This window comes from Flavobacterium sp. GW821-FHT12A05, from assembly GCF_058807735.1.
On the sequence record NZ_JBXAQY010000004.1, the window covers coordinates 576,714 to 634,384 of the forward strand.

At 36.1% G+C, this 57,671-nt stretch carries 47 protein-coding genes (2 of these 47 cut by a window edge); 24 read left to right on the forward strand and 23 right to left on the reverse strand.

Translation table 11 applies throughout. The annotated features are described in order from the left end of the window. Positions 1 to 188, reverse strand: partial view of an FMN-dependent NADH-azoreductase gene (locus AC1RRQ_RS12055; RefSeq protein ID WP_493023275.1) — the 5' end (the start) only. 424 nt of this gene lie to the left of the window's left edge; only the first 188 of its 612 coding nucleotides appear in the window; its start codon is at positions 186 to 188; its stop codon lies off the left edge, out of view. Positions 189 to 295: 107 nt separating this feature from the next. Here AC1RRQ_RS12055 and AC1RRQ_RS12060 point away from each other — a divergent pair, with 107 nt between their 5' ends. From AC1RRQ_RS12060 to AC1RRQ_RS12075, 4 genes are all read left to right on the forward strand, one after another. Continuing rightward, on the forward strand, positions 296 to 673 hold the full coding sequence (locus AC1RRQ_RS12060; protein WP_493023276.1) for a winged helix-turn-helix transcriptional regulator: 378 nt from the start codon (positions 296 to 298) through the stop codon (positions 671 to 673). Between the two features lie 299 nt (positions 674 to 972). After that, the gene (locus tag AC1RRQ_RS12065; RefSeq protein WP_493023277.1) at positions 973 to 3,888 is read left to right on the forward strand and encodes a PQQ-dependent sugar dehydrogenase; all 2,916 of its coding nucleotides are present in this window, start codon (positions 973 to 975) and stop codon (positions 3,886 to 3,888) included. Positions 3,889 to 3,982: 94 nt separating this feature from the next. Continuing rightward, complete coding sequence (locus tag AC1RRQ_RS12070; protein ID WP_493023278.1) at positions 3,983 to 5,893, forward strand: fumarate reductase/succinate dehydrogenase flavoprotein subunit; 1,911 nt, start codon at positions 3,983 to 3,985, stop codon at positions 5,891 to 5,893. 109 nt (positions 5,894 to 6,002) lie between these two features. Next, a complete protein-coding gene (locus tag AC1RRQ_RS12075) occupies positions 6,003 to 6,749 on the forward strand; it encodes a succinate dehydrogenase/fumarate reductase iron-sulfur subunit (RefSeq protein WP_493023279.1) in 747 nt (248 codons plus the stop codon). A gap of 262 nt (positions 6,750 to 7,011) precedes the next feature. On the opposite strand, the gene AC1RRQ_RS12080 is transcribed toward AC1RRQ_RS12075, so the two are convergent. Further along, entirely contained in the window at positions 7,012 to 7,761 is a 750-nt protein-coding gene (locus AC1RRQ_RS12080) for a 4-hydroxy-tetrahydrodipicolinate reductase (protein ID WP_493023280.1), read from the reverse strand. 404 nt (positions 7,762 to 8,165) lie between these two features. Here AC1RRQ_RS12080 and AC1RRQ_RS12085 point away from each other — a divergent pair, with 404 nt between their 5' ends. The 12 genes from AC1RRQ_RS12085 (at position 8,166) to AC1RRQ_RS12140 (ending at position 24,931) form a co-directional block, all read left to right on the forward strand. Continuing rightward, positions 8,166 to 8,600 (forward strand): DUF1810 domain-containing protein, encoded by a 435-nt coding sequence (locus AC1RRQ_RS12085; protein ID WP_493023281.1) that lies wholly within the window; start codon positions 8,166 to 8,168, stop codon positions 8,598 to 8,600. A 150-nt stretch (positions 8,601 to 8,750) separates the two neighbouring features. Further along, positions 8,751 to 9,101: a hypothetical protein gene (locus tag AC1RRQ_RS12090; protein ID WP_493023282.1), complete on the forward strand. Its 351-nt coding sequence runs from the start codon at positions 8,751 to 8,753 to the stop codon at positions 9,099 to 9,101. Positions 9,102 to 9,337: 236 nt separating this feature from the next. Beyond that, on the forward strand, positions 9,338 to 10,033 hold the full coding sequence (locus AC1RRQ_RS12095) for an ABC transporter ATP-binding protein (protein ID WP_493023283.1): 696 nt from the start codon (positions 9,338 to 9,340) through the stop codon (positions 10,031 to 10,033). A gap of 1 nt (position 10,034) precedes the next feature. Next, on the forward strand, positions 10,035 to 12,335 hold the full coding sequence (locus AC1RRQ_RS12100) for a TonB-dependent siderophore receptor (RefSeq protein ID WP_493023284.1): 2,301 nt from the start codon (positions 10,035 to 10,037) through the stop codon (positions 12,333 to 12,335). A 5-nt stretch (positions 12,336 to 12,340) separates the two neighbouring features. Beyond that, the gene (locus tag AC1RRQ_RS12105) at positions 12,341 to 13,792 is read left to right on the forward strand and encodes an ABC transporter permease (protein ID WP_493023285.1); all 1,452 of its coding nucleotides are present in this window, start codon (positions 12,341 to 12,343) and stop codon (positions 13,790 to 13,792) included. A gap of 1 nt (position 13,793) precedes the next feature. Then, entirely contained in the window at positions 13,794 to 15,143 is a 1,350-nt protein-coding gene (locus AC1RRQ_RS12110) for a DUF3526 domain-containing protein (RefSeq protein WP_493023286.1), read from the forward strand. A gap of 303 nt (positions 15,144 to 15,446) precedes the next feature. Continuing rightward, positions 15,447 to 16,043, forward strand: a complete 597-nt coding sequence (locus AC1RRQ_RS12115; RefSeq protein WP_493023287.1) for an RNA polymerase sigma-70 factor — start codon at positions 15,447 to 15,449, stop codon at positions 16,041 to 16,043. Between the two features lie 67 nt (positions 16,044 to 16,110). Continuing rightward, the gene (locus AC1RRQ_RS12120) at positions 16,111 to 17,214 is read left to right on the forward strand and encodes a FecR family protein (protein WP_493023288.1); all 1,104 of its coding nucleotides are present in this window, start codon (positions 16,111 to 16,113) and stop codon (positions 17,212 to 17,214) included. Positions 17,215 to 17,225: 11 nt separating this feature from the next. Then, positions 17,226 to 20,582, forward strand: coding sequence for a SusC/RagA family TonB-linked outer membrane protein (locus AC1RRQ_RS12125; RefSeq protein WP_493023289.1), 3,357 nt, complete (start codon positions 17,226 to 17,228; stop codon positions 20,580 to 20,582). Between the two features lie 4 nt (positions 20,583 to 20,586). Next, complete coding sequence (locus tag AC1RRQ_RS12130; RefSeq protein ID WP_493023290.1) at positions 20,587 to 22,065, forward strand: RagB/SusD family nutrient uptake outer membrane protein; 1,479 nt, start codon at positions 20,587 to 20,589, stop codon at positions 22,063 to 22,065. Continuing rightward, positions 22,052 to 23,521: a hypothetical protein gene (locus AC1RRQ_RS12135; RefSeq protein ID WP_493023291.1), complete on the forward strand. Its 1,470-nt coding sequence runs from the start codon at positions 22,052 to 22,054 to the stop codon at positions 23,519 to 23,521. Before AC1RRQ_RS12130 ends, AC1RRQ_RS12135 begins: the two co-directional genes overlap by 14 nt. 267 nt (positions 23,522 to 23,788) lie before the next feature. Further along, positions 23,789 to 24,931, forward strand: coding sequence for a cytochrome-c peroxidase (locus AC1RRQ_RS12140; protein WP_493023292.1), 1,143 nt, complete (start codon positions 23,789 to 23,791; stop codon positions 24,929 to 24,931). A 107-nt stretch (positions 24,932 to 25,038) separates the two neighbouring features. Here AC1RRQ_RS12140 and AC1RRQ_RS12145 read toward each other — a convergent pair whose 3' ends face one another. Next, positions 25,039 to 26,094: a BamA/TamA family outer membrane protein gene (locus AC1RRQ_RS12145; protein WP_493023293.1), complete on the reverse strand. Its 1,056-nt coding sequence runs from the start codon at positions 26,092 to 26,094 to the stop codon at positions 25,039 to 25,041. Between the two features lie 490 nt (positions 26,095 to 26,584). On the opposite strand from AC1RRQ_RS12145, the gene AC1RRQ_RS12150 reads away from it, so the two are divergent. Then, complete coding sequence (locus tag AC1RRQ_RS12150) at positions 26,585 to 26,983, forward strand: tautomerase family protein (RefSeq protein WP_493023294.1); 399 nt, start codon at positions 26,585 to 26,587, stop codon at positions 26,981 to 26,983. An 82-nt stretch (positions 26,984 to 27,065) separates the two neighbouring features. On the opposite strand, the gene AC1RRQ_RS12155 is transcribed toward AC1RRQ_RS12150, so the two are convergent. From AC1RRQ_RS12155 to AC1RRQ_RS12175, 5 genes are all read right to left on the reverse strand, one after another. Then, positions 27,066 to 29,063 (reverse strand): heavy metal translocating P-type ATPase, encoded by a 1,998-nt coding sequence (locus tag AC1RRQ_RS12155; RefSeq protein ID WP_493023295.1) that lies wholly within the window; start codon positions 29,061 to 29,063, stop codon positions 27,066 to 27,068. 235 nt (positions 29,064 to 29,298) lie between these two features. Further along, positions 29,299 to 30,546 carry an efflux RND transporter periplasmic adaptor subunit gene (locus AC1RRQ_RS12160; protein WP_493023296.1) on the reverse strand — a complete coding sequence of 416 codons (1,248 nt, stop codon included), beginning with the start codon at positions 30,544 to 30,546 and terminating at the stop codon, positions 29,299 to 29,301. Positions 30,547 to 30,548: 2 nt separating this feature from the next. After that, on the reverse strand, positions 30,549 to 31,805 hold the full coding sequence (locus AC1RRQ_RS12165) for a TolC family protein (RefSeq protein WP_493023297.1): 1,257 nt from the start codon (positions 31,803 to 31,805) through the stop codon (positions 30,549 to 30,551). 123 nt (positions 31,806 to 31,928) lie between these two features. Further along, on the reverse strand, positions 31,929 to 35,048 hold the full coding sequence (locus AC1RRQ_RS12170; RefSeq protein WP_493023298.1) for an efflux RND transporter permease subunit: 3,120 nt from the start codon (positions 35,046 to 35,048) through the stop codon (positions 31,929 to 31,931). A gap of 107 nt (positions 35,049 to 35,155) precedes the next feature. After that, on the reverse strand, positions 35,156 to 35,479 hold the full coding sequence (locus tag AC1RRQ_RS12175) for a DUF6660 family protein (RefSeq protein ID WP_493023299.1): 324 nt from the start codon (positions 35,477 to 35,479) through the stop codon (positions 35,156 to 35,158). Between the two features lie 315 nt (positions 35,480 to 35,794). Here AC1RRQ_RS12175 and AC1RRQ_RS12180 point away from each other — a divergent pair, with 315 nt between their 5' ends. Beyond that, on the forward strand, positions 35,795 to 36,916 hold the full coding sequence (locus AC1RRQ_RS12180) for a hypothetical protein (protein ID WP_493023300.1): 1,122 nt from the start codon (positions 35,795 to 35,797) through the stop codon (positions 36,914 to 36,916). A 10-nt stretch (positions 36,917 to 36,926) separates the two neighbouring features. Beyond that, positions 36,927 to 37,700, forward strand: coding sequence for a porin family protein (locus AC1RRQ_RS12185; protein WP_493023301.1), 774 nt, complete (start codon positions 36,927 to 36,929; stop codon positions 37,698 to 37,700). A gap of 1 nt (position 37,701) precedes the next feature. Here AC1RRQ_RS12185 and AC1RRQ_RS12190 read toward each other — a convergent pair whose 3' ends face one another. The 5 genes from AC1RRQ_RS12190 to AC1RRQ_RS12210 all read right to left on the reverse strand — a co-directional run bounded on the left by AC1RRQ_RS12190 (position 37,702) and on the right by AC1RRQ_RS12210 (position 44,410). Continuing rightward, on the reverse strand, positions 37,702 to 38,286 hold the full coding sequence (locus AC1RRQ_RS12190; protein WP_493023302.1) for a chemotaxis protein CheB: 585 nt from the start codon (positions 38,284 to 38,286) through the stop codon (positions 37,702 to 37,704). Continuing rightward, on the reverse strand, positions 38,268 to 39,077 hold the full coding sequence (locus tag AC1RRQ_RS12195) for a CheR family methyltransferase (RefSeq protein ID WP_493023303.1): 810 nt from the start codon (positions 39,075 to 39,077) through the stop codon (positions 38,268 to 38,270). Before AC1RRQ_RS12195 ends, AC1RRQ_RS12190 begins: the two co-directional genes overlap by 19 nt. A 7-nt stretch (positions 39,078 to 39,084) precedes the next feature. Further along, on the reverse strand, positions 39,085 to 39,450 hold the full coding sequence (locus tag AC1RRQ_RS12200; RefSeq protein ID WP_493023304.1) for a response regulator: 366 nt from the start codon (positions 39,448 to 39,450) through the stop codon (positions 39,085 to 39,087). A 156-nt stretch (positions 39,451 to 39,606) separates the two neighbouring features. Beyond that, positions 39,607 to 43,179 carry a response regulator gene (locus AC1RRQ_RS12205; protein ID WP_493023305.1) on the reverse strand — a complete coding sequence of 1,191 codons (3,573 nt, stop codon included), beginning with the start codon at positions 43,177 to 43,179 and terminating at the stop codon, positions 39,607 to 39,609. 10 nt (positions 43,180 to 43,189) lie between these two features. After that, positions 43,190 to 44,410: a hybrid sensor histidine kinase/response regulator gene (locus tag AC1RRQ_RS12210; RefSeq protein WP_493023306.1), complete on the reverse strand. Its 1,221-nt coding sequence runs from the start codon at positions 44,408 to 44,410 to the stop codon at positions 43,190 to 43,192. Positions 44,411 to 44,790: 380 nt separating this feature from the next. On the opposite strand from AC1RRQ_RS12210, the gene AC1RRQ_RS12215 reads away from it, so the two are divergent. After that, positions 44,791 to 45,639 (forward strand): SDR family oxidoreductase, encoded by an 849-nt coding sequence (locus AC1RRQ_RS12215; RefSeq protein WP_493023307.1) that lies wholly within the window; start codon positions 44,791 to 44,793, stop codon positions 45,637 to 45,639. Positions 45,640 to 45,869: 230 nt separating this feature from the next. Continuing rightward, a complete protein-coding gene (locus tag AC1RRQ_RS12220) occupies positions 45,870 to 46,130 on the forward strand; it encodes a SemiSWEET family sugar transporter (protein ID WP_493023308.1) in 261 nt (86 codons plus the stop codon). A 197-nt stretch (positions 46,131 to 46,327) separates the two neighbouring features. Here AC1RRQ_RS12220 and AC1RRQ_RS12225 read toward each other — a convergent pair whose 3' ends face one another. Continuing rightward, positions 46,328 to 47,122: a hypothetical protein gene (locus AC1RRQ_RS12225; RefSeq protein WP_493023309.1), complete on the reverse strand. Its 795-nt coding sequence runs from the start codon at positions 47,120 to 47,122 to the stop codon at positions 46,328 to 46,330. Between the two features lie 335 nt (positions 47,123 to 47,457). Then, a complete protein-coding gene (locus tag AC1RRQ_RS12230; RefSeq protein WP_493023310.1) occupies positions 47,458 to 47,796 on the reverse strand; it encodes a hypothetical protein in 339 nt (112 codons plus the stop codon). 224 nt (positions 47,797 to 48,020) lie between these two features. Between AC1RRQ_RS12230 and AC1RRQ_RS12235 the strand changes: the two genes are divergently transcribed. Continuing rightward, entirely contained in the window at positions 48,021 to 51,227 is a 3,207-nt protein-coding gene (locus AC1RRQ_RS12235) for a PAS domain S-box protein (RefSeq protein WP_493023311.1), read from the forward strand. A 62-nt stretch (positions 51,228 to 51,289) separates the two neighbouring features. Here AC1RRQ_RS12235 and AC1RRQ_RS12240 read toward each other — a convergent pair whose 3' ends face one another. Next, positions 51,290 to 51,721, reverse strand: coding sequence for a response regulator (locus tag AC1RRQ_RS12240; RefSeq protein WP_493023312.1), 432 nt, complete (start codon positions 51,719 to 51,721; stop codon positions 51,290 to 51,292). A 214-nt stretch (positions 51,722 to 51,935) separates the two neighbouring features. On the opposite strand from AC1RRQ_RS12240, the gene AC1RRQ_RS12245 reads away from it, so the two are divergent. After that, positions 51,936 to 52,436 (forward strand): pyridoxamine 5'-phosphate oxidase family protein, encoded by a 501-nt coding sequence (locus AC1RRQ_RS12245; RefSeq protein ID WP_493023313.1) that lies wholly within the window; start codon positions 51,936 to 51,938, stop codon positions 52,434 to 52,436. 113 nt (positions 52,437 to 52,549) lie between these two features. On the opposite strand, the gene AC1RRQ_RS12250 is transcribed toward AC1RRQ_RS12245, so the two are convergent. From AC1RRQ_RS12250 to AC1RRQ_RS12260, 3 genes are all read right to left on the reverse strand, one after another. Next, on the reverse strand, positions 52,550 to 53,266 hold the full coding sequence (locus AC1RRQ_RS12250; RefSeq protein WP_493023314.1) for a DUF72 domain-containing protein: 717 nt from the start codon (positions 53,264 to 53,266) through the stop codon (positions 52,550 to 52,552). Beyond that, positions 53,263 to 53,994 (reverse strand): DNA-formamidopyrimidine glycosylase family protein, encoded by a 732-nt coding sequence (locus tag AC1RRQ_RS12255; RefSeq protein WP_493023315.1) that lies wholly within the window; start codon positions 53,992 to 53,994, stop codon positions 53,263 to 53,265. The genes AC1RRQ_RS12250 and AC1RRQ_RS12255 overlap by 4 nt, the downstream gene beginning before the upstream one ends. 76 nt (positions 53,995 to 54,070) lie before the next feature. Further along, a complete protein-coding gene (locus tag AC1RRQ_RS12260; RefSeq protein ID WP_493023316.1) occupies positions 54,071 to 54,658 on the reverse strand; it encodes a YciE/YciF ferroxidase family protein in 588 nt (195 codons plus the stop codon). A 189-nt stretch (positions 54,659 to 54,847) separates the two neighbouring features. Between AC1RRQ_RS12260 and AC1RRQ_RS12265 the strand changes: the two genes are divergently transcribed. Further along, the gene (locus tag AC1RRQ_RS12265; RefSeq protein ID WP_493023317.1) at positions 54,848 to 55,399 is read left to right on the forward strand and encodes a hypothetical protein; all 552 of its coding nucleotides are present in this window, start codon (positions 54,848 to 54,850) and stop codon (positions 55,397 to 55,399) included. Positions 55,400 to 55,465: 66 nt separating this feature from the next. Here the strand turns inward: AC1RRQ_RS12265 and AC1RRQ_RS12270 are convergent, their stop codons facing one another. From AC1RRQ_RS12270 to AC1RRQ_RS12285, 4 genes are all read right to left on the reverse strand, one after another. Continuing rightward, positions 55,466 to 56,113: a DUF5661 family protein gene (locus AC1RRQ_RS12270; RefSeq protein ID WP_493023318.1), complete on the reverse strand. Its 648-nt coding sequence runs from the start codon at positions 56,111 to 56,113 to the stop codon at positions 55,466 to 55,468. Between the two features lie 89 nt (positions 56,114 to 56,202). Beyond that, the gene (locus tag AC1RRQ_RS12275) at positions 56,203 to 56,364 is read right to left on the reverse strand and encodes a DUF1328 family protein (RefSeq protein WP_035644678.1); all 162 of its coding nucleotides are present in this window, start codon (positions 56,362 to 56,364) and stop codon (positions 56,203 to 56,205) included. A 108-nt stretch (positions 56,365 to 56,472) separates the two neighbouring features. Next, complete coding sequence (locus tag AC1RRQ_RS12280; protein ID WP_493023319.1) at positions 56,473 to 57,555, reverse strand: DNA topoisomerase IB; 1,083 nt, start codon at positions 57,553 to 57,555, stop codon at positions 56,473 to 56,475. A gap of 111 nt (positions 57,556 to 57,666) precedes the next feature. Then, positions 57,667 to 57,671, reverse strand: partial view of a DUF7218 family protein gene (locus tag AC1RRQ_RS12285; protein WP_493023320.1) — the 3' portion only. The gene runs 235 nt beyond the window's last position; 5 of the gene's 240 nt are visible here — the last part of the coding sequence; its start codon lies off the right edge, out of view; the stop codon is at positions 57,667 to 57,669.

A 57,671-nucleotide genomic window follows, 5' to 3' on the forward strand; every position in this document is an offset into this window, starting at 1 on the left:
GGAGTAAAAACGGCATTAATATGCGAATTGGTCAAATATGGTAAAGGTGTTTTGGTAAGATCAAGCGTCTGTACTTCGATTTCAGGATCTGCTGCGGCTAATTTTTCGATAACAGCATTCGATAATTGATTACTAAATGAAGTATCTCCATTGGTACTAGTAATTATGCGTAGAATTTTTTGGCTCATAATTTATATTATTTGTTTTACGATACAAACTTATATACATTTGCTATCTCTTTTATAGTACTATCCTCAAGGATAGCGCTTTCCTTGAGGATAGTAACGTAATAAATATGAAAACAAAGAGCGAATTAACAAAAGATATGGCTTGTAGCGTCCAGCCGGAAGAATGCCTGGCAGCATTATTACCGGTAAGAGATGCCCTGGAAGTTTTAAACGGAAGATGGAAACTTCCTATTTTAATCGCCTTATCGAACAGACCAAAACGTTTTAAAGAGATTTCAAAAGACATAAACGGAATTACAGATAAAATGCTTTCGAAAGAACTAAAAGATCTGGAGATAAACAAACTGGTTACCAGAACGGTTTATGATACTTTTCCGCCAACTGTTGAATATGCCAGAACAGAACACAGCCATACTTTATATAATGTAATTAGTGCCTTAAACGAATGGGGAACTTTGCATAGAAAAGAAATTATTGGCAAGTAAAAGCAGCTTATCTTTTTTCACGCAGTCCCGATAGCCATCGGGAGCAGATTTTAGCAGATTTTTTTATCCTTCAAATCCTTTATCCCGATAACTATCGGGAGTGGCATAAAAAACTTTGCGCCACTACACTTTGAACCTATGTCCCTTTGAACCTTTGCACCTCACCAAAAAAACATAACCCTCTAACCCTTTGATCTTTACAACTAAATCGATATCGTAAAGAAATTTTAGTAAAACAAATAATTATACAGAAATAGAGTAAATTTGATTACCCAAATCACTAAAAATTCTGAATAATTATGAAAAAAAATCTACAAATTAACATCATAAGGCAATTTTTGAGTTATTTATTAACTGCTTTTGCTTTATTACTTTCAGCGCAGTCTTATTCTCAATACATCACGCAAAACCTTGCTCCTACTGCGGTAATCAAAGAAGGACTTGCTCTTGAACAATCTCCCGATGGAAGAATTTTTATTGCCGAAAGAGCAGGTATTGTTAAAGTATTTCAAAACAATACAGTTTCGACTGTTTTTACCGTAAATACCCTAACAGATAATGAACAAGGCTTACTCGGATTAACACTTCATCCTAATTTTGCCACGAACGGCTATATTTATGTTTTTTACGCCATTAACGATGGCGTGGTAAGACATAGAATTGAAAGAATTAAAATAGACAACGGAAATCAGGTAGTCAGCAGACAAGAAATTTTGCTTTTAGAACCTATTGGAGGAGGCGCTCATAACGGCGGTGACTTAAAATTCTTTAATGGATTTTTGTATGTAACCGTTGGTGACAGTCAGCAAAACACCAATTCACAAGATTTAGATACTTACAAAGGAAAAATTCTTCGTCTTACCGAAGATGGACAGCCGGCTCCCGGAAATCCATTTTACGGAAGTGGTTCGGTACAAAGACAAAGCATCTGGGTTTATGGCTTTAGAAACCCATGGAGATTAGTTCCTAATGCAACAGCCAATAAATTGTTTGTTCTGGATGTTGGAACTTCATGGGAAGAAGTAAACGAAATCAGTAATCCTGCGATTCGAAACTATGCCTGGGGACATCCGCAAGGAGGCGACGGAAAACAAACCGAAACCAATTTATTTACCAACCCAATCTTTACTTACGCAACCGGAAGCATTGGAAACGCTTTAACAAACGGCGTACTTTATAACCCAGCAATATCACGTTATCCAAATTTACAAGGAAAATTTATTATCAAAGATTTTCTTCGAACAGAAATCAGGTCATTTGATCCTAATATCATAGATCCGGTTTCAACCCCATTTTTTACAGCTCCGCATCAACAAGCACTCGGAATGATGTTAGGCAACGATGGTTACATTTATTATTGTGCTTACGGGAACAATGGCGCTTTAATCAAACTGGATTATATCGAAACTGCTGCTCCTATAATTGTCAATCATCCCATTTCTCAATCTATAATGGAAACCAAACCTGTTACTTTTACCGTTTCGGCAAGTGGTACAGGTTTAACTTACCAATGGCAGTATAATAATGTAAATATCAACGGGGCAACTGCCGCAACCTATACAATACCAAGCGTTTCAAATGCAAATGCCGGAAATTACAGAGTTGTAGTTACCAATACAGCCGGAAATATCACCAGTAATCCTGCAGTTTTAACTGTTACACCATTTAGTAATGCACCAACTGTATCGATAGTTTCTCCTTTACCATCATTAAAATGGAATGCAGACGATGTAGTACATTTTGAAGCTTCGGGAACCGATATCGAAGACGGAACTTTACCAGCATCTGCCTATTCATGGAGTATTGATCTTTTTCACGAAGACATTCCCGGATCCGGACATTCACATCCTGGTGCAAGTCCGCAAGGCGTAAAATCAGGAAATTTTACAGCCTCAAACCAAGGAGAAAAAACTCCAAATATATGGTATCGATTTACTGTTAAAGTGACCGATAGTAATGGCCTAACAGGTACTGCTTTTGTAGATATCAAACCTAATTTAGTCGATGTTACAGCGGCGAGTTCTCCTGTACCGCTTAATTTAGAATTCAATCAAAAACCAGTTACAGCACCTTCAACGAAACAAGTTGTTGCCAATGCTTCTGTACAAACCTTAAATGCTCCTACCCCGCAATATATTGGAAACATTCGTTATGATTTTGATCATTGGAGTCAAGGCGGAACAGCAAATCAAACTTTCAAAGCGCCGGCATCGGGAACCATTACCTATACTGCATTTTATACGGAGACAACGCTTCAAAATGCACCTTATCAAGGAATAATTGCTCAAATTCCGGGTATTATTGAAGCGGAGAATTATGATATAGGCCCAGGTGCTTTTCTGGATAAAAATGGCGGCGGTGACACAGTATACAGACCTGGAGACGGTGTAGGAACTGAAGCTTGTAACGAAGGCGGCTTTAATCTTGCTTATGTTGCTAAAGATGAATGGTTAAAATATACTGCAAAAGTAAGCACAACTGGAAATTATACTATAAACCTAAGAGTTGCAACTCCATATAATACCCGAAAATTACATCTTGAAGTTGATGGTGTAAATGTAACCGGAGTGGTTAACATTCCAAATACAGGAGGATTTCAGGCATGGCAGACTGTTGCGATTCCGAATATTCCATTAACGCAGGGTACTCGTGTTATTACTTTGTATTTTGATGAAAATGATACCAATGTAAATAAAATGGAATTTGTATTGGCCGGAAGCACTGCTGCTCCTATCGCTGATTTTGAGTACACACCACAAACAGGCTGTGTGAATGCACCGGTAAGTTTTACCTCTGTTTCTGTTGGAACGGTTGATACATATTTATGGAATTTTGGTGCTGGAGCACAACCTACAACTGCCACAGGAGTTGGTCCGCATTCCGTTATTTTCCCAACTGAAGGAACCAAAGAAGTATCTTTAACCGTAACCAATTCAAATGGAAGTAATACCAAAGAAGTTTCCTTTATGATTAACGACTGTCATCTTGGTGTCGAAAATCCAAACGAAGAATCGAATAAAATCATTGTTTACCCAAATCCGTCAAGAGGTATATTTAATTTGTCAAAAGAACTGGAATGGACCATATTTTCTGCCTCGGGAAGTAAAATAAAACAAGGCACAGGAAGCGTAATCTCCATTTCTGAACAAGCTGCCGGAATTTATTTCTTAAAAACAAATGCATCCGCCAAAGCAATACCAATCAGTAAACAATAATTTTATTTTATAAGATTTTTATATTAAATTTAGGGTTTAGAAAGTAGTATTACTTTTTAAAATTTTGCATGAATTCATTTTAAAACACTAAAAAATGATGGAGTCAAAAATACCCGAAGGACCGCTTGCCGAAAAGTGGAATACTTATAAAGCAAAAGCTAAACTCGTAAATCCGGCCAACCGAAAAAAACTAAACATTATTGTGGTTGGCACCGGACTTGCGGGAGCTTCCTGCGCCGCCTCTTTGGCCGAACAGGGTTATAATATAAAATCGTTTTGCTTTCAGGATTCGGCCAGAAGAGCCCATTCTGTTGCTGCACAAGGAGGCGTTAATGCCGCTAAAAACTATAAAAACGACGGAGACAGCGTTTTTAGAATGTTTTATGATACCATAAAAGGCGGTGATTTTAGATCCCGAGAAGCCAATGTATATCGTTTAGCCGAATGTTCTGCTGCCTTAATAGATCATGCTGTAGCACAAGGCGTACCATTTGCCAGAGAATATGCCGGATATTTAAATAACAGATCTTTTGGAGGCGTTCAGGTTTCCAGAACTTTTTATGCGCGCGGCCAAACAGGGCAGCAGCTTTTATTGGGCGCTTATCAGGCTTTAATGAGACAGGTCGCCTTAGAAAAAGTAAGCCTGCATACCCGACATGAAATGCTGGAATTAGTAGTTATTGACGGAAAAGCAAAGGGAATCATTGCCAGAAATCTTGAAACCGGAGCACTGGAACGCCATACCGCAGATGCCGTTGTTCTGGCATCCGGAGGCTACGGAAAAGTATATTATCTATCCACATTAGCAATGGGCTGCAACAGCTCTGCCATTTGGAGAGCACATAAAAAAGGCGCGTATATGGCGGGTGTAAGCTGGATTCAGTTCCACCCTACTTCCTTGCCGCAACATGGAACCAATCAATCGAAACTTACTTTGATGTCAGAATCACTCCGCAATGACGGGCGTATCTGGGTTCCGAAAGAAGCTGCAGACGATCGGCTTCCAAATTCAATTCCCGAAGAAGAACGCGATTATTATTTAGAGCGTCGTTATCCCTCTTTTGGAAATCTTGCTCCAAGAGATATTTCATCGCGTGCCGCAAAAGAAAGAATCGATGCCGGACACGGCGTTGGGCCAATGAAAAACGCCATTTATCTGGATTTCTCCGATGCCATAAAAGCGCAGGGAAAAGATAAAATCGAAGCCAAATACAGTAATCTTTTTGCGATGTACGAAAAAATTACCGGAATCAATGCGTACAAAGAACCCATGCTGATTTCTCCTTCGGCTCATTTTACCATGGGCGGACTTTGGGTCGATTATGAATTAATGACTACAATTCCGGGTTTATTTGCACTGGGAGAAGCCAATTTCTCCGATCATGGTGCCAACCGACTTGGTGCTAATTCCTTGCTTCAAGCTTGCGTAGACGGTTATTTTATAGCGCCTTATACGATTCCGAATTATTTATCGGGAGAATTAAATGCGCCTAAAATCGATATCACTCATCCTGCTTTTGATGAAGCCGAAAACTCCGTTAGAAAACAATTAGATAAATTCCTCAACAGCAAAGGAACGCTTAGTGCCGATTATTTTCATAAAACAATTGGAAGACTGCTGTATGAAAAATGCGGTTTATCCAGAAGCAAAAAAAGTCTCGAAGAAGCAATTGAAGGAATCAAAATCCTAAAAAATTCCTTTGAAAACGAACTGCTGATTACCGGAGATGATACTTTAAACAGCGAATTAGAAAAAGCCGGACGCATTGCCGATTATCTCGAATTGGCCGAATTAATGTGTTACGATGCTTTACAAAGAGAAGAATCCTGCGGCGCTCATTTTAGAGAAGAATACCAAACTGCCGATGGCGAAGCGGTCCGAAATGATGCGGAATTCTGTTATGTTTCGGCCTGGGAATGGCAGGGAAAAGACAAGCCTCAAAAGTTACATAAAGAACCTCTTGTGTTTGAAGCTGTTGAACTTACTGTGAGAAGCTATAAATAATTGTGAATTGTTAATTGTAAATTGTAAATTATTAATTAACAATCCATAAAACTCAATTTAAAAACTCAGAACCAATTTATAATTAACAATTTATAATTAACAATTAGCGATGAAACTCTTTCTAAAAATATGGCGTCAGTTTGATACTTCTTCCAAGGGAGAAATGATCGATTATGAAATAAACGGCGTTTCTGAGCACATGTCTTTTCTGGAAATGCTCGATCTTTTAAATGAATCCTTAATTCAGAAAAAAGAACGTGTAATTGAATTTGACCACGATTGTCGGGAAGGAATCTGCGGACAATGCGGCGTTATGATAAATGGACGTGCGCATGGTCCTTTAAAAAATACAACCACCTGTCAGCTTCACATGCGAAGTTTTAAAGATGGCGAAACCATTTATATAGAACCGTTTAGAGCAAGAGCTTTTCCGGTTTTAAGAGACTTAAAAATAGATCGTTCGGCTTTTGATGCCATTATTACTTCAGGCGGCTTTATCGGTGCTTCTACAGGTCAGGCGCCGGAAGCCAACAGTATTCCTATATCCTTTGAAACTGCCGAAGCTTCTTTTGATGCTGCAGCCTGTATTGGCTGCGGAGCCTGTGTTGCTTCCTGCAAAAATGCGAGTGCTGCATTGTTTGTCGGGGCCAAAATAACGCATTTAGCTTTGTTGCCACAAGGTAAAATCGAAGCCTCAAAAAGAGCCCTATCGATGGTAAAACAAATGGACGCCGAAGGTTTTGGAAATTGTTCTGATACCAGAGCCTGCGAAGTCGAATGTCCGCAAAGCATATCTGTGCTTTCTATTGCCAAAATGAATTATGAATATAGTAAGGCTTTGATACTCAAAAAATAATCTATATTATAAACTCCATAAATAACCATTTTCTGTTTATTTAAAATAAAAGAGTTTTTTAGACAAAATATTGAATAGCGTCCAGCTTTAGCTGGATGAAGAATATAGCCATAATAAAGGGCTTTAGCCAAACTTTAATTAGTTCGGCTAAAGCCCTTTATCTGTTCCTTTCCTAATAAAACCTCCAGCTAAAGCAGGAGGCAATTCATTTTTAGAAATTAAAATCTTAGTGTCTTAGTGCCTTTGTGCAAACCAAAAAAAACTAAACCGCAAAATAAGGCGATAGAATATCTTCAAAATTATAAAGTCCTTTTTTCTTGTCTTTTATATTTTCGGCAACAAAAACAACTCCATTTCCAAAAGCTTCTCTCGAAATAGATTCGTGAATTAAACGAACCGTTTGATACGGAAATCCAAAGATAACCTCGTGTTTGCCTACGATTCCTCCTGCCCTTACCGAGTTTATATTTTCTTTTTCAACATCCAGTGCTTCGGCAATTTTTAAGGCGGTGCCAGACGTTCCTTGTTTTTTCTTAAAATGTTCTTCATTCACTTCAATATCAACCCATGGCGCAATTTTCTTTAAAAACTTAGCGGCAAACAGTAAATAATTAACTCCTAATGTGATATTTGGCGACCAGAAAACAGTCGTTTTATTTGATAATTTTTTAAGCAGTTTTAATTCCTTTTCTTCATAATGAGAAATGGCCGAAATGATTTTTACGTTTTTTTGAGCCGCAAATTCTCCATAAGTATAAATTCCTTCATTCGACGAAAAATCAATAATGACATCAACAGGATGTTTTTCCAGTAATTCTTCTACACTTGTAGCAGTACTTGAATAAATTAATCCGGGTTCTTTTGACTCGATTCCTAAAAATTCCGGAACTGATCTGTGTTCTAAAACTTTACTTTGTCTTAAAACCCACTCCAGCGAGAATTTTTTGTTTTCCAGTAATATTGAGGCTACTGATTTTCCAGTCTTTCCGAATCCGATTAATCCTATTTTCATAAATTTTATTTTATTTGAGTATGAAACTCGTTAGCAGAAATTGACATTTTTAAGCCGAAATACAATCGAAGAAATTGCATAAAAAACAGCATAATAAATGTCCTAATCAGATAAAAATAGAAAAATTATAACAGGGTTACTAGTAAAAACTTCGATATATAACAATATAAAGCTTCGTTAACAGGATTTTATTTGCTAAACAAAATTTGAGCTGATAAAATTTAGACAATTCCGTAAAGACTCGTTTTATGATTTTGCAGCCAATTCTTTACGGTTCTTTTTTAAAGTTTTCTGCTTCGTAATATTCTAAAAAAATAGCAGTAAAAAAAAGATTTAGTAATGTACAACTAAACATATTTTGAGTAGTTTTATGGCCTGATACCCCAAATCAATATCAGTAAAGAATGGCTTACAATACGAAAGAATTAGTACGATTTTTAGATGCCCAGAACAAGCTGTATTTAACGGCTCTTGATGAAATAAAAAAAGGCAAAAAAGAATCACCGTGGATGTGGTTTATTTTTCCTCAAATAAAAGGAATGGGTTCCAGTGATACTTCAAAGTTTTACGAAATTAAAAGTGCCGATGAAGCCATTGCTTTCTTAGAACATCCTATTTTAGGAAAACATCTTATAGAAATTACGGCCGAATTAATTAAAAAAGAAGAAGAAACCGTAAGCGATATATTTGGAACTCCAGATGTCGAGAAGCTGCAATCTTGTATGACTTTGTTTGCCAGCATACAAAATACGGAGCCGGTTTTTCAGGAGGTTTTGCATAAATACTTTGACGGCTCATCAGACTTTCATACGCTTCAATTGTTGTACAGCAATTTATAGGAAGTAAGAATCACTTTGCAAATACGCAGGTTCTTTCAAAAATAAAGTCTATTTACCTGCATTTCTAAATAAGATATTTATATTTGCAACGCTGTTGCATTTATTTATTTGATAATTAAACTTTTAAATATCCAGCAGAAAAAACACGGAATGAAAAAAAGGATTGCAGTTGTAAATTTCCTGATGTCTTTTGCAGTATTGTTCGCCATGCTGTTTCAGACCGTGCACTCCTACGAGCATATTTTAAGGCAGTCTTCAGAAAAACACTGTGATCATAAATACACTCCCGGTCAAAAAGAAATAACGCACAGCCACTCGGTCGATGCAAATTGTCATATTTGTCATTTTGCTTTTAGTACGTTTATTCCAAATTCGTTTCAAACCTTTACATTTCACAAAACAATTGTTGAAACCTCTTATACATTTCTTTATTTTGAGGGAATTTCAACCTTTTTTAAAGGCAGTCTTTTTGCACTGCGTGCGCCTCCCGCAATCTTTTAATTACTACATTTTTTATTAAAAAAACGAAAAAGAGCCTTTGCCTATAAAATCAGGTAAAAGGAAAATCTGTTTTATTCCTTTTTGATTTTGATTTTTAATCCGAAATCAAAAAACCTGCTTTTCTCATTGTAGTAATCCTCCACAAAAAAACTAATAATCAAGCTTTTAATAGTTCTTAAAAGCCTGAAAGTTTCTATATCCATTTTTAAAAATCAATCTACACAATACCTAAACTTATGCTTACAGCAACAAACCTGACCAAAAAATATGGCGATCATACCGCTTTGAATAACTTAAACTTAACCATAAAAGAAGGTGAAATTTTTGCCCTTTTAGGACAGAATGGCGCCGGAAAAACGACTACAATTAATTTATTTTTAGGTTTTATCGAACCTACATCGGGAGAATTGGAAATCAACAACATTTCGGTTACCGAGAACAATCAGGAAACCAAAAAACATGTCGCTTATATCCCTGAAACGGTAATGTTATATCCTAACCTTACAGGTTTAGAGAATCTTAAATTCTTTTCGTCATTAGCCGGATTTAAATATTCGCTGGGAGAATTGACTTATTTTTTAACCAAAGCCGGGCTTCAGATTGGAGCGCACGACCAGAATTTAGGTGGTTATTCTAAAGGAATGCGTCAAAAAGTGGGCATTGCCATTGCCATTGCCAAAAGAGCAAAAGTGCTTTTATTGGATGAACCTACAAGTGGTTTAGACCCAAAAGCCTCTAATGAATTTTCACAGATTTTAAAAGAACTTTCGGCAGATGGAACCGCTATTTTAATGGCAACCCATGATATTTTTAGAGCCAGAGAAGTCGCTTCGCATATTGGAATTATGAAACAAGGCAATTTAGTCACAGTCATTGAAGCAGATAAAATTTCGGCTAATGAACTGGAGAATTTGTATTTGCAAACGGTTTAAGATGAAAAAGTTATTCTCTATCGTACTTTTAATAATGGGTACTCATTTCATCCAATCTCAAAATAATAACAACAAAGTCAAAGACAGTATCGCTAAGGATTCCCTTGAAATGGAAACCAAACGAAATGAGTTGCAAACTGTTGAAATTGTGGGTCGTTCGACCAAAAAATACAATAGCGACTATTCGTTTGCCGCAACTAAAATTGCAGCTTTAAACAAAGATATTCCGCAGTCTATTTCGACTATAACCAAAGAATTAATTGCTGATAAAGGGGCTTTTTATCTGGCCGATGCGGTGAAAATGGCAAGTGGTGTAATTCCGGCAAGTTATTACAATCAATATACGATTCGAGGCATCAGCCAAAATGAAGAAGGTCAGATAATTAACGGAATGCGAACGCGTCAGTATTATTTCCTGCAGCCTTTAACAAGCAATATAGAACGTGTTGAAGTGATAAAAGGCCCATCGAGCGCCACATTTTCATCTGTCGATCCGGGCGGAAGTATTAACATGGTTACCAAAAAACCTCTGGCAGTTGACCGAAAAGAAATCAGCATGAGCGTGGGAAGTTTTAGTACGTTACGCGGAACGCTTGATTTTACAGGGCCTTTAAATAAAGCTAAAACACTTTTATATCGTGTAAACGGTGCATATCAGCAGGCAAAATCGTTTCGTGATTTAGTCCATAATAAATCGTTTTTGATCTCGCCTTCTTTCAGTTACATTCCAAATGAAAAAACGGCCATTAACACCGAATTAATTTTAAGCGACATGACCGGAATTCTGGACCGCGGACAGCCTATTTTTGGTGCCGTTGCCGGAAAAACAAGTCTGAATAAAACACCTATAAGTCTGAATCTTGGCGCTCCAAGTGATTTTTTCAAGTCGAAAGAAATGATTTTGACGACCAATTTTGCGCACAAATTCAGTTCTAAAATTGGTTTTAACGCTTCGTACATGAAACAAACCTGGACAGAAGATCTTCAGGAACACCGCACTACAAATGCTTTTGCAGTCGATATGAACAATAAACCAGTTACCAGTCTGGCGATGATGCAGTTTGTACAGCGTCAGCAAAACTGGGATATTGATAATTTGAGTGCGTATTTCAACTTCGATTTAAAAACCGGAAAACTCCATCATAAATTATTGGCAGGTTACGATTTAAGCAGCTGGAATAAAAATAAAGGCGGCGGACAAAACGCAGCAAGAGGTTATTTATTAAAAGACGGAACGGTTGCGAGCAGTTTTGTTTTGGCGAATGCCTCAAACTACCAAACGATTACGGTTGACGGCGTTGTAATGCCAAAACCAAATGTTGATTATTTTAATTTGAATAATCCAAGCTACAAACTGACAAGTCCTGAAGATTATACGCTGAATGTGAGAACGGCATTGCCATCGGCATTAACGACAACAAATGCGGTTTATATTCAGGATCAGATTCAATGGGAAAAATTCACTTTTTTATTGGGATTAAGAAACGAATGGTTTGAAGATATTACGAACTACGAAACCAATAACGAACTAAAAGTCAAGAAATCGGCTTTACTGCCCAGAGTTGGAATTACGTACGCCGTAAACAGCGATATAAATGTATACACGACTTATCTGGAAGGTTATCAGCCACAATCGAATACGGTTACTTTAATGCCTCAAACCGGAAGTTTACCTGCCGGAAGTTTATTTGATCCGCTTGAAAGTGATTTAAAAGAAGTGGGAATCAAAACTACTTTTTTAAACAACTCGATGAGTTTTAATGCTGCAATTTATGAAATCAGACAACACAATATTTTAATGAATGCCAATGATCCTGTAAATCCGGATTTACTGGTTACAAGGGGTGCAGAAAGAAGCCGTGGTTTTGAATGCGATTTAGCAGGATATATTACACCAGACTGGCAGATTAACGCGTCGTACAGTTACATTGATGCCGAAATTATCAAAGACAATAATCCGGCTTTAATTGGTGCCAGAAAACAAAATACGCCAAAAAACAGCGCAACTTTATGGACTCGCTACAACTTTAAAGCCGATTCTGCTTTAGAAGATTTAGGAATTGGTTTTGGAATGCAGTACCAAAGCAGCAAAGTGCCTTGGTTTACAAGAGATTTTACACTTCCTGATTTTACCATTTTTGATGCTGCTTTATTCTACAAACCAGCCAAAAGCAATGTACAGATTGCTGTAAATGCAGGCAATTTATTAAACAAAACGTATTGGCTGGGCGCACAGAATTATTTGCGCTTATTTCCGGGAAGTCCCAGAAACGTAAGCCTTACGGTAACTTATAAATTTTAATTTATATGAAATTATTACATACAGAAATCCTTATAGCCAGGCATTTTAAAAATTCTGTTTTTAAAAATTCGGCAATTTATATTATTACGCTTTTTATTGGAGCCTTGCTTTTATTTGCCGCTTTTTCGGGTTGGGATAATTACAAAAGCCAAAACGAAACCAGCGAAAAATACCAGCATGAATCCCGCGAAGACTGGTTGAAAAATCCAGATAAAAATCCGCATAGAATGGCGCATTACGGCAATTTTGCTTTTAGAAAAAGTACCTCTTTAAGCGTTTTTGAATTTGGAATGGAACCTTTTTTTGGAAATGCCATTTTCCTTGAAGCGCACAAACAAAACACGGCCAACTTCTCTGAAGCCGGATTCTCTAACAGTATGCTTCGTTTCGGCGAAATAAGTATTGCGATGGTTTTACAGGTTTTACTTCCTTTATTGATCTTTTTTGTTGGTTTTAATTCTGTTGCTTACGAAAGAGAAAACGGAACTTTAAAAATCCTTTTAAGTCAGGGAATCAGCTGGAAACAGCTTTTATTTGGTAAAGTACTAGGAATTGCAAGCGTTGTTATGCTGCTTTTTGTTCCAACCATTCTTGTTTTGGTTTTGATCTGGCTGCTGCTTCAGGATTTTTCAATTTCAGCAGATGAAACAATCAAAATGCTGTTGTTTATTGGGTTTCATTTTATTTATTTGATGTTCTTTTGTGTGGTTGCTGTTTTGATTTCGGCTTCAAGCAAAACGTCAAAAAAAGCATTGGTTTCGTTAATTGGAATCTGGCTGATTTTTACCATTATTCTGCCAAGAACAACCCAGGCCATTGGAGCTTATTTGTATGAAGCGCCTTCTAAAATCCAGTTCAACAGCGATATCGAAAAAGATATTCTGAAACAAGGCGACAGTCATAACCCAAACGATGTGCATTACAAAGCCATAAAAGATTCTTTATTGCGAGTTTACAAAGTCGATTCGGTACAAAAACTTCCTTTTAATTATTCCGGTTTTATTATGACCGAAGGCGAGAAAATAAGCTCTAATATTTACAACCGACATTTAGAAGAACTGCTAAAAATCTATGCCCGACAAAATAGTTTTTCTAAAGCCGTTTCTTTTCTGAATCCGTATATCGCGATGAAAAATCTATCGATGGGATTATCCAATACCGATTATGATTCGTACATCGATTTCCAGAAACAAGCCGAAAAATACCGTTACGGAATGGCGCAGAAAATGAATGCTTTACAAGTTAAATACATCAGCAATAAAAAACCCGGACCAAACGATAAACCGCTCACCATTGGCAAAGAACACTGGGCCGATGTCGAAGAGTTTCATTATGAACCAAAAGGTGTCTGGGACGTTTTAAAAACTGAAATCGTCTCTGTTATTTCTATTCTTTTATGGGTAATTCTGTTGTTTGTTTTGATCAGAATTGCTGCTAAAAACCTAAAAGCCATTTAATATGTTAGTACTCTTATTTAAAAATTTCATACGTTCAAAAGGGACCAAAATCGGCTTACTTTTTTTATTGATTATTGGTTTTATAAGCCTCTTAATTGGTCGTCAGTTTCAGGAAAAACAACAAAACAATATTACCGAAGCTGCTCTTTATCAAAAAGAACATATTGCCAGAAATGCTGCTTTTCATAAAGACGAATTGGGGCTTCTCCTCTATTATATCAAATTTTCGCTGGTCAATAATACGCTGCCAATTAACAGTTTGGCAATTGGGCAGCGCGATGTAAATCCGTCAATTCAAAATGTTACGATTCGGGGTTTGGAAGCGCAGAAATACGACTCAGAACTCAATAATCCGAGTAATCTTTTATCTGGAAATATCGATTTTAGTTTTGTGCTTTTGTATCTTTTTCCGCTTTTGATTATCGCTTTTTCATACAATATTGTTTCCGAAGAAAAAGAATCAGGAACCTGGAAAATTGTAGCCACACAAAGTCCAAATACCTTTATCTATATTTTAAAACTGTTTTATGTTCGCATTTTAAGCATAACAGCACTTTTGACTTTAATACTTTTAGCTGCAATTTTCTTTTTACAAATTCCAATCGATAAAGCGTTTTTTGTGTTTTACGGACTTTCGGTTTTGTATATTTTATTTTGGTTTGCGGTTTGTTTTTTCATTGTATCACTTCAAAAAAATTCCAACTTCAACGCTGTTATTTTATTGACAATCTGGTTGTTTCTGATTATTATTCTTCCGGCCGGAATCAACACGTACATCATCAATAAATACAAGGTTCCCGAAGCTTTAGAATTAACGCTTACACAGAGAAACGCCTATCACGAAAAATGGGATATGGACAAGCAGGAAACGCTGGATAAATTCTACAAACATTATCCTCAGTTTAAAAAATATCCTTTGCCTGATAAAGAATTCAGCTGGCTTTGGTATTATGCTATGCAGCAAATGGGCGACGACGAATCGGCCGTGCAGTCAAAAGAATTAGAATCGAAATTAGAACAGCGAAACCGTGCCGGCGAACTGATTGCGCAGTTTATTCCAACGCTTCATACACAGATTCAGTTAAACGAAATTGCAAAGTCTGATTTACGAAACCAGCTTTTATTTTTAAAAGAAACCAAGCAATTTCATGAAAAACTGCGTTTGTATTTCTATCCCAAAATATTTGACGATGCTGCAGTCGATCTGGAAAAATGGGAAAAATTTAAAGTCGAAACGTTTAAGGATCAATCTGAAAGCAGTTTTACAAAAGCGTTTTTGCCTTTATTGCTTTTTAGCTTATTGCTTCTTGGTTTTGGATGGCGGAATTTTAATCGTCTTAATCGTTTTTAACCACAGAGTTCACAAAGGTTTACGCAAAGTTCGCAAAGTTTTAGAGAAAGCTTTGCGAACTTTGTGTTTTTACCAAGTATTATAGAGCAAAAAAACTTTGTGTGCTCTGCGGTTAAAAAAATACTTTGCGGTTAAAAAACAGCAACAATAAACCTATTCTGAATAAATTTCTCAGGAAAGGGCTTTATTTTTATTTTATTTAGAACTAATATAAATAAACTTTTATATTTGCCGCTTTCAGAGCAAATTCTAGTAGTTTTCAAAATTTACTTAATATTGCTTTTATAAAGTAAATTTCTGTTGATGAACAATTCCAGTTTCGAATTAAATCTTTTTAAATCCTTTAAGGAAGGAGACGAAACTGCTTATACTTTTTTCTACGACAAATATTTTAGAAGAATTCAATCTTTTAGTTTTCAGTTTATTTACGATCAGGAAGAGGCCGAAAACCTCGCACAGGAAGCTTTATTATATTTATGGCAGAATCGCGAAAGCGTGGAATCTATTAACGGAATCCAGGCTTTTTTGTTTACTTATGCCAAATCTAAATGTTTGAATTTAATCCGACACAATAAAGTGAAGGATAAATTTAAAAACGACTTACTTAACCACCAGGAAAGAGAACTGGATATTGAGGTTTTAAATTCGCTTCAGTTTGATACTTTAGAATTAACCGAATTAGAACGCATCATTCAGGAATCCATAAACGATTTACCTCCCAAAACCAGAGAAGTTTTTATAAAAAAACGCTTCGAAAATAAAAAAAATGCAGAAATCGCCGAAGAAATGCAAGTTACTTTAAAAGCCGTTGAAGCCCATATGACAAAGGCTTTGAAGATTTTAAAAACGAAATTATCCGATTATTTGTTCCTAATTTTTATCCTTATTTATAATAATTAAGAATAAAAGGTAGGGTTTTTTATTTCTGAAGTGTACTAACTATAACGAGAAGTTTTAAAACTCAAATATGACATCGGAAATAATACAAAAATATCTTTCTAACGAAGCTTCAGAACAAGAAGTTCAGGCACTTTTTGAATGGATTGCAGCATCGGCAGAAAATAAAAAACAATTTATAACGGCAAAGAAAGCGTGGGTTCTTTCCGGATTATCAAATGATATTTTAAGTGATTCCGTTCCATTAATTCAAATGAAACCAAAAAATAAACTGAGGAAGTATTTCAGCTATGCCGCAGTATTTTTAGTTTTAATTGGGTTAGGAAAAACTATTTCATTATTTACCGATTCATCTAAAGCATCAAAAGAAATTGTTCTGGAATTAGGCGACGGCCGTCTAGAGTACTTTTCTGAAAAAAATCAAATTACTTTAGTAAATGACAAAGGAAATTTAGTGGCCAAAAAATTTCCTGACGAAATCATTTATTTTGGTAAAACTTCTGCCGCTAAAATAATTTATAATACGCTTAAAATTCCGTACGGAAAACGTTTTAAACTTACGCTTTCAGATGGAACTGTTATAAATCTAAACGCCGGAAGCACTTTGCGTTATCCGGAGCAGTTTAGCAATAACGGAAACCGAAATGTTTATTTAACCGGAGAAGCTTTTTTTGAAGTGGCCAAAGACAAAGAACATCCGTTTATTGTAAACGCCACTGAAGTTGATATTAAGGTTTTGGGAACAAAGTTTAATGTAAGCGCGTATCCTGAAAATCCTAGTGTTAACAGTACTTTGGTGGAAGGAAGCATTCAAATGTATGAAACTGCCAATCCTTCGAATGTTGTTTTGCTTGAGCCAAACCAAATGGCAACATGGCAGCATAATGCTAAAAAAATCAGCCTGAAAAATGTTGATACTTCTTTGTATTCAGCCTGGACAAAAGGAGAATTAGCCTTTAAAGATACCCCATTTTCTACCATCGCTAAAATTATTCAACGCACCTACGACGTTGAGATTATCAATGAAAATTCTGATTTGGCCAGACAGAATTTTACTGGTACCATAAACATAAGCGAATCTAGTGTCGAGAACATTTTAGACCTTCTAAAACGCGACACTCCTTTTAATTATTCCGTTAACCAAAAAACTATTACCATTACCAATCCTCGATAAATAAAACAAACATGACATTTGCGATACAACCCGTTTTAAGAAAAATTCTGTTTTTCTTAGCCCTACTCATATCTGGATTTAAAGGATTTTCTCAGAATAAACTCATAACATTACATATAAAAAACAAACCTATAAGCCTAATTATCAAATCGATTGAAGAACAAACTGATTTTAGAATAATTTATAACGCAAGAAAAATTGATGCCGATCAGCCGGCCGATTTAGATGTAAATAATGTAACTCTTGAAACGGCTTTAACGAAGTTATTAAAGAACAAAAACATTTCGTTTTACATCCAGAAAAAGCAGGTTTTGTTGACCAATTCTGCTCCTGATACTTCCAATTCTGATGTTCAGGAAACAGAAAGATTTATTAGCGGAACGGTTTACAATGCAAAAGACAAACTGCCGCTTCCGGGTGCCACAATCCGCATAAAAGGAACCGGAATGGGCGCTGTTACAGATTTTAACGGAAAGTTTGTATATCAGTTAAAAGGAAATAACATCAATGATCTGGTGCTTGAAGTTGGATTTTTAGGAATGCAGACGCAATCGCAAAAAGCAGATAATAAAAAAAACTTTGTGTTTTATCTTGAAGAAACAACTGATGAATTAAATACGGTAGTGATTACTTCTTCTTATGGTACGACAAAATTAAAAGAAGAAATTGTAGGGAGTATCTCTACTTTAAATGCCAAAGATATTGCAGTACAACAGGCTTCTGAAAGTATCGATAAAATGGTCGAAGGACAAATTGCCGGGGTTTTAGTAGAAAATACTTCTGGAATTGGCGGACCGGTAAAAATTAATGTTCGCGGACAGGGAACTTTAAAAGCCTTAAACGGGAGTTTGCTGGGAACTTCTACACAGCCGTTAATTATAGTCGACGGCGTGATTATGAACGAACAAAAAGCTATTGACAATGCTGCTTTTGATGGAACTGGAGGTACCAGCGAAAACTTAACTAATCCTCTTGCTTCTATTTCTCCAGATAATATCGAGAATTTCACGGTTCTTAAAGATGCGGCAGCCGTTGGTATTTATGGTGCCGATGGAGCAAATGGTGTTATTTTAATTACTACCAAAAAAGGAAAAAAAGGTGCTGCGCAATTTCAGTTTTCAAATCAGCTTGGGGTTTCTACAGCAATCAATCAAATTAAATATTTAAACGGACAACAGTACAACGAGCTAAACAATGCTTACAACAGCAATATCTCTCCTACTTATGTACCAGCGCCTTACAATGGAGTGAATACAGATTGGTTTGATCTTTTAAACAATTCAGGGATTTATAATAAATACAATTTCAGCGTTTCGGGAGGAACTTCAAAAATTACGTACCGCACCAATATTACCTATTTAAATATTGATGAACCTCAAATGGGCAATACGACCAAACAATTAAACGGAGGAATTAATTTAGGTTACAAACAATCAAAATGGGATATTAATTTATCATTAAACCCTAGTTATATTAAAAAAGATGCACCTAATATTTATTATGATTTCGCGTATCTGCCAACCATTTCACCTTATAATACAGACGGAAGCTATTCTAAAATAGGCTTAATAGGCGCAACAGGAGGAAATCCGCTGGCGGCGATTGCGCAAAATAAAAACGAAACAGAATCAAAAGGGATTTTAGGAAGTTTGAATGTTGGGTATGAACTTAATAAAAATATCAAATTTGCTACTTTATTTGGTATGGATTATTTGGATAAAGTTCAGGATCGTTATTTTTCCGGCGAAAATGAAAGCGGCCAAATAAACGGAAGTTTCGTTTTAAATGGACAAAACTACTCAAACTGGGGAAGAAGATTATTCAATAAACGAAATTCGACTAAATGGAACTGGCAGGGGCAAATGCTGTTTAACAAGGAAATCAATAAAAACAATACAATTGATGGTGTTGCAGGATTTGAACTTTCTGAAGAAAGAAATGACTTTAATTATGCTTCTGCAACAGGATTTACGAACCCTAATGTGATCAATAACATCGAAGATGCCATTCAGGACGATAATATAAATACACCTATTGATGAAACCAAAGGAAATCAGTCATTTAAAAGTGATCTCAGCTATAATTCGCGTGTCTCTTTCTTTGGACAAATCAATTATAATTATAAAAAAAGATACTATTTCTTAGGGAATATGAGACGTGATGAGAGTTCTGTTTTTGGCGATGATACAAACGTGGCATTAAACAGCGGCGCCGGTGCAGCCTGGCTGGTTTCTAATGAAGAATTTCTGAATAACTCAACCTGGATTGACTTTTTAAAACTAAAACTAAGTTACGGATCTACCGGAAATTCCAGAATTGGTTCTTACCGTTCTAAAGGTTTGTATAATGTGCTTCAAAATGGTTACAACGGCGGATCGTTTGCTACGCCGAGCGCTTCTCCTAACGGAAATTTAAGCTGGGAGAAAAACAAAAAGTTCAATGCCGGAGTTGATTTTAATGTATTTAATACGGTAGAATTATCATTAGAATATTATTACGACGACTTAAACGATTTAATTACCAGCAGAGAAATTCCAACAGAAACCGGATACGGAACGATGCAGCTAAATGCAGCAAGTATGTACAATAAAGGTTTTGAATTGTCGGCAAGAATTAAATGGTTTCAAAAAGGAAAATTCAAATGGACAACTTCTTTCAATATCTCAACGGTCGATAATAAAGTAACGGATTTAGTAGGATTAGGAAGCGATTATTCTGTTGCAAGTATTGCTCTTGCTCAAAAAATCGGGTACAGCACGACAACCATCTGGGGAATTAAATGGGCTGGTATTGATCCTGCAACCGGGCGTGATTTAATTAAAAAGAACGGTCAAATCTACGATGCTCCAACTTATAAAAGGTTATTTAATGAAACCGACTGGGAACCTATTGGAGATTTGCAGCCTAAAGCATTTGGAGGTTTCAGTAATAGTTTTTCATTCAACAACCGCATTACTTTGTCTTTTACAGGTGCATTTCAATGGGGCGGCGATAAGTTAATTTCGGACGAAATCATATCAAAATACACCATTATGTCTAATAGAAACATGTCGGTAAATGCTTATGATTACTGGAGAAATCAAGGAGATATTGTATCGCAGCCAGCTCCAAGCAAAAATACATTGCTGCCCAACTTAAGCAAAAATGTTTACGACGCTACTTATATCAAAATCAGCAATATTAACCTGAGTTATAGTGTACCTGTTAAAAATACTTTCCTGAACAGTCTGGTTATTTTTGCCGATGTTTCGAATGCTTTTTATTGGTACAAAGAAAAAAGTCCGTCAGGAATGAACGGAATTAGAGAATTCAGCTTTAATTATCCGCAGTCCAGAACTATTTCATGCGGAATCAATACAAAATTTTAAAAAGATGAGATACTTAAAACATACTATAAAATTTAAATTTGCTTACCTCCTGGCCTCTGTTTTTTTACTGCAAAGCTGTAGTGATTTTCTAGAACAAGAACCTGGTACACAAACTTCTATAACAGAACAGCTAAAAAACAAACAAGGTGTTTTGCAAGCCATGAAAGGTTTATACGGCGAACTCGAAGCGACGGTTAGAACGCAAGCTTTTACGGTTTATGCAGATTTGCAGGGAGGAAATATTAAATTTACGCCTGCACTTACGACTTCTTCAAACGGACAAATTACTATTCCGGACCCTGTTACAGGAGTTTACTCCTTTGATGATCGATCTGATGAGTCTAATTTATCGGCATTTTATGGAAATTGTTACGATGTTATCAATCAAACCAATCTGCTTTTAGAATTTACAGATGCTTTACCTGATGCCAGTACAGCCGAAAAAAATCAAATAAAAGCCGAAGCTCTTACAATTAGGGCTTATACACACTTTTTATTAAGCCAATTGTATAGTCAGAATTATGGTTTTACAGAAAATGCTTCTCATCCGGGAATTGTGTACAGTAAAACTTCTATAAACGAGAAACTTACTTATCCTTCAAGAGAAACTGCTGCTAATACGTATGCTTTTATAATTGAAGATATTACGACCGCCTTAAATTGGTATTCTGATACTTCGCTGCTTTCCGGACCTGCTTATTCTTATTTCAATAAAACAAGTACCAAAGCATTATTATCGAGAGTTTATCTGGCTAAAAAAGATTGGAAAAATGCCTACGATACGGCTTCGGATGTTATTGCAAATTCTGGTGTAAGCTTAGTTAGTTCTGATAATTATGTTTCGCAATGGGAACAAACTGATCTTCCGGTTTCTGAAATTTTATTAGAGTTTTCTATCCCAAAAAATGACGAAGGAACTCCGGGACTTTCAATGTCAGCTTTTTACGGTTTTACCTCAAACACCTCTTACGGCAGATATTCAGCCTCTCAGGATTTAGTGAGTCTATATGAAAATACCGATATCAGAAGGCAGTTATTCTCTCTAAAATCTATCTCAACTATTGTCAATTTACAGCCTGTATTTTTAGGTTATTATTTCACTAAAAAGTTCCAAAATAATGCGGGTTACGTTGCTTTTAGATTAAGCGAGCAATATTTAATCCGTGCCGAAGCTGCAATTGGTTTAGACAATCCGGATCAGGCTAAAAATGACATTAATGTAATAAGAGCCAGAGCAAAAGCCACCTTACTTACCGATACTAATACTATTGCCGAAGCCTTATTTCAAGAGCGCAGAAAAGAACTTTGTTTTGAAGGTCATTTATTTTTTGATATTGCCCGAAACAAAAAAGATATTGTTCGCAATGACGGCTGTGTAGCACCGGTTTGCGGTTTAACTTATCCGTCTCCAAAATACGTATTGCCTTTACCTCTTAGAAATCTAAATCTTAACGCAAACCTAAAACAAAATGAATCGTACTAAAATTATATCTGTATTAAGTATCGCTGTAATCTTATTTTCATCTTGTTCCAAAGATGATTACAGATTAGACTCTAAAAATATTGAACCTTTTATCAGGTTTAATTTCATGACCAATGCCGCTGGAGCTCCATTAGAATATCCTGCCGTGACTACCACTATATTGCCTTCGGCTGTGTATGAAAACAAATCGGTTAAAATACTTAAAGTTCCCGTAACGCTAAGTTCTGAGACTTTAAAAACCGCCGTAACCGCAAATTTCAGTACGGTAAGTTCCGGTGATCCTGATACTTTTACCATAGAACCAATAAGCGAATTGTTGTTTCAGGGCAATAAATTAACGGACACTATTTATTTGTCTTTTGATAAAAGATGGAAAGAAAAACAAACTATTACGTTAAAATTAGAAAACACATCCGATTCTAATATTCATATAGGAAGCCTAAATACTGCAGTTCCAAATACTACTTTTACCATAAATCTGGGCGAAGTTGTAACGCCTTATACTTTTCCTGTAAAGGATTATAATATAAAAGGACAGATTGGCGAAAGGATCGATTTTAAAGTAAATTTTCCAAACGGATTTGTTCCTGATGAAATTGATGCTGCGAGTATTTTTAAATTCCTAAATGGATTTGAATATTCTTTGACCCACGACGATTATGGAGACAACCGAAGCTCTATTACCTATCATCTTACACTTTTAGAAGACATTCAAAATGATGATGTTCGATACGAAACAAAGATCAGTCTCGTAACCTCAACAAATTATATTGCAACCGGAAACACCGTTTTAACTATTGCAAAACCTATAAAATCGCCTCGAGATATTCAGGCAAATCCAGCTTCGAAATTCTATGATTTGTCTAATCAGTTTTATTTAACTTATGGAGAAAACTGGTTCGATAAAAGCGGTACTTGTGCATGGCAGGCTTTTAATGCCTTTACTTTTCCTGTTGTAGTAACCAAAGACAGTGAAGGTGCTATTTTATACAGCGACAAAGGCACCGCAAATCCTAATGACGATGTGTACCACGATGCTTTTAAAATTGGATTTAATGTTGCAACCGGTATTTCGACAACGAATTCTTTCAACCTAAAAAGATGGTTTAGCAATGAAGCAACGGCTGGCGCAAGTTCTCCGGGATTCAATATTACATCGGCTTTAGAATTTTTCCCTGATAATGGAAACAGTAAAACCAGCGGAAAAGTATTGGTGATTCCGCAAGATATTACCATTGCCGGAACTAATAAAAATAGTCATATTATCTCTATTGCCGGAGAAGGAACTTATAAAGAAATCAGCACGGGATTATTTGAAATTTCTTTCGAATTAAAACTAACCAATGACAAACTTTTTGGAGGAACGGTTTCCGGACAATATAAAATTTACAACAACAAAACATATCCAAAAATAAATCCAATAAACGAAAGCTGTCCTAAGGAGGTTACGCTTTAAGGCTTTTTTAGTGGTCAGTTTGCAGTTTGCAGTTTGCAGTTTTCAGTTTTCAGTCGCAGTGGCAGTTTTCGGTCGCAGTTTTCAGTCGCAGCTGACTGTCGATTGAAAACTTGAAGAACCGCAGCTTTGTCAAAGTTTAAAACTTTGACAAAGCTTACAAAGCAAACTGCTAACTGAGACTGAATACTGAGACTGAATACTGAGACTGAAAACTGAAACCTGAAACCTGAAACCTGAAACAAAATAAAATAAAACAAAATATAAAAATTGAAAAAACTAATCTTCCCACTCCTATTTCTCTTGAGTTTGACGGCTTACAAAAGCGTTGAACAGCCTGATTATATAGACATTCAGGAATTGAGAAAAATCTATTCCAGCGGAGATGCCTCAAAATGGCCGGCTGCGGAATTACATGAAAGTGTTGATAAAGCTAAATTTCAGGATATCGGTGTTCTTCCTGCTGTTCCTTATCCTGCTTATAATCCGTATTCGAAGGAAAAAGAAAGATTGGGCAAAATATTATTTTTTGATCCGAGGTTATCTAAAAGCGGTCAAATTGCGTGTGCTTCCTGTCATAATCCAGAATTGGGCTGGACCGATAATTTAACCCGTTCTTTTGGTCATGACCGCCAAACCGGAAAACGTAATTCTATGACGATTTTAAACTCGGCGTATGCCACTTCTTTATTTTGGGACGGACGTGCCAAAAGTCTGGAAGATCAGGCGCAGTTTCCTGTTTCAGATCCTTTGGAAATGAATGAAAAACTGACCATTGCCGTTGATAAAATTGCTAAAATAAAAGGTTACAATACTTTATTTACAGCTGCTTTTGGAGATAAAAAAGTATCATTAGAACGAATTCAATATGCCATTGCCACTTTCGAAAGATCGATCAATAGTCCGAAAAGCAAATTTGATCAGTTTGTAAGCGGAAAATCAGACGTTTTTACGGATCAGCAGGTAAAAGGAATGCATTTGTTTAGAACCAAAGCACAGTGTATCAACTGTCACAATACGCCTTATTTTAGTGATAATCAATTTCATAATGACGGCCAGACTTTATTCGGAACAAAAAATGAAGATTTCGGACGTTACAATGTCACTAAAGACGTAAAAGATATTGGGAAATTCAGAACACCAACGCTTCGTGAAGTTGTTAATACAAAACCATGGATGCACCACGGGCATTTTCCTTCTTTATTGGATGTTGTGGAATTGTATAATTTAGGAAATCCTTCTCCGGTTCAGAAAAAATATCTCGGAACAGCACGAGACACCTTGATTCCTAAAGCTGATCCGGCACTTAAAAAATTAGATTTAAGTAAAGAAGAAATAAGCGATTTACTGGCTTTTATAGAAACTTTAAGTACACCTACAAGAAGAATCATTGTACCAGAAATGCCACAATAATGTTAGTTACATGATTTGCAAATTGCCCCCAAAATCTACAAATCTGTGCGGCCCGTTTTCTTTATGAAAATGGGCTTTTTTTATTCCATAATTTAAAGTTCACCGCATTAAAAAGCTTCTCCAATACGGAAATAGAGCCCCCAATCTCCTTTTCCTACAGCGCCATCAAGACCTATATTAAATTTTTCATGTTTAAAAGCCCTGTATCGATATCCTATACCGGCTCCCGGATACAATTTCCAATCAAAATCTTTAGTATCAGAACCATAAATTGTCGCCAAACCTGCAAAACCAACTAATCCCATTTTTTTATTAAAATTATATCGGTATTCGGCTTGTAGTGCCATAAGTCCGTCGCCTCGGTATTTCCCTTCAGAATAACCTCTAATATCATTACCTCCAATAGTAACCTGTTGTTCAAAAGCAATATTTCCTAATCCAAATTTACCCGCAAAACGAGCAGCTAATACATCGGTTCCATTTCTAAATGGGAAATATTTATCATATTCGGAGAGAATTTTATTGGCACTAACATCATTTCCAAACCATTCCGGATAAGTAAGCCAGCGTAGTTTTATTTTATTTCCTGTAGTAGGATAATAAACTGCGTCGCGCGTATCGTACATCATAATTAGCTGCAAACCATTGGTATGCGAAACAGAAGCCGGTTCTACATTGTCTTCGTATTTTGTATTGTAATGCGCATACGAGTAGCCAAGACCTGCATAAAACGATTTAAATAACCTGCGCTGAATGGTGAAACTTGCTATCGCTTTTTTGGTTCCATAATCGTAAAAATCCGGCACATCAATATCATCTACATAAAACTGTGCATTTTGGTTGCCCACTGCTAAAAAAACCTGCGCCCGCCAACGGTCTTCCTTAAAATACAATTTATTAAAAGAGGCTATAAAATATGATTTATTGGTTGTATAAACTGCAGATAAACCGGATAATGATTTAGGAGAAATGGTGTCCGTTTTGTCTACTTTGTACATCATCATTGGGATAGCACCAAACATAAAATCAAGGGTTCTGTTGTAATTTAGGTACGGCATTACATTAAAATCAATGCTTTTAGTACTGTGGGTTTCCTTTTTCTGAGTCCATGCCCATGAAAACCATAAAAATAACGTCAGGGAAAATAAAAGCATTTTTTTCATCGTCTTGTTTTTGAATAAACAAAACTAATACTTCACTGAAAAACAATGCTTTAATTCGCGAACTCTTAGGTTGCATCTTATAAAATGAAACGATGTTTCTACCGATTAGACATTCCTACGGAGTGTTTTTTTAGATTGATATTAAACCCGATATTTAATATTCCGTTAGGAATATCTCATTGGTAGAAAAATATTGTATTGAATCATGTTGTGTCCTGTAGGGACACTTGTTTTATGGAAATAACACATCAATCTAATGAATCAAACGTTCCGATGGAACGTATAATCCAGACCTACATCATTTTTTTTCTACCAATGAGACATTCCTACGGAATGTTTTTTTTAGATTGGCATTAAACCCGACAGGTTTTAAAACCTGTCGGGTTTAATGCAACGACTAAATTTTCAATTAAGTTTTTTATTAAATATATCGTCTGTTTTAAATTGAGCCTTTATCTTTGTTAGTACATCACTATTAAATAAAAGTAATATGCCGTTTGTTAGAATCAGTTTGCCCAAAAAGCTTTCGTTAGAAACAAAAAATACAATTTCAGAATCGATTCATCAGGCTCTAATTGAAGAATTTCATATTCCTGCCGCCGATTATTTTCATGTAATTGAAGAATTAGAACAGCATCAGATCAAATATCCTGAAAGTTATCTTGGCATTTCGCATTCTGATGAAATTATTTATGTTCAAATCACTGCCGGGCAAGGAAGAACATTAGAACAAAAGAAGAAATTATACCATCAAATTGCCACGAGAATTTCGGCATCGACCGAAATATTAAGTAACAATATCATCATTGTTTTATTAGAAAATAATGGACAGGAAAACTGGTCTTTTGGTAATGGCGAAATTCAGGAACAAAAGCATTTGAAGAAATAATTATAACCCGTTGGGTGTAATAAATAGAAAATCCCAATTCAAACAAATGAATTGGGATTTTTATATTTAATGTAATGCTGAATTAAAACTTCATTCTTTGAATTCTGACTGCATTTAAAATGGCTAACAATGCAACTCCAACATCGGCAAAAACAGCTTCCCACATTGTAGCGAGTCCGCCTGCACCCAATATCAGTACAAATGCTTTTACAACAAAAGCCAGCGTGATATTCTGCCAGACAATTTTTTTGGTTTGTTTTCCGATGTTTATCGCCATCGCAATTTTACTTGGCTTATCATCCTGAATCACAACATCGGCCGTTTCGATGGCTGCGTCGCTTCCTAAACCTCCCATTGCAATTCCAACGGTGCTTAACGCAATAACCGGCGCATCGTTTACACCATCGCCCACAAAAGCTACTGTTTCGTTTTTGGCTTTGATTTCATTTACTTTATTGACTTTATCTTCCGGAAGTAAATCTCCAAAAGCATTTGCGATTCCTAGTTTATCGGCAACAAATTTCACCACATTGGTTTTGTCACCGCTTAACATGGTTACTTTTACGCCTAATGATTTTAGTTTAGAAACCGTTTCCTGAGCATCTGCTTTAATTTCATCGGCAATGGTTAAATAACCCGCAAATTTATTATCGTAAGCAATGGCAATCGTGGTATATACTACTGAATTAGGATCGATATCATACGGAATATTAAACTTATCCAAGAGTTTGAAATTCCCTACATGAAGTTCTTTTTCGTTAACCGAAGCTTTTAATCCGTGTCCGGAAATTTCTTCGACGTTTTTCAATTCAATTGACGAATCGATTACGCCAACATGATTATGAATTGCCGTCGCCACCGGATGTGTGCTTTTTCCTTCTAACACATTTACCAGTTTCAGGATTTCGTCTTTGTCAAAATCGGATTTAATAATAACTTCCTGAACTTTAAAAACGCCTTCGGTCATAGTTCCGGTTTTATCCATTACCACATTTTGAATGGTCGAAATACTATCCAGAAAATTACTCCCTTTAAATAAGATTCCGTTTTTACTTGCAGCACCAATTCCGCCAAAATATCCCAGCGGAATACTAATAACCAAAGCACACGGACAAGAAATTACCAAGAACACCAAAGCTCTGTACAACCAGTCACTAAAAACATAATTGTCGACAAAAAGCATTGGCAGTAAACAAATGGCAATCGCCAGATATACTACAATTGGGGTATATATTTTAGCAAATTTGCGGATGAACAATTCAGCCGGCGCTTTTTTAGTGGTTGCATTTTGAACCAATTCCAGAATTTTAGACAATTTACTATCGTTGTAAGCCGTTGTAACTTTTACCAGTGCAATCGTGTTTCCGTTTATCATTCCGGCCAGAACCGTATCGCCGTTCTTTTTGGTATCGGGTTTACTTTCTCCGGTTAAAGCTGCGGTATTAAACGAAGCCGAATCTGATAATAATTCGCCGTCTAAACCTAGTTTTTCTCCTGCTTTAAGCTGAATTACAACACCAATTTTAACATCGGCTGCTTTTACTTTTACTGCAATATTATCTTCTAAAATCGTTACCTCATCCGGACGCTGATCGAGCAGGCTTTTAATATTAGATTTTGCTCTGCTGACCGCCATTCCCTGAAAGGTTTCTCCTATCGTATAAAACAGCATTACAGCAACACCTTCGGGATATTCGCCAATGGCAAAAGCTCCAATTGTGGCAATACACATTAGGAAAAATTCCGAAAAAACATCACCTTTTATAATACTTTCATACGCTTCTTTTAAAACTGGAAGTCCCACCGGAAAATACGCTATAACGTACCACGCAATTCGAACATAGCCCGAAAACCAGCTTTGTGGAAAATAGTTATCTAAACCTATCCCAATAAGCAGTAAAACAAGCGATATAATCGACGGAAGAAACATTTGAAACAAACTTCCCTCTGCTCCATGTTCGTGATCGTGTCCATGGTCATGTCCGTCATTTTCAGAATGTACAGGCTCGTCGTGTGAGCAGCAACAGGATAGTTTGGCTTTATTTTTTGTTATTTTTATTTCTTTATCTTGATGTATCATTATAGAGTTTGTGATTTAATCCCGACAGCTGTCAGGACAAGTTTTTGTTTCTCGGAAACTTTGTTAAAATAATGCTCTAAATTTAATCATTTTATGGCAATTAGCCTTATTCATGCTCTGTCTTTTTGCCACGAAGGCGCTAAGACACAAAGTTTTTTTTAGCTGGAGGCAAATCAAATTAAATCTTAAAAACTTAGTCCCTTAGTAACTTAGCATCTTAGCACCTTAAAAAAAACTAATGCTCATGCTCTCCACCGCCTTTCATGGCAGACAGCAGATAAAAAGCACCTTTTGTTACAATTTTAGCATTTGGGGCAACTTTATCTACAAACTTAACCTCAGTATAACCTAAATCTGTTGTACCGGGAATTACTTCAATTGCTTTAAAATGAATTTCTTCTTCGTGCGCTTCTTCTTTTTCGCCTGGTTTATGATCGTGTTTTTCTTCGGCATGTGCTTCCTCTTGTACAAAAACAAAATACTTGTCGGCATTACGAACAACGGCGTCTTTTGGTAAAGCCGGGACGGTAGCATTTGTAATATTGATGTTGGCCGAAACGTACATTCCCGAAATCAGATCTTTTGCATCAGCAGGATCAATTTTTGCGTGAACGGCCACTGTTTTACTTTCGTTAGAAAAAGATTTATTGATTCCGAAAATCTTTCCTTTAATCGATTTATTCGACTGATTTGTCAATACAAAATCGATAACCTGACCAATTGAAATTGATCCCAGATCTTTCTCATATACATTTAAATCCAAATGCATCTGACTATTGTCTACTACTTCAAACAAAGAAACTCCAGTTTGTGCGAAAGCGCCTTTGGCAATATTGATTTTACCCACATAACCGCTTATTGGCGATATGATAGGAACAAGCGAAGTACTCCCTTTTGTAGAAACATGTAACGCATCGAGCTTGTTTTTAGCCGCTTGTGCTCTTGCTCTTTCGGCAGCTAATTTTGCTTTTACTTCCTGAAAGGTTTTCCTCGGATTCACGTTTTCTTCACTCAGGGTTTTCTGGCGGTTGTATTCTAACTGTAAAAATTCAACATTGGCTGTAGCCGAATGATAATCTTCCTGCATTTCAATCACTTCCAGATTTTGAATCGTAGCCAAAACTTTTCCTTTATTCACAAAAGTTCCTTCTAAAACATGAATGTCTTTTACCGTTCCGCCAATTAAAGTCGAAACCTCAGCTGAATTTTGAGGAGGAACCGTGGTATAACCATTCGCTTTAATGATTTTATTAAGGTTTCTGTCTTCAACAAATCCGGTTTCAATACCTACTGTTTTATATTGAGAAGTGTTTAAAGCTACTTCTGTAGTTTCTTTTTCTTCTACTTTTGTTTCTTCTGCTTTTTTCTCGTTACAAGAAATTAAAATTCCGCTGTACGCTATAAGCAATAAGCTATAAGCTAATTTTCTTTGCGAACTTTGCGATACAATCTTTGCGAACTTTGCGGTTAAATTTATTTTCATTTTTAATTGTTTTTGATGGTTGGAAATTGAAGTTCGATGGCGCTTTGATTAAAGTTATGCGTTGCTTCGGCCAATTGTTTTTTAATATCAATTGCCTGATTTAAGAAACTGATATACGACCAGTAACTCATATCGCCGTTGGCATAACTTTTTTGAGCCGTTTCGATAATCTGATCCGCATAGTGAGCACCTTCATTTTGGTAATACGCTAAATTTTTCTGCTGTTTCTTGAAATTGTTTTCTAATTCTTCTTTCTGCAGATTTAAGATAATCTTGCTTTTATCTAAGGCCAATTGCGACTGCGAGATACTAATAGCAGATGCTTGTGCTTTTGCTGTATTTACACCGCCAAACAACGGAATCTGTAATCCGGCTGTAAAACCCTGAAACAACGATTCGGTATTAATGGTTTGTGCAAAATAGCCCAAACCTAATTTTGGTGTTCGCATCGCTTTGTGCGTTCCGGCTTCTTTTTGATAAACTGAAATTTGCTGCTGGTAAAAATCGGTCATTAAAGTTTCGGCTTTCGATTCCTTACTTTCTATAAAAGCATATTGCAGCGGAGTTGTTTCATCGGGAATTATATTTTCATCTGTCTGAACAAAAAACTGCAGCTGTTTTTGGTAAATCGCCAAATCAAAGGCCAATTGTTCTTTTTGGGTTTCGATTTCTTTTACTTTAACTTTTGCGCTTATCACTTCAATATTCCCACTTTCTCCCGTTTTAAATCGGAGTTCGGCGTTCTTTAGGAATTTGGTATAAATATCATTTAATTCTGAATTCAGTTTCTGAATAGAAACTCCATACAAATATTGGTAATACGCCAAAGTCACGGCTTTTTCCAGTTCGTAAGACGATAACGCTTTTCGTTTCTCAGCTAATTTTGCTAATTCTTCCTGCAATTGTCTGTTGGCTTTTGTGACATTTCCTAACGGGAAGAATTGCTGTACCGAAACATTATGATCGAAATCTACGCTGTTAAACTGTCCGCCCTGATATTGCACCTGAAGCGGATCCGGCTGAAAAGCGGTCTTTTTAAGAACAGTTTGTTTTTCTATTTCCTTATCGGCGATTTTTAAGTCGATATTGTTTGATTTTGCAAGTTCCAGTGCTTTTTCGAGACTGATAGATTGCTGTGCAAACGTTGCAGTACCTGCCAATAGAAACGCACCTAACCACAATCCCGATAGCCATCGGGAGCAAAGGTTTTGCGCGAAGTTCGCAAAAGTTATTGTGTTGATATTATATAGTGTTTTCATCATTATTGTTTTTTTATTTCACGCAGATTTTAAAGGATTTTAGCAGATAGTCGCAGATTTTTTTGTTATTTTAAAATTAAATCTGCTTCAATCTGCCTTAATCTGCTTAATCTGCGTGAAAAATCATTTTTCTCTACGGTTAAACTTCTCCAGCATTAAATACAAAATCGGCAAAACGATTAAGGTTAATAAAGTAGCCGAGATTAAGCCGCCAATTACAACCGTTGCCAAAGGTTTCTGTACTTCTGCCCCACCGCTTGTAGACAATGCCATTGGCAAAAATCCTAACGAAGCTACGGCTGCTGTCATTAAAACCGGACGCAATCTGGTTTTGGTTCCTATTATAACTCGTTGTAACGGATCCTGAATTCCCTCTGCTTTTAACTGATTGAAATACGAAATCAGAACGATTCCGTTTAGCACTGCAATTCCGAATAAAGCGATGAATCCAATTCCGGCCGAGATACTAAAAGGCATTCCTCTTAATGAAAGCGCAAATACACCCCCAATGGCCGATAAAGGAATCGCAGTAAATATTAAACCTGCTTGTTTAAAACTCTTAAACGTAAAATACAGCAAGATCAAAATCAGCCCCAAAGCAATTGGCAAGGCTACCGAAAGTCTTTTGGTTGCTTCGATTAAATTCTCGAATTGTCCGCCATACGTAACATAATATGCTGGAGGAAGCTTAAAATTTTTATCGAGTTTTTGCTGAATTTCTTCTACAACAGTTTTAATATCCCTGCCGCGAACATTTAAACCAACGGTTATTCTGCGTTTTCCATCTTCACGAACCACCTGAACCGGACCTTGTTCATAATCTACCGTTGCTACCTGCGAAAGCGGTACCTGTTGTCCGTTTGGCAGCGGAATAAACAAATTGCTTACATCCGTAATATCAGCGCGATTGTCCTGATTCATTCTTACTACAACATCAAAACGTCTGCTTTCTTCGTAGATCTTTCCGGCACTTTCTCCGGCAAACGACGACCGGATGATTTGGTTGATATCGGAAATATTCAATCCGTATAAGGCAATTTTATTGTAATCGTATTTAATTGTTATTTGAGGAAGTCCCGTTACTTTATCGGCTTTTAAATCTCCAATGCCTTCGATGCCTTTAATCTTTGAGATCATTTCTGATGCTTTTGAATCTAAGATTTCCAGATCATCACCAAAAATCTTAATGGCGATATCGCTTCGGCTTCCAGTCATTAATTCGTTGAAACGCATTTGAATTGGCTGAGAAATCTCAATATTCGCACCCGGAATTACTTCCATTTCTTCTTTCATTGCATTAGCCAAAGCCTCCCAATTTCGGTATTTGCCTTTCCATTCTTTTTTGTCTTTTAAAACAATAATCAAATCGCCGCTTTCAATAGGCATTGGATCGGTTGGAATTTCACCGCTTCCTATTTTGGTTACGATTGTTTTAATTTCCGGAAATTTGGCTTTTAAAATCTGTTCGTATTTGGTTGTGGTTTCCACCATCTGCGTAAGCGAACTTCCGGTCATGATGGTCGCATTAATGGCTAAATCGCCTTCTTCAATAGTTGGAATAAATTCTCCTCCCATATTATTAAAGATGATTAATCCTAACGCAAATAATCCTAACGCAATTCCTAAAACCACTTTTTTAAACTGTAATGCTTTAGTAAGGAAAGGCGTGTATAAATTTTCAAACCAAAGCATCATTCGATCGCTGAAGTTTTCTTTGTGTTCTGTTTTCTTCGAAAGAAACATGGCGCTCATCATTGGCACATAAGTCAGCGAAAGTATAAAGGCGCCAATCACGGCAAATCCAACGGTCATGGCCATTGGCTTAAACATTTTACCTTCGGTTCCTATTAAAGCGAGAATTGGCAGATAAACGATCAGAATAATGATTTCTCCAAAAGCGGCACTATTCCTGATTTTAGAAGCCGAATTGTAAATCTCAACATCCATTTCCTGCTGCGTAAGTTCTTTTTTGCGTTTGAGTTTCTGCAGATGATGCATCGAAGCTTCGACAATAATAACGGCACCGTCGACAATGATTCCGAAATCGATCGCTCCAAGGCTCATTAAGTTACCGCTTACGCCAAAGGCATTCATCAAAATAATGGCAAACAGCATCGCCAGCGGAATTACCGATGCAACGATTAATCCGGCACGAAGATTACCCAGAAATAATATCAATACAAAAATGACGATCAACGCTCCTTCTAATAAGTTTTTGGTCACGGTTCCAATGGCGTTATCAACGAGTTTTCCTCTATCGATAAAGGCTTCGGCTACAACTCCTTCGGGCAGACTTTTATTAATCTGGATCATTCTTTCCTTAACACGATCAACAACTGCGCTTGAGTTTTCGCCCTTAAGCATTAAAACCATTCCCGATACAATTTCGCCTTTTCCGTCTTTGGTCGACGCACCGTAACGCAAAGCAACGCCTTCACGTACTTGTGCTACATCACGAACCAAAACGGGAGAACCATTTCGGTTTTTAACTACTACGTTTCCAAGGTCTTTTACGCCTTTTGCCATCCCGACACCACGGATGAAATAGGCATATTGGTCTTTTTCGATATAAGCGCCTCCGGTATTTTGGTTGTTTTTTTCTAAGGCGTCAAAAATTTCGGTAATCGTTACGCCTAAGCTGTTTAAGGTGTTTGGGTTTACGGCGATTTCATATTGTTTTAGCTTTCCGCCCCAGGTACTTACATCGGCAACGCCTTTAACTCCCTGCAATTGCGGAATAATAATCCAATCCTGAATGGTTCTTAGTTTTACTGCATCGTATTTGTTTTCATAACCTTTTTTGGCATAAACATCATATTGGTAAATTTCTCCTAAACCTGTTGTAATTGGTGCTAATTCTGGCGACCCTGCATAAGCCGGAATATTTTCTTCGGCTTGTTTTAAGCGTTGAAATATTTGTTCACGCGCCCAGTAAATGTCGACATCATCTTCAAAAACAACGGTTACGACAGATAACCCAAAACGGGAAATACTGCGAAGTTCTATAATATCCGGAACCGTTTTTACGGCTTGCTCTAACGGATATGTAATTAATTGTTCTACCTCCTGACTGGCCAATGTTGGCGCCGATGTAATAATCTGAACCTGATTATTGGTTACATCCGGCAGTGCGTCAAGCGGTAATTGTTTAAGCGAATAGCTTCCCCAAGCTATTAAAACAAGGGTAAATAATAGTATAACGAATTTGTTTCGTATACTAAACTGAATGATTTTATCTAGCATTTGAAATATATAATGACATGAGAAATTAGACAAAAGTTTGTCTGATACATTTGTGGAAAATCCACAACGCTCTAACTCGAATCCCGACAGTTATCGGGCGAGCATCATTATACTATTTGAGGGGGCTGCCAAATACTTCCGTAGAAATTAGAAGCAAATATAGAATGGTAACTTGGTAATGCTATTGAAATTTTAGTGTAAGCTGTTGGAAACTCATAGTTTACAGAAGTCTGGTAGGTTAAAACCTGTATACCGCAGCAATTACAAGCACAGAATGGAGAACATAAATCGTTGGCTTTATCGTGAGAATGGTTTTCTTCGGATGAAAACTGAGCTGATTTATGCATAGCGCTGTTCACTTCTAAATCTGCGCAGGGCATATTTGAAAGTGCCATCAAATAAATTGACATTACAATTGCTATCCATTTCATGGGTGTAAAATTAATATTTATTCTTTTATAAAAAGAAAAAAATCAAAAATGATCTTCAAAAAAAACAATTACAATTTTACAAAACACACTGACATTCTTTTGGTTATAATCATACTTTATTAAAAAACATTATAAATGTTAAAAAAAAATAATTAACTTTAACACTATTAAACATATAATTTAAAAATCTACTTTTAAAAATAGTAAATCTCTATAATCCTGTAAACGATATAAAAGCCGGCTTTTTCCCCTCCCAATCATTAGTACATATTTATTTAGGCAGTTCTATTAATTAATTTTAAAACACTACAATCAATGAAATGTAACAAACTAATATCAGCCATTTTCTTATTATTTAGTATACCGTTTTTCGGTCAGGTTTATACCGATAAAATCGTTGGAGAAAAAAATCAACAGTTAAAAGACAGTCTTAAAATAGTCGAATATCCGTACTCTCTTCCAATCTGGGGGCAGAAAGTCGCTCAAAAAGGATACAACTTACCTTATTCTGCAGGATTATCTGTAAATTACTTTTGGCAGGATTCTGAAATTAACATAAAAGATCTTCAGGTGGGCTTTAATAACGGCCCTATGTATAATTTAGACGAAATTGTTCGTTTTGACAAATCTTCTGTAGAAGTAGGTGCCATTACAATCAGGCCGGATATCTGGCTGCTTCCTTTTTTAAATGTTTACGGGATTTTTGGTAAATCTAAACCCACAACTAAAATTAATGCGGGAATCTGGATTCCTGATGCCGATAACAACTGGTCGCAGATAGCCAGTTTTGGTACCAAAGCTAATTTTGATGCTACTACTTTCGGACTTGGTTTAACACCTACTATTGGTATTGGCGGCGGCTGGCTTGCACTGGATATGAATATGTCATGGAGTGATATTGATGCACTTGATAAACCTGCTTTCTCTTATATTTTCGGGCCAAGATTGGGTAAAACTTTTAAACTTCGCAAACCGGAAAGAAATATTGCCGTATGGGTTGGCGGTTTTAGAGTTCATATTGAAGGAAATACCAAAGGAAGTATAGCTTTATCTGATGTATTAGATTTGAGTAATGCTGAAGGAAAAGTTGATAACGGACTGGCAAAAGTATCTGAAAACCAAACTAAAGTTGACAACTGGTGGAATGGTTTAACACCGGCACAACAGGCAAATCCTGTAAACGCTGCTAAACATAATACGGCAAATCGTGCGCTGGAAAGAGCGGGAACTTTCCTGACTACTTTAGACGGTGCTTTGAGTACGGCAGGTTCTTCAACGGTTCAATATTCCTTGCACAAATCCCCAAAAGATATGTGGAATTTTATTGTTGGAACGCAGTTTCAATATAATAAACATTTTATGTTTAGACTTGAATCAGGTTTTTTAGGAACTCGTACTCAATTTCTATGCGGTCTGCAATATCGTTTTGGACTTTAAACCCATTTTTATGAAAAAAGGTTTAGCATTACTTGTCGCATTATTTTTTGTGAATCAGGCGAAATCACAGGTTTTGATTTCTTTAATTTTTGGAGATAAACTCAATTCTCCTTTTTTGGAGTTTGGTTTGGAGGGCGGTATCAATCTTTCGGATATTTCTAATCTCGAAAGTTCCGGAACTAATCCGGGGTTTAATCTTGGATTTTATTTTGATATACGGTCGAAGCAAAATCCGGCCTGGATGATCAATACAGGTGTTATTGTAAAATCGCCAATGGGTGCACGTCATATTCCGGTTTATTCTTTAGACGATGCGAATCTGGATAATACTTTTGCGGGCGGTACGGTTAATCGTGAGATTCGCTATTTTAATGTTCCAATTTTAATAAAATATCAGTTTAAAAATAGAATTTATCTTAAAGCAGGTCCTCAATTAGGTCTTTTAGCATCGGCTTTTGATGAGTTTAAAAATGAAATTAACAGTAATGATGTTGTATACAAGAAAAAAATCAGGGATCAAATCAGGGTTATAGATGCCGGAATCGCTTTTGGAACGGGCTATCACATGAATGTGGGCAACGGACTTAATTTTACCATTCAATACTATTATGGTCTGGTTCCTGTAATGAAGGGTGATGGGCCAAATGTATACAACAGATCGCTGTACTTAACTGCAGGAATACCTATCGGGAAAGGAAAAGCGGCACAAAAACGTGCTGAAAAAGAAGCCGAACTCACCAAGGTTATTCTTCCTGAGGATGAAGCGCCTAAGCCTAAAAAATAAATTATTTATTTATAGAAAGAAGCAATTCGAGAATTTCTTCATTGTTTAAGATATAATCCGGCGTTGTATGCAGGATGGCATTGTTGGGCATAAAAGGCATATCTGCCGAAAGTGGATTTTGAACCACAATCGTGCCTCCCGAAGTTTGAATTGCTTTTAAACCATCTGTTCCATCAGTGTTAGAACCCGAAAACAGGATTCCGACTAATGTATTTCCATAAATTTCTGCTGCCGATTCGAAAGAAACGTCTATACTGGGACGGCTGTAATTTATTTTCTCAGAAATATCAAGCGCCATAGTATCGTCTTTTTCAAATAATAAATGATAATTCGATGGCGCAACATAAACAAAACCTGGTTTAAGAACGGTTTTGTCTTCTATAGGTTTTACAGGAACGCTTGATTTCAGCATTAGTAATTCTTCTAAAGTCTGATCGTCTGTGCTTTTGCGGTGCAGTACGATTACCACTGCAAAATTATTTAGTTTCGTTAACGCGGGTAAAATTTGCATCAAAGCATTTAAACTTCCTGCTGATCCTCCCATAATTACTAATCTGCAGTTTGAAATTATTTTACTTTCCTCCATATTTTCTCTTTTTCAAACTGTTTGTATTTGCCCGGAGAAATAGAATATTTTATGGTTTCTTTTGTGCCTAAGGCCAGAAACCCTAAAACAGCTAAACTTTCGTCAAATAAATTAATTACTCTTTTTTGGAGATCATTATCAAAATAAATTAAAACATTGCGGCACAAAATCATATCAAACTCATTAAATGAGGTGTCTGAAACTAAATTGTGCTGCGAATAGACCATTCTTTGTGACAATTCTTCGTTGAATTTTGCGATTCCGTAATTGGCAGTATAATAACTCGAAAAGTCTTCCTGTCCTCCTGCATCACGGTAATTCTGCGAATATTCTTTCATCATTCTAAGAGGGAAAATTCCTTTTTTGGCTGTGTCTAAAACGGTTGCATTAATATCTGTTGCGTAAATTAAGGATTTGTGCAGCAAACCCGCTTCTTTAAGCATTATGGCCATAGAATAAACTTCTTCGCCTGTAGAACAGCCGGCATGCCACAACCTTATAAAAGGTTTTGTACCTAATAAGGGTAAAATATCCTTTCGTAAAATGGAATAAAAGGCCGGATCGCGAAACATTTCAGTAACATTTACTGTAATTTCATCGACCATTCTTTTGTAATATTCAGGATCGTAACGGACTCTTGAAAGAAATTCATGAAAATGATTGAATCCATCTAATTGATAGACTCTATTTACACGTCTTTTTAAAGAAGCTCTGGAATAGCTCCCAAAATCAAAACCATAATATTCGTACACCTCATTGATAAGCGTTTCTAACTCAATATCTTCAATCATACTTCATTCAAATTTTGCTTAAAATAAGCAGTAACTTATCAACATCAACCGGTTTCGAGATATAATCATCTGCGCCTGCTTCTAAACATTTTTCCTTGTCGCCTGTCATTGCCTGAGCTGTAACCGCAATAACAAAAATCGATTTTCTTGACGGAATGTCTTTTATTAAGGGAATGGCATCATAACCGTCCATTTCCGGCATCATCATATCCAGCAAAACGGCGTCAATAATTTCATCAGATTTCAATAGTTTTATTGCATCTTCGGCATTGGTGCAAGACAAGCAATCGTAGGATCTAACACGTAAAGTGTGCGTTAACGCAAAAATATTTCTAGGATCGTCGTCTACAATTAAAAGTCGTTTTTTACTCATAATTTGTTCTTATATTTTTTTTGCCGCAGATTTCACAGATTAAAGGGATTTCTAATTATAATTAAATCTGTATTATTTAAATCACAGTACTTCAATTTTTTAAATCTTTTTAATCTGTGAAATCTCTGGTCAAACTACTTACACTTTGTCAATATATTATACTTTATCATAAAGCCAAACTCGCAATAATGATAAAAGCTGATCTACATCTACTGGTTTGGTTATATAATCTGATGCTCCGGCTTTGATACATTTTTCTCTGTCTCCTGTCATTGCTTTTGCTGTTACGGCAATAACGGGCAGATTCAGGAATTTAGGATTGGCACGTATTTTCTCGGCAGTTTCATAACCGTCCATGTGCGGCATCATCATGTCTAACAAAACCACATCGGTATCTGGGTTTTCGCTTAAAACCTTAATAGCATCATTTCCATCAAATGCGGTAATAATGGTCATTTTAAACACTTCCAGAGCTTTTGTAAGCGAATAAATGTTACGAACATCATCGTCTACAATAAGCACTTTTTTATCGTGCAGGATATTGTTTAGTAAATTTAGCTTTTTATATCCTTCTTTTTTGTCTTTTCCTTCTTTTTTATCTTCTACTAAATGCAGGAAAAGCGAAACTTCGTCCAGCATTCTTTGATACGAATGTGCAGTTTTCACGATAATAGAATCGGCGTATTTCTTAATTTTCACCTCTTCTTTCAGCGATAAACTTTTTCCTGTAAAGACAATTACAGGCAGATTTTCTAATCCAGGGCTTTTCTTAACCCCGTCGAGAATCTGGTAAGCCTGTTTATCCGGAATTCCCATATCAAGAATCACACAGTCTACTTCGGCTTTATTTAATGCCTGTAACCCTTCTGAAACTTCACTTTTAATTTCAGAATTAATGTTATACGTTTCTAAGAAATAAGACAGTGCTTTGGCGTGCTTTGGGTTATCTTCGATAATTAAAACCTTTTGTGCCTCTCTATTAATAATATGTTCGATTCTTAAAAATACATCCGGAATTTTTTCAAAAGCTACCGGTTTATCTAAGAAATCAACCGCGCCTTTTAATAAACTTTCCTGTTTCAGTTTATGTGATGACATAATATGAACCGGAATATGTTTGGTTTCGGAGTGGTTTTTTAGTTCTTCTAAAACTTCCCAGCCGCTTTTTACAGGAAGTTCAATATCCAGTAAAACTCCAACGGGTTTATACAGCAAAGTAAAGTTTAGAGCATAATCGCCTCGAACGGCTACAACTCCTTTATATCCTTTGTTTCGTGTAAATGCCAAAAGCGATTTGGCAAAATTAATATCGTCTTCAACAATTAAAATTACTTTATCTCCTTGTACAATGATGTCTCTGTCATCATCGATTTCGTCTGGAATAAGGGCACTTATGTATTTTTTGGACGGTGCGCTTGTTTCTGGTTCTGGTTCTAATTCTACAAATTCTGTAGGCGGAATTTTATCTACATTCACTTTATTCAAACTGGAACCATAAACCGGAAGACATAATGTAAAAGTACTTCCTTCGTTAACTTTACTATGCAGAATGATTTCTCCTCTCAGCAATTTAGCCAATTCCCTGCTTATCGAAAGTCCTAAACCTGTTCCGCCGTATTTGCGTTTTGTAGAACCATCGGCTTGTTGAAATGCCTCAAAAACGAGCGGCTGTTTTTCCAGCGGAATTCCAATTCCGGTATCTTTTACAATGAAACAAATAATTTTATCATCATCGGTATTGATTTTAATTTCGAGTGTAACTTTTCCTTTTTCAGTAAATTTAATCGCATTCGAAATCAGGTTTTTCAGAATTTGTTCTAAACGCATTTTGTCAGTTTTAATGACAATTGGCGCTTCTTTCGAAATAATTTCAAACTCAATTCCTTTTTCTTTTGCAACGAGATTAAACAAGTTCCAAAGTGCGTCTGTTATTTCTTTGGTCGAAACATCTAAAAACTCCAGTTCCATTTTACCGGCTTCTATTTTAGATAAATCCAGAATTTCATCAATTAAACCTAATAAACTATTTCCAGAACTCTGAATTACTTTTGCAAACTCAATTTCTTCATTGTTCATGCTTTGGTTATTATTTTCAGATAATAATCGGCTTAAAAGCAAGATCGAATTCAAAGGCGTTCTTAGCTCATGCGACATATTAGCCAAAAACTCCGATTTGTAACGTGTAGTTAATTCCAATGCCTCGGATTTCTTCTGGATTTCGTTGTTTTTTTCTTCCAATAAAACACTTCTTTCCGAAAGTTCTTCGTTGGTTTGTTCCAGTTCTTCCTGCTGTACTCTTAATTCTTCCTCCGAAGCCTGCAGTTTTTCGGTCTGTGCTTCTAATTCGGCATTAATGGCTTCCAATTCACTGTGCTGTACCTGAAGTTCTTCTGACTGTGATTTGGTTTCCTCCAGAAGTTCCAAAACTCTTTTTCTGTTTTGGGTTGATTTTAATGCAATTCCAATATTATTGGCAACCGTTTTTAAGAACTCTAAATGCAGCTCAGAAAAACCATAAATGCTGGCCAATTCAACCGCACCTTCAATTCTGTTATCTAACAACGGAACCGCTACAACATGAGTTGGTTTAATTTGCCCTAAAGCATAATTTATTTGAATATCGTCTGCCGATAAGGTTTTCAATTCCAGCATTTTTCCGGATGTAATCGCCTGACCAATTAAACCCTCGCCTTTTTGAATGCGTTCGCGGTTTTTACTTGGTATATAGCTGTATCCACCTGAAACTATTAATTCGTTTTCTTCCAAAACATATAAAACCCCAGCGCTGCTATTAGTATACTGGCATAAAAACTCGATAATATCTTTTGAAAGTTTCTGCAGTGATTTTTCGCCCAGCATGGCATTATTTAATTCGGCAACACCGGTTTGAAGCCATTCTTTCTGCGACAACAGATCGAAAGAGTTTTTAAGAGAAACTCCCATATTGTTCAGTGATTCTCCAACGCTTCCAAGAGCATCTGCTTTTGTATCGTCTACGCGAATATCATAATTGCCTTTTGAAATATTACCCGCAATGGTACTGATTGCTTCAATTCTCTGTGCTGTTTCGACATCTTTTTTCTCCAATTCCCTTTGCAATGCCGAACGCTCATTATAATCTTTTAAAATTCTGATTAAGAAAACAATCGAAATAATAAAGGCGATGAAAAAAGCAACCACAATTAAAATCAAACTGTAAGTTCCATAACGTTCTGAATTTGAGTTGCGCTCTTCCAGAAGTTTTTGCTCTGTATTTTCTATTTTTTTGATAAGCGCACGGATATCGTTCATCATGATTCTGCCTTCGTTTAAGTCGAAGATCAGTGTTTCCTTATTTAAACGCTTTTTAACGATTTGATTGTTCAGGTATTTAAAAAATCCCGAACGTTTCGAACGTAATTCGCTTAGTAGTTTTTGCTGCGGAGGATTATCTGCCGTGAGCTCTTCGAGCTTATCAAAATAAGTATTAGATTTGGCTTCAGATTCATTAAATCGGTCTACAAATTGTTCGTCTCCCGTTAATAAATAACCTCTCATGCTGGTTTGGGCTTCTGTAATAATAGCCGAACCTTCGTTTAGGTTATAAATAACATCCTGAGTATGATTGACCCAAAAGTTGCTGTTTAATAAACTTTTAATGCTCACAAACGACGCAACAGAACTAATAGTCAACACAAATAGTGAAACTAATGAACTAATCAGCAGATTTCTTTTAAAGTTACCATTCATATTTTATAAATTATATTTTTTCGTATTTTAAAGGAAGGATAATAATAAAACTTGCGCCCTTACCTACTTCACTTCTGGCTGTTATTAATCCGTTATGTTTTTCTATGATTTTTTTGGCAATTGCTAGCCCAATTCCGGTTCCTTCATAGGTTTGGCGGTCGTTTAAGCTCTGGAAAATAATAAAAATACGATCCAGATAAATTTCATCAAAACCAATTCCGTTGTCTTTTACGATAATGCGGCAGAATTTCCCTTCCGGGGAAACTGGACTGTCAAAAGACTTGTTGGCTATTAATTCAGATGTTATTTCTATTAAAGGAGGGCCGTTTGTACCCGAGAATTTAAGCGCGTTTCCAATCAAATTTTGAAAAACCTGTCTCAGCTGACTTGGAATACTGTCTATTGTGGGGAGCTCTGTAGTTTTAACAGTGGCATTTTTTCTTTCAATTAAATAATCAAAATCCGAAAGCACTTCCTGTAAAACCTCATTAAGATCTGTAACTTCTGGTTTTACCTGCGCCGATAAACGCGAATAAGCCAGCAGATCTGTAATTAAAGTCTGCATTCTCTCTGCCGATTTAATCGTTCTGTCGACATAATCGATTCCCTTTGCATCGGTCGTTAAATAAAGCTCTTTGATTATTTTAATGAAAATCTGAATCTTTCGTATAGGTTCATTCAAATCGTGCGATACCACCCAGGCAAACTGCTGTAATTCGTGGTTTTTCATCTCTAATTCCTCGTTTTTTAAAACCAGTTCTCTGGTTCTTTCGGCGATTTTAATTTCGAGATTATCTTGTGCCTCTTTTCTAATTTTAATTTCTTTAGAAAGAAGGTCTTTTATGCCTTTTAATTCGTTTTGCTGTTCGTAAATCTTAATAAACGTTTTTACTTTAAGCATCAGCAAATCAGTATCTACTGGTTTTGTAATGTATTCAACGGCTCCGGTTTCGTATCCTTTAAAAATGTATTTTTTTTCAATGTTTAATGCTGAAAGAAAAATAACGGGAATATCTTTGGTCCTTTTATTTCCGGAAAGGATTTTAACGACTTCAAAGCCGTCAAGTCCCGGCATTTGAACGTCCATTATAATAAGACAATAAGACGTTTTTAATATCTTTTTCAGGGCTTCTTCACCAGATTCGGCGGTATCTACATCAATATTGTGCAATTCTAATGTTTTCTTTAAGGCAATAATATTTGCCTTTATATCATCTACAATTAATACCATGCTGTAGTGGGGAATAAAGCGTTAAGAATTAAAAAATATACTAAAAAACTCGTTTTCAGACTATCATTTTGAACATCTGATCCTATTCAAAATTACGGTCAAAACTCCCAAATTTATAAAATTAAACTACAAAGCACTTTTATTCAAAGTCAATTTCGTTACATAATTCCCATGTTGGTAAACTAACTTCAATTGTATCAATGATTCACATTATATAGTAAAAAACTTAAAAATAAACTTCTTCTTAAAAACATAGTTATTTTCTTTCTTTTTATTGCCTTTTAATTCTTTTGGGGTAATCTTAAATTTGTTACAGCTGCTGTTTTAGCTCTAAACGGGGTAATTTTAAGAGTTAATCAATGCTTTAAATTATTATTGTTATGAAAAAGCCTAAAACATTCCCCGAACAAAAACAAGAACTCCCTGGAAACGAACATAAAATGAATCCCGAACCGGAAATCATAAGAGAAAACTACACCGGGAGCGGAAAATTATTGGGAAAAACTGCTTTTATTACCGGCGGAGACAGCGGTATTGGCCGAAGCGCAGCCGTTCACTTTGCCCGTGAAGGCGCTAATGTTGCCATTGTGTATTTGAAAGAAGATAAAGATGCCAAAGAAACCAAAGCCATGATCGAAAAAGAAGGACAGCAATGCCTGATTATAAGCGGTGATTTAAAGGACGAGAAATTTTGCAAAAGCGCCGTTAAACAATGTATTACCACCTTTAAAACCATAAATGTGCTGGTGAATAATGCTGCGATTCAGTTTCCGCAAACCGAATTGGAAAAAATAACCACAGTACAGCTTCATAAAACATTTGAAACTAATATTTATCCGTATTTTTATATTACAAAAGCCGTGTTGCCGTATTTAAAAGAAGGCGATACTATTATCAATACAAGTTCTGTAACTGCCTATCGGGGCAGTGAGCATTTAGTGGATTACGCCAGTACAAAAGGCGCTATTGTCAGTTTTACAAGATCATTATCGACGATGCTGGCCAAAAGAAAAATCAGGGTAAACGGTGTTGCACCAGGTCCAATCTGGACGCCTTTGATTGTAGCGAGTTTCGATAAACTATCCGATTTTGGAAAAGACAATCCAATGGAAAGAGCTGGACAACCCTCTGAAGTCGGCCCTGCTTATGTGTTTCTGGCATGTGAAGACAGCAGTTATATCACCGGGCAGTTTATTCATATTAATGGTGGTGAATTGGTAGGAAGTTAAAACTTCCAGGCGCTAAGTTTCTAAGCTACTGAGGGACTAAGGTTTTGGCACACGGATTTTACAGATTTAAAACAGATTGCTTTTGTGTTCTTTGCGTAAATCTTTGCGTCCTTACGGTTAATAAAAACTTAAAACAAAAAATCCGCGCAAACCAGTATCATCTGCAAAACCCGTGGGCTTAAAAAAACTTAGTCCCTCAGCATCTCAGAACCTTAGCAACTCTAAAAAAAATGAACTACATTGACATCATAGGGCTTTTTGCAGGAACTTGTGTTACGATTTCTGTGCCTCCCCAAATTTATAAGGTTTGGAAAACCAAGAAAGTAAAAGACATTTCGCTTAAAACTTTCGGGATTCTGACTTTCGGAATTTTGGTGTGGGTGATTTATGGAATTTTAAAAGAAGACCTTCCTATCATTATTACCAACAGCGTTTCCTTATGCCTCAACTTACTTATGGTTTATTTTATTATTTATTACGAGAAAGAGTAATTTGAGGTTCTAAGGTTCTGAGATACTAAGGTTCTTAGTATCTCAGAACCTTAAAATAAACCCGTTTAATCCGCCCAATCCGCGGGCTATAAGAAACCTCATAACCTTAGTCCCTTAGCCCCTCAGCAACTTAAATAAAAAAACAGCCCTTTAGGAAAGCTGTTTTTTTCGTAATAGTAGTTAATATATAATGCTTGTTAGCTAGCTAATTTTTGGTTGTATGGTTTAAACGACCAGTGATGTCTCGTTCTGAAAAGTTTTGCTGAAGCTATTAATTCAGAAAAATTCAGGGTTGAGATTCTTTTTATTTCGTTTATCTGCTTGATGGCGATGTTTACAACAGGATCAAATGTTTTTAAGTAATTGAAACTGTGCTGCTCTACCTCCATCTCTACAATGGTTTTTAAAATGCTTTTTTTAAGCAGTGTGCCTACAATTCCTTTTTGTGGTACTGTTTTGTATTCGCGTATCTTTTCGGCTATTTTTGAGTTTTCTTTTCCAATATAAATGTAATTGCCCGAATCGTTTGTAAAACGTTGTTTTACCTGCGAAATCAAATCTGTATTTTTGTTTTCGATGGTTGGAATTCCCAATAACGTAAACTGAATGCGTTTATGACTTTCGAAGTATAAAACACTATTTATAACCGATGAATTATTCAATACAGCCGACTGGTTGGTATGCATTACTTTTCTTTCCCCATTGGCACCAAAACTATGACTTACGTTTCCTCTTTCACAATACACAAAAAATACAGGCGCTGATTGAAACGATTCAATACTTAAACTAACTTCCTCGCTAAACTCAAGATCAAAATGCATAAAAAGCGTTTTGTCGTCAAAACGGGTTGCTTTTATAGCCCCTTTTGTCCATTTTGACTGAATATTCAAATTATATTCGTTGTTTTTAGCAGTAAGTTTTCCGCTGAAACTCTCCTTTAGATCGTTAAAAACGGCATCAAATTCTCCTGTATTTATGTAAAGTTTTCTCATTTTGGTTTGGTTTAAAAAAAGTTATTCGTACTTATTTACGTACAAAACTGATTTTTGGTTTTTATCTCATTTTGCTTAAACCAAATTTCGTACTTATTATAAATCAAACCCTTATACAATTTCAATCAGAAATTTCATAATTTTTACTTAGGTAAGGGACAAAGGTTCAAAGGGACAGAGGGACATAGGGACATAGGGACAAAGTTGAAAACCTCTGAACCTCTGAACCTTTGCTGCTTTGAACCTTTGAACCTCAAAAAAAAAAAAACAGCTGCCCCAGAATAAATTCTGGAACAACTGCTCCTCAGCAAAATAAAAATACTTATCTATTTTATTTATGTAAGTTCACTGATATCAGCGTTTTTAGAATAATTCTTTTTCGGAATATCCTTAAAAAACTCGGCTTCTTCTAAATCTGCTGTTGGGCCGTATCCTAGTAAATGCGTTCCTTTTTGCTGATCTTTAGTTTCAATAACATATAAGATCGACATATCATCCGGATCGCTCATACCTTCGTAACGATGGTGCGCGACGATAAAAATTTCGTCGGGCTGATAAGCATATTTAGTTTCTGCATCTATAAGACAGCCTTGATCGAATAAATAATTCTTAATGTAGCCTTCGTCTTGATATTTCTTTATATAGTCGGTTTCGTGTTTCTGCTCTTTTTTCATGATCCTATGCATTAAGATTGTTAGTAATCTTTGTTTATTCAAATTTCATCATTAAAACCAAGGAAAATTAACTCAATAGATTTTAATGTTACCTCATTCAAAAAAGCACAGAATTCAATGTTTATTTTTTATTAATTTTAAAATTCTCTAATACATATATGGGATAAAGTACTATATTTATTACATAAATTTTATTGTTTTAACTGAGACAAAAACAAATTTTAATGAACAATACAAATCATGATTTCCTTGCCAAAGGAGGCGAAATGGGTGCAATGACACGTGCCAAAGACTGGAGCAAAACTGCTGTTGGTGCAGTTGAGACCTGGCCTCAAAGCCTGCGCACTACACTTGGAATTCTTCTAAATTCAAAGTTTCCCATGTTTTTATTCTGGGGACCGGAGCATATCTGCTTTTACAATGATGCTTATCGCCCTAGTCTTGGAAACGATGGTAAGCATCCCAATATATTAGGACAAAAAGGTGCCGAATACTGGCCGGAAATCTGGGATTTTATTGGTCCGCTGATTGATCAGGTTTTAACCGAAGGCGAAGCAACCTGGCACGAAGATTTACTGCTTCCTATTTACAGAAACGGAAAAATGGAAGACGTTTACTGGACTTTCAGCTACAGCCCTGTTACCAATGATGACGGGCAGACCGCCGGAGTTTTGGTAATCTGCAATGAAACTACTGATAAAGTAAACATTCGTAAAAAATTAGAAAACAGCAACGAACGCTATCGCAACAATATTTTACAGACTCCAAATGCAATGTGCATTTTTAGAGGCCCTGATTATGTGGTTGAAATTGCCAACGAACTAATGCTGGAAATCTGGGAGCGAAAAGAACATGAGGTATTTAATAAACCTATTTTTGAATCACTTCCTGAAGTTACGGGACAAGGTTTGGAGGATATTCTTTTAAACGTTTACACTACGGGTGAAAGGTTTACTGCCAATGAACTACCGGTAAAACTGACCCGAAATGGCAAAATTGTCGATACTTTTATAAACGTTGTTTACGAAGCCTTAAAAGAACCCGACGGAACAATATCTGGAATTGTCGCCATTGCAAATGATGTTACTATTGAAGTAAACGCACGCGATGCTATCAAAGAAAGTGAAAAGAGATTTAGAAACATCGTTCGCCAGGTACCACTTGCTATTGCTATAGTTAAGGGCGAGGATCTGGTGGTTGAAATGGTTAATGCAACATACTTGCAAATCGTAGATAAAACAGAAAAAGAGATACTTTCTAAACCTGTTTTTGCTTCAGTTCCTGAGGCCAGGGAAAAGGTATATCCACTTCTTGCAAAAGTGTACGAAACTGGAATTCCTTATGCTGCAAACGAATTCTTGGTCAATTTAAACCGATACGGCAAACAGGAAGATTGTTATTTTAATTTGGTTTTTCATCCGCTGCGGGAAGAAAATGACGTTGTAACAGGCGTTATTATCGTATGTGATGAAGTAACCGAATCTGTAAAAACGAAATATTTTCTAGCCGAAAGTGAAAAAGCTTTTAGAAACCTTGTGATGCAGTCGCCTATCGCAATGACCATTTTTAAAACAGAAAACTATATTATCGAGCTGGCTAATACGACTATGCTCAACGACATTTGGCAGAAAAAGCCAGAAGAAGTAATTGGAAAACCGGCATTAGAAGTGTTTCCTGAGCTCTTAAATCAAAAATACCCGCAGCTGCTAAGTGAAGTACTGCATAACGGGAAAACGATCCGGGAAAACGAATCTGAAGCGTTTATCGATATAAACGGAAAATTAGAACAGTTTTATCTCGATTATGAATATACACCGTTGTTTGAAAAAAACGGCGAAATAACATCGATTATGATAACCGTAAATGATGTTACGGAGAAAGTCGATGCTCGCAAAAAAGTTGAAGATGCCGAGGAAAGAGCACGTTTGGCCTCTGAAATTGCCGAAATTGTAACCTGGGACTTAAATGTGGAGACTCAGGAATTAATATATTCTGATAATCTGCCTAAGCTTTTTGGTCTTCCAGAGAATATAAAAATCTCGCGCCCTCAGATTTTATCCCGCGTTTTAGAGGAAGATCTTGAAATTATAGAAAAAGCTAACATAATCGCCTTAGAAACTAGTATCTACAAATACGAAGTTCGCATTACAAAATCAGATAATTCGATTGCATGGATCAGGGTTCATGGCAAAATATTTTTTGATGAATTGAAAAGCCCTGTCAAAATGCTTGGAACGGTAATGGATATTACGGACGAAAAGAACCGACAGGAAATTTTGATGAAAAGTGAGGAAAAATTCAGGGTTCTGGCCGACTCGATGCCGCAGTTTGTATGGACGAGCGATGCCATGGGAAATGTCGATTATTTCAATCAGTCGCTGTATGATTTTACCGGAATTTCTAAAGATGAAGTAGATAAAAATGGATGGCTTCAATTTATACATCCTGATGATCGCGAAGCCAATGTGAACCGCTGGATGGAGTCTATAAAAACGGGAGAAGAGTATTTATTCGAAAACCGTTTTCGTCGTTATGATGGAAAATACCGCTGGCAACTGAGCCGCGCAATTCCGCAGAAAGACGCTGAAGGAAAGATTCAAATGTGGGTTGGTACAAGTACTGATATTCAAGATCAAAGAGATTTTACAGATCAGCTTGCAAAACAGGTTCGGGATCGTACAGAAGAACTCGAAATTAAAAATAGAGACTTGATTAATATGAATATTGAGCTACAGTCTTTTGCTTATATATCGAGTCATGATTTGCAGGAACCGCTTCGAAAAATTCAGACTTTTGCCAGCCGTCTGGCTGAGTTGGACGACCAGAATATTTCGGCGAAAGCCAAAACTTATCTGGAGCGAATTGAAGTTTCGGCAAAGAGAATGCAGACGCTTATACAGGATCTTCTCACCTATTCCAGAACCAATTCGGCCGAAAGAATTTTTGTAAAAACCAACCTCGACGAAATTGTAGAAGAAGTAATGATGGATTTTTCGGAACGTATTGAAGAAAAAAACGCCGTTATTGATCTTCATCCTTTAGGAATTGTTACAGTTATGCCTTTTCAATTCAGACAGTTATTACACAACTTAATTGGAAATGCTTTAAAATTTTCCAGAAAAGACATTCCGCCTCATATTGAAATTAAATGTAGAAGAGTTTCAGGAAAAAAGCTGAAATTTAAAGCCGATTATCCTAATAAAACCTATTTCTGCCTAAAAGTTACAGACAACGGAATTGGTTTTGATAACGAATACAAAGACCGTATTTTTGAAGTTTTTCAGAGATTAAACACTGAAAGTGAGTTCTCTGGAACCGGAATTGGCCTGGCAATTGTAAAAAAGATTGTCGAAAACCATAAAGGAATCATTAAAGCACGCAGTAAAAAAGATGAAGGCGCCACTTTTAAAATTTATATACCAGAACTATAAAAAAAAACACCAAACTCATTTTAGTAAATAAGTTTGGTGTTTTTTCTACATCAAAAATGTAATTAAATTTTATATACAAAAGTCTTCCTATCGGGAACAAACTCTTTCCAATTGATTGTAAGGGAATGCTCAATCGATTTTATTATATCCTTCATTAAAACTGGCTTGGTAATGAAATAATTAGCCCCTAAATTGAGGCATTTCTCGATAATACTGGGCTCATTTGAAGTCGAAAAAATGATAACGGGTATATCGCTATTCTCTTTTGAACCTTTGAGTTCGTTTAAAACATCAAAACCATTTTTTCCGGGCATGTTTAAGTCTAAAAAAATAACGCTCGGCGTAGGCGGCGGATGGTGAATGGCGTTCAATAATTTTTCCCCGCCCGAATAAGTCTGGAGATTTATTTCTTTAGATAATGACTCGACTGCATCTGTAAATATGCTTAAATCGTCTTCGTCATCATCAGTGTAGAAAATTGTGAAGTTTTTCATATGATCTTTGGGATAAAACTATTTTCTCAAAGATAGCGTAATTTGTACAATTTCTAACATTTTGTTTAAAAATTCTCACAAAAACAACCATTGAAATATAATAATTTTAAAATATAATTCTGTAAGCCAATCAGTTGTAAAAATCTCAATTTTGTTATGATATATTTTCAGATATCACAAATAAGCTATTTATTAAACTATTAAATATAAAGCCATGGGAGATCATAAAGACCTTACAGACAATTTAGCAGCCGATAAAATAAAAGAATTGGCAGAGAACATAAAAACATGCATGTTTTGCACTTACAACAGCGACAGATTGCAATCGCGGCCAATGTCGGTTCAAAAAGTAGACGATTTAGGCCGTCTTTGGTTCTTATCAGACCGAAACAGCAGCCAAAACGCCGAAATCACCCTTAACCCTCAAGTTGAGTTATTTTTTGCAGAACCGCACGATAAATTCTTAACCCTGCACGGCACAGCCACAATTTCTTATGATCGCGAAACCATCAAGGAATTATACGACCCGATTGTAAAAGTATGGATGCCGGGAGGTGTAGACGACCCGAATTTAAGCGTAATCAGCGTTGTACCCGAAGATGGTTATTACTGGAACAATAAACACGGAAAAATGGTTGCTATTGCAAAAATGGCTACTGCCCTTGTAACCGGTAAAACCATGGATGATGGTATTGAAGGAAATTTGAAGTTATAGTTATTTAAACCGCAAAGATTTTTTAACCGCAAAGAGCGCAAAGAAAAAAACGCAAAGCACGCAAAGAAATTAATACTTAGCGAACTTTGCGTAAACCTTTGCGCTCTTTGCGGTTAAATCACAACTAATTTCTTCATTTCCAAAGCATTCAAAATTCCTGCTTCGCTTGCGGTATTATTAAAATATATAAATCCTGATTTACAATTAGTTTTGTTCTTTATATCAAGTAATTCTTTAGATGAATAACTAGAATAAAACATCTTAGGAATTCCGTGTAAACGAATATAAATAAGCGGAAAATCTTTGAAAATTGTCTGCGGTAATTGTGGGTGGCTTACACTGCAAAACGTGACATTATTTTCTAAAAAAGCATTCCAAACAGTATCATTCCACCAGGATTCATGGCGAAATTCAATTACATTTTGAAATTTCAAATCCAAATTTTTAATAATATGCTGTAATCTATCAAAAGTAAAAGAATAACTGGGCGGAAATTGAAATAATACGCATCCTAATTTTTCTTTTAATCCCGTTTTACAAACCTTATAAAATTCTGAAATTAAGTTTTCGCAGTCCTGAAATTTTTTAATATGTGTGATTTCTTTGGGTGCTTTTACCGAAAATAAAAAATTTTCCGGCGCTTTTTTGTACCAGTTTTCGAAGATTTTAACCGTCGGAAACTTATAAAAGCTTCCGTTGAACTCATACGTGCTAAAGTACTGGCAATAAAACTCAAACATACCCGAAGCTGTCAGATTGTCAGGGTAGAAAATTCCCTTCCAATACCGATTATTGTAGCTCGAGCATCCTATTAAAATTTCATTTTTCATAAGTGAAGCTGTTGGCAGTTTGTACAGAAAAAACTTCGTCGGTTTTTCTTCCCTGTTGGTTTCTTAACGAAAGGCAGATTGCATCTTTTGCATTCTTTTTGTGCATAAGCCAGCCAATGTTTTTTGAGTTCGAATTTCTTTTTCCAATACAAAAATTCAAAACTGTAAATCGAACATTCGGCGATAAGCTCATCAATTTTTTCATGCGGAATTTTACCAACCAAAGATTCAGGATGAATAAAACATCGGTACAAAACTTCGTTTTTGATAATATTCCCTACTCCCGAAAATATATTCTGCTCTAAAATGGCATCGCAGATTTTTTCATTCGGAATTTTATCCAGGCTCATTTTTGCTTTTTTGGGATTCCAGTTTTCATTTAAAACATCTTCGCTCCAATCGTAATATTGATTTATGGAACCTTCTAAAACTTTTACTGAACAGGTATAAAAGTTGATTTCTCCACTTGAAAAACCTAAATGCAACCTTGGTGCAGTTTCCTTGTGTTCGTTAATTTTATACGTTCCAAACATCATCAAATGAATCTTGATGGTAAAATCTTCAAAACAAATTAAAAAATGCTTTCCCCAGGTTTTAAAAGATAAGATCGTCTTATCTCTCAAACGCTCGAGATCGATACTCGAATTTCCAGAAACTTCGATTACTTTTTTACCTGCAAATTGCTGTGCTTCTTCTTTTAAAATCAATATTGACGGACCTTCGGGCATAACTTTTATTTTAAATTTTTAATGAAAAAAAAGTGCAGTTTTTAAAGACTGCACTTTCAATTTGATATTTTCAATCTTACTCTAACTCTGCTGCCTCAAGATTTACGGCGTTTACAGCCACTTCTGTCAGTAGTTTATCGGCTCCTTTTTCTTCATCGAGCGTCTGCTCCAGTAAAGTCACAGCTTCTTCATAACCCAGCGTTTCGGCAAATTGTCTCAGCGTTCCATAAGTCGCGATTTCATAATGCTCTATTTTCTGGCTTGCGGCGATAATTCCGGCATCACGAACAACGCCAATTTCGGTTTCTTCCAAAATTCCTTTTCCTTCTTCGATTAAACCTTCCATTGCATCGCATTTTTTGGCAGTTGCTTTTTTGCCAATAAGTTCAAAAACCTTTTCTAAACGGGTTATTTGTTCTTCAGTTTCGATCAGATGGCCGTTTATGGCATCAATAAGTTCCGGCGAAGTTGCGTTTTTCGCCATTACCGGCAGCGCTTTTATCAACGCTTTCTCTGCCCAATAAATATCTTTAAGGCTGTCTTCAAATAATTCTGCTAAACCCGTTGCTGCGTTTGATTTTGGTTTTGTAACTCCTTTTGCAACAGTTTGCTTTGGAGCGGCTTTCTTTGTTGTAGTTTCCTTCTTACTATCTGTAGTCTTCATGGTAATATTTTTTTAGTGATTAATATTTTATAAAATTACCGAGTTGATTAGCTGTGAGGTTATATGATTCGGGAATTAAATTGTATTCTAAACATCTGTTAATTATACAATTACACACATTAATTTTATAAAGAAATCTTAACCATTCAGGATTAGATTTGTATCTATAACTATTTAAAATAAAACATCATGAATACTACAGATAAAAAAAACAGCACTTTTCCCAGAGATCCGGGAAATCCAAATACAGAAGACAGAAATACGGTTATGAACGAAGATCTTTATGATTTAAATACACAAGAAACTCAAAACAGCCGCGCAGAAGACGCAGAGCGTGGCTATACGGTGCGAAATGGTCATAACCCTAACAAACCTAATCCCGATGAGAGATCGGGGCTCTACGACGACGATTTGAATGATTTAGATGATGATTTCCATACAGACAGAGATTTGGAAGACAATAATGACGAAATTTACGAAGTTGTACTCGAAGAAGAAGATGAGAATCTCGACGATGAAGAAGATGAAGAATACATCGAGGAAGATTTAGATGAAGAAGTAGAAAATGACGAATTTGACAATCCGGCTGATACTTTTGAAAACGATTTTACCGAAACTGAGGACGGTTTAAAAGATATTGACGATGAAGAGGAAGATGAAGAAGACAGCGAATACATAGAAGATGATGTTCAGGAAGATGATGATGACGACTTCATCGAGGAGGATAAAAGAAGATTGTAACTTAAAAATGAAACAAAAAAGCCGTTAAGAATTGAACTTAACGGCTTTTTTATGCGATTTAAAACGCTAATCGCCAATTTTTTCTAAGACTGGAATGTCATCCATTTTTTGTAAACGTTCTACTAATCCGGTTCTGGCTTCGGTTAATTCCTTTTCGGCTTTGCCTAATTCTATATACCACTCCTCTTTTCCAGTTTTCGAATTTTCTATTTTTCGCATGATTTCGTAAATTTCACCTTCGGCTTCCATGACTTTCAAGCGTTTGTAATATGTCAAACTTTCGGTCATGTGGGCAAGCGCAATCATGGCGGTTAAAAACGGATGATTGTTGGTTACGTTTACATCTTTTATTTTTCCGTGCTCGAGTTCTACTTTCAAAGCAAAAGCAAATTCCTCCATATTAAAATCGGCATGTTTGCTTTTAGGGTTTAAATAAGCTTTTATAGCTTCGACATTATTCATGGTCGAAAGATCGACTTGTGTATGTTTGCTGTCGAGTAAATCTTTGTACACCACATTGGCTACAGCCCTTGCCTCTGCCATTGTTGGATCGTTTTTAGGATTCTCGAAATCTCGTATCGACCAATCCCAGTTTTCAGGATGTACAGGTTTGATGTATTTTTCGCAAAAATCTGTTACATCATTTTTTAAACTTACCATTTCATCCTCTCTTTTGATGTAAACATCCTGGTAAGCACCACTTTTAGTTCCCATAATTTGATATTTTTAAACAGATAAACGACACACTTACCGAGATAGATGTGTCGTTTTAATTTCGTTCTTATTTTACTGAATTCTTTGTGTTATACACTTCTTCGTCCGCTGATGAGCGAGATAATAAATAACACTAAGAAAATAAAAAATAAAATTTTTGCTATACTAGCGGCTCCAGCGGCAATGCCTCCAAAACCAAATATTCCCGCAATGATTGCCAGAATAATAAATATGACTGTCCAACGTAACATAATAATAGATTTTAGTTAATAACGATTTTGTTTGTTACTCAAATTTCCTGTTTTTTAAAGAGAAACATTAACTCTAAACAATTAATTAATAGCGTAATAAATGTCTTTTTACTGTAAATTGACCTGATAATTTTCTATCAGTTCTGAAAAGACGGTTTCACTGCGCGAAAAATATTTTTTGGTGCTTCGGCTCTTTTTGACTTTATCAAAATACGGCTGGATCGAACCATCTTCATAAGTTGAAACCAAGAGCGGATGAACGTAATAATTCTTGCAGACGTTTCTGGTATTTCCAAGTGCTTCTGCAGTGGCATCATAAGCCGAAACAATATTTTTTTTGATTTCTTTTCCGTCTGATGTAACGCCAAGTTCCATTAAACTTTCAAAGAATATAATTGAGGCTGCCCAGGTTCTAAAGTCTTTGGCACTAAAATATTCGCCCGAAATGGTGTGCAGATATTCATTTACCATATGACTGTCTAAAACCTTTCTTTCGCCGTTTTTGTCGTAATATTTAAAAACTTCCCATCCCGGAATTTCCTCGCAGCGGCTTACCAGTTTAATCAATTGTTTGTTTCTTGTGGTAATGGTGTGCTGTTTTCCTTTTTTTCCGATGAATTCAAAGCGAAGGGAATTTTTATTGATGTTGATGTGTCTTTTTCGCAAAGTCGAAAGTCCGTAAGATTTATTGTCTTTGGCGTACTTTTCATTTCCAATCCGGATATGAGTTTCTTCCATTAACCTGATTACTAATGCAATTACTTTCTCTTTCGACCACTCTTTTTGTTCTAAATCGATATCAACTTGTTTTCGTATGGAAGGAAGCTTTTGTCCGAATTCTGCGATTTTATAAAACTTGGTTTGATTGCGGATTAGGTTCCATTTTGGATGATACCGATATTGTTTTCTGTTTTTAACATCTAAACCTACTGCCTGCAAATGCCCGTTTGATAAATCCGAAATCTTGACATTTACCCAGGCCGGCGGCAAAACCAGACTATTAAAACGCTTTATTTCACTTTTTTGCTTAATACAACGTCCGTTTTTTTTATAAATAAAACCTTCTTCTCCCTGACATCTTTCAATTGGTAAGTTTTGATTGTTTACATAAACTAATTCCAATTTCTCCAACACCAAATGCGGTGTTTTAATCAATTGGTTCATTAGTTTTTGAGTTCTGGCAGTATTCATGGTTGTTTTAGTATTTTTAGCCACAGATGTCACAGATTCAAAAGATTTCTCTAACTCCTTTTACTCTTTCCGCATAATCTGCGAGAACCTGTGACATCTGTGGTTTTATTTTTAAT

Coding starts and splice junctions, on each gene's coding strand:
- AC1RRQ_RS12060 (WP_493023276.1), top strand. CDS start 296: ATGAAAACAAAGAGCGAATTAACAAAAGATATGGCTTGTAGCGTCCAG.
- AC1RRQ_RS12065 (WP_493023277.1), top strand. CDS start 973: ATGAAAAAAAATCTACAAATTAACATCATAAGGCAATTTTTGAGTTAT.
- AC1RRQ_RS12070 (WP_493023278.1), top strand. CDS start 3,983: ATGATGGAGTCAAAAATACCCGAAGGACCGCTTGCCGAAAAGTGGAAT.
- AC1RRQ_RS12075 (WP_493023279.1), top strand. CDS start 6,003: ATGAAACTCTTTCTAAAAATATGGCGTCAGTTTGATACTTCTTCCAAG.
- AC1RRQ_RS12080 (WP_493023280.1), bottom strand. CDS start 7,761: ATGAAAATAGGATTAATCGGATTCGGAAAGACTGGAAAATCAGTAGCC.
- AC1RRQ_RS12085 (WP_493023281.1), top strand. CDS start 8,166: ATGGCTTACAATACGAAAGAATTAGTACGATTTTTAGATGCCCAGAAC.
- AC1RRQ_RS12090 (WP_493023282.1), top strand. CDS start 8,751: ATGAAAAAAAGGATTGCAGTTGTAAATTTCCTGATGTCTTTTGCAGTA.
- AC1RRQ_RS12095 (WP_493023283.1), top strand. CDS start 9,338: ATGCTTACAGCAACAAACCTGACCAAAAAATATGGCGATCATACCGCT.
- AC1RRQ_RS12100 (WP_493023284.1), top strand. CDS start 10,035: ATGAAAAAGTTATTCTCTATCGTACTTTTAATAATGGGTACTCATTTC.
- AC1RRQ_RS12105 (WP_493023285.1), top strand. CDS start 12,341: ATGAAATTATTACATACAGAAATCCTTATAGCCAGGCATTTTAAAAAT.
- AC1RRQ_RS12110 (WP_493023286.1), top strand. CDS start 13,794: ATGTTAGTACTCTTATTTAAAAATTTCATACGTTCAAAAGGGACCAAA.
- AC1RRQ_RS12115 (WP_493023287.1), top strand. CDS start 15,447: ATGAACAATTCCAGTTTCGAATTAAATCTTTTTAAATCCTTTAAGGAA.
- AC1RRQ_RS12120 (WP_493023288.1), top strand. CDS start 16,111: ATGACATCGGAAATAATACAAAAATATCTTTCTAACGAAGCTTCAGAA.
- AC1RRQ_RS12125 (WP_493023289.1), top strand. CDS start 17,226: ATGACATTTGCGATACAACCCGTTTTAAGAAAAATTCTGTTTTTCTTA.
- AC1RRQ_RS12130 (WP_493023290.1), top strand. CDS start 20,587: ATGAGATACTTAAAACATACTATAAAATTTAAATTTGCTTACCTCCTG.
- AC1RRQ_RS12135 (WP_493023291.1), top strand. CDS start 22,052: ATGAATCGTACTAAAATTATATCTGTATTAAGTATCGCTGTAATCTTA.
- AC1RRQ_RS12145 (WP_493023293.1), bottom strand. CDS start 26,094: ATGAAAAAAATGCTTTTATTTTCCCTGACGTTATTTTTATGGTTTTCA.
- AC1RRQ_RS12150 (WP_493023294.1), top strand. CDS start 26,585: ATGCCGTTTGTTAGAATCAGTTTGCCCAAAAAGCTTTCGTTAGAAACA.
- AC1RRQ_RS12155 (WP_493023295.1), bottom strand. CDS start 29,063: ATGATACATCAAGATAAAGAAATAAAAATAACAAAAAATAAAGCCAAA.
- AC1RRQ_RS12160 (WP_493023296.1), bottom strand. CDS start 30,546: ATGAAAATAAATTTAACCGCAAAGTTCGCAAAGATTGTATCGCAAAGT.
- AC1RRQ_RS12165 (WP_493023297.1), bottom strand. CDS start 31,805: ATGAAAACACTATATAATATCAACACAATAACTTTTGCGAACTTCGCG.
- AC1RRQ_RS12170 (WP_493023298.1), bottom strand. CDS start 35,048: ATGCTAGATAAAATCATTCAGTTTAGTATACGAAACAAATTCGTTATA.
- AC1RRQ_RS12175 (WP_493023299.1), bottom strand. CDS start 35,479: ATGAAATGGATAGCAATTGTAATGTCAATTTATTTGATGGCACTTTCA.
- AC1RRQ_RS12180 (WP_493023300.1), top strand. CDS start 35,795: ATGAAATGTAACAAACTAATATCAGCCATTTTCTTATTATTTAGTATA.
- AC1RRQ_RS12185 (WP_493023301.1), top strand. CDS start 36,927: ATGAAAAAAGGTTTAGCATTACTTGTCGCATTATTTTTTGTGAATCAG.
- AC1RRQ_RS12190 (WP_493023302.1), bottom strand. CDS start 38,286: ATGGAGGAAAGTAAAATAATTTCAAACTGCAGATTAGTAATTATGGGA.
- AC1RRQ_RS12195 (WP_493023303.1), bottom strand. CDS start 39,077: ATGATTGAAGATATTGAGTTAGAAACGCTTATCAATGAGGTGTACGAA.
- AC1RRQ_RS12200 (WP_493023304.1), bottom strand. CDS start 39,450: ATGAGTAAAAAACGACTTTTAATTGTAGACGACGATCCTAGAAATATT.
- AC1RRQ_RS12205 (WP_493023305.1), bottom strand. CDS start 43,179: ATGAATGGTAACTTTAAAAGAAATCTGCTGATTAGTTCATTAGTTTCA.
- AC1RRQ_RS12210 (WP_493023306.1), bottom strand. CDS start 44,410: ATGGTATTAATTGTAGATGATATAAAGGCAAATATTATTGCCTTAAAG.
- AC1RRQ_RS12215 (WP_493023307.1), top strand. CDS start 44,791: ATGAAAAAGCCTAAAACATTCCCCGAACAAAAACAAGAACTCCCTGGA.
- AC1RRQ_RS12220 (WP_493023308.1), top strand. CDS start 45,870: ATGAACTACATTGACATCATAGGGCTTTTTGCAGGAACTTGTGTTACG.
- AC1RRQ_RS12225 (WP_493023309.1), bottom strand. CDS start 47,122: ATGAGAAAACTTTACATAAATACAGGAGAATTTGATGCCGTTTTTAAC.
- AC1RRQ_RS12230 (WP_493023310.1), bottom strand. CDS start 47,796: ATGAAAAAAGAGCAGAAACACGAAACCGACTATATAAAGAAATATCAA.
- AC1RRQ_RS12235 (WP_493023311.1), top strand. CDS start 48,021: ATGAACAATACAAATCATGATTTCCTTGCCAAAGGAGGCGAAATGGGT.
- AC1RRQ_RS12240 (WP_493023312.1), bottom strand. CDS start 51,721: ATGAAAAACTTCACAATTTTCTACACTGATGATGACGAAGACGATTTA.
- AC1RRQ_RS12245 (WP_493023313.1), top strand. CDS start 51,936: ATGGGAGATCATAAAGACCTTACAGACAATTTAGCAGCCGATAAAATA.
- AC1RRQ_RS12250 (WP_493023314.1), bottom strand. CDS start 53,266: ATGAAAAATGAAATTTTAATAGGATGCTCGAGCTACAATAATCGGTAT.
- AC1RRQ_RS12255 (WP_493023315.1), bottom strand. CDS start 53,994: ATGCCCGAAGGTCCGTCAATATTGATTTTAAAAGAAGAAGCACAGCAA.
- AC1RRQ_RS12260 (WP_493023316.1), bottom strand. CDS start 54,658: ATGAAGACTACAGATAGTAAGAAGGAAACTACAACAAAGAAAGCCGCT.
- AC1RRQ_RS12265 (WP_493023317.1), top strand. CDS start 54,848: ATGAATACTACAGATAAAAAAAACAGCACTTTTCCCAGAGATCCGGGA.
- AC1RRQ_RS12270 (WP_493023318.1), bottom strand. CDS start 56,113: ATGGGAACTAAAAGTGGTGCTTACCAGGATGTTTACATCAAAAGAGAG.
- AC1RRQ_RS12275 (WP_035644678.1), bottom strand. CDS start 56,364: ATGTTACGTTGGACAGTCATATTTATTATTCTGGCAATCATTGCGGGA.
- AC1RRQ_RS12280 (WP_493023319.1), bottom strand. CDS start 57,555: ATGAATACTGCCAGAACTCAAAAACTAATGAACCAATTGATTAAAACA.